This window comes from Hyphomonas atlantica corrig., assembly GCF_000682715.1.
Lineage (GTDB): Bacteria > Pseudomonadota > Alphaproteobacteria > Caulobacterales > Hyphomonadaceae > Hyphomonas > Hyphomonas atlantica.
Genome location: NZ_AWFH01000061.1, coordinates 57,672 through 115,342, shown reverse-complemented (window position 1 = coordinate 115,342; position 57,671 = coordinate 57,672). Strand labels below are relative to the sequence as shown.

General features: G+C 56.5%; 44 protein-coding genes (2 of these 44 cut by a window edge). 19 read left to right on the top strand and 25 right to left on the bottom strand.

All coding sequences use genetic code 11. The features are described from left to right. Positions 1 to 622: the 3' portion of an alpha/beta fold hydrolase gene (locus HY36_RS15625; RefSeq protein WP_051602876.1), read on the top strand. 281 nt of this gene lie to the left of the window's left edge; 622 of the gene's 903 nt are visible here — the last part of the coding sequence; the start codon falls outside the window, past its left edge; it ends in the stop codon at positions 620 to 622. Here the strand turns inward: HY36_RS15625 and mmsB are convergent. From mmsB to HY36_RS15610, 3 genes are all read right to left on the bottom strand, one after another. Then, positions 614 to 1,507, bottom strand: a complete 894-nt coding sequence (gene mmsB / locus HY36_RS15620; protein WP_035554760.1) for a 3-hydroxyisobutyrate dehydrogenase — start codon at positions 1,505 to 1,507, stop codon at positions 614 to 616. The genes HY36_RS15625 and mmsB overlap by 9 nt on opposite strands. A gap of 130 nt (positions 1,508 to 1,637) precedes the next feature. Continuing rightward, positions 1,638 to 2,414, bottom strand: coding sequence for an enoyl-CoA hydratase-related protein (locus HY36_RS15615; protein ID WP_035554758.1), 777 nt, complete (start codon positions 2,412 to 2,414; stop codon positions 1,638 to 1,640). A gap of 5 nt (positions 2,415 to 2,419) precedes the next feature. Next, positions 2,420 to 3,916 (bottom strand): CoA-acylating methylmalonate-semialdehyde dehydrogenase, encoded by a 1,497-nt coding sequence (locus HY36_RS15610; protein WP_035554757.1) that lies wholly within the window; start codon positions 3,914 to 3,916, stop codon positions 2,420 to 2,422. Between the two features lie 101 nt (positions 3,917 to 4,017). Here HY36_RS15610 and HY36_RS15605 point away from each other — a divergent pair, with 101 nt between their 5' ends. Then, complete coding sequence (locus HY36_RS15605) at positions 4,018 to 4,911, top strand: LysR family transcriptional regulator (RefSeq protein ID WP_035554755.1); 894 nt, start codon at positions 4,018 to 4,020, stop codon at positions 4,909 to 4,911. Position 4,912: 1 nt separating this feature from the next. Here the strand turns inward: HY36_RS15605 and HY36_RS15600 are convergent, their stop codons facing one another. The 4 genes from HY36_RS15600 to proC all read right to left on the bottom strand — a co-directional run bounded on the left by HY36_RS15600 (position 4,913) and on the right by proC (position 10,911). Further along, positions 4,913 to 7,147 (bottom strand): alpha-glucuronidase family glycosyl hydrolase, encoded by a 2,235-nt coding sequence (locus tag HY36_RS15600; protein ID WP_081806236.1) that lies wholly within the window; start codon positions 7,145 to 7,147, stop codon positions 4,913 to 4,915. Positions 7,148 to 7,207: 60 nt separating this feature from the next. Further along, positions 7,208 to 8,770: a sodium/proline symporter PutP gene (gene putP, locus HY36_RS15595; protein WP_035554752.1), complete on the bottom strand. Its 1,563-nt coding sequence runs from the start codon at positions 8,768 to 8,770 to the stop codon at positions 7,208 to 7,210. A 68-nt stretch (positions 8,771 to 8,838) separates the two neighbouring features. Further along, complete coding sequence (locus HY36_RS15590; protein WP_035554749.1) at positions 8,839 to 10,101, bottom strand: glutamate-5-semialdehyde dehydrogenase; 1,263 nt, start codon at positions 10,099 to 10,101, stop codon at positions 8,839 to 8,841. Between the two features lie 30 nt (positions 10,102 to 10,131). Next, positions 10,132 to 10,911 carry a pyrroline-5-carboxylate reductase gene (gene proC / locus HY36_RS15585; RefSeq protein WP_035554747.1) on the bottom strand — a complete coding sequence of 260 codons (780 nt, stop codon included), beginning with the start codon at positions 10,909 to 10,911 and terminating at the stop codon, positions 10,132 to 10,134. Positions 10,912 to 11,156: 245 nt separating this feature from the next. Between proC and proB the strand changes: the two genes are divergently transcribed. Further along, positions 11,157 to 12,320: a glutamate 5-kinase gene (proB, locus tag HY36_RS15580; RefSeq protein ID WP_035554745.1), complete on the top strand. Its 1,164-nt coding sequence runs from the start codon at positions 11,157 to 11,159 to the stop codon at positions 12,318 to 12,320. On the opposite strand, the gene HY36_RS15575 is transcribed toward proB, so the two are convergent. The 3 genes from HY36_RS15575 to HY36_RS18470 all read right to left on the bottom strand — a co-directional run bounded on the left by HY36_RS15575 (position 12,321) and on the right by HY36_RS18470 (position 13,633). Then, a complete protein-coding gene (locus tag HY36_RS15575) occupies positions 12,321 to 12,797 on the bottom strand; it encodes a MarR family winged helix-turn-helix transcriptional regulator (protein WP_035554743.1) in 477 nt (158 codons plus the stop codon). 69 nt (positions 12,798 to 12,866) lie between these two features. After that, positions 12,867 to 13,088, bottom strand: a complete 222-nt coding sequence (locus HY36_RS15570) for a hypothetical protein (RefSeq protein WP_035554742.1) — start codon at positions 13,086 to 13,088, stop codon at positions 12,867 to 12,869. 332 nt (positions 13,089 to 13,420) lie between these two features. Continuing rightward, positions 13,421 to 13,633 (bottom strand): hypothetical protein, encoded by a 213-nt coding sequence (locus tag HY36_RS18470; RefSeq protein WP_155841991.1) that lies wholly within the window; start codon positions 13,631 to 13,633, stop codon positions 13,421 to 13,423. A 93-nt stretch (positions 13,634 to 13,726) separates the two neighbouring features. Between HY36_RS18470 and HY36_RS15560 the strand changes: the two genes are divergently transcribed. Beyond that, positions 13,727 to 14,515: a GntR family transcriptional regulator gene (locus HY36_RS15560; RefSeq protein WP_035554740.1), complete on the top strand. Its 789-nt coding sequence runs from the start codon at positions 13,727 to 13,729 to the stop codon at positions 14,513 to 14,515. A gap of 159 nt (positions 14,516 to 14,674) precedes the next feature. Further along, positions 14,675 to 15,100 carry a hypothetical protein gene (locus HY36_RS15555; protein ID WP_155841989.1) on the top strand — a complete coding sequence of 142 codons (426 nt, stop codon included), beginning with the start codon at positions 14,675 to 14,677 and terminating at the stop codon, positions 15,098 to 15,100. Positions 15,101 to 15,111: 11 nt separating this feature from the next. On the opposite strand, the gene HY36_RS15550 is transcribed toward HY36_RS15555, so the two are convergent. From HY36_RS15550 to HY36_RS15540, 3 genes are read right to left on the bottom strand one after another with little or no spacing between them, the layout of a single operon-like run. Then, positions 15,112 to 16,458, bottom strand: coding sequence for an efflux transporter outer membrane subunit (locus tag HY36_RS15550; protein WP_035554738.1), 1,347 nt, complete (start codon positions 16,456 to 16,458; stop codon positions 15,112 to 15,114). A gap of 2 nt (positions 16,459 to 16,460) precedes the next feature. Then, positions 16,461 to 18,398, bottom strand: a complete 1,938-nt coding sequence (locus HY36_RS15545; protein ID WP_035554737.1) for a MacB family efflux pump subunit — start codon at positions 18,396 to 18,398, stop codon at positions 16,461 to 16,463. Between the two features lie 12 nt (positions 18,399 to 18,410). After that, positions 18,411 to 19,715, bottom strand: coding sequence for an efflux RND transporter periplasmic adaptor subunit (locus HY36_RS15540; RefSeq protein ID WP_035554734.1), 1,305 nt, complete (start codon positions 19,713 to 19,715; stop codon positions 18,411 to 18,413). A gap of 419 nt (positions 19,716 to 20,134) precedes the next feature. Between HY36_RS15540 and HY36_RS15535 the strand changes: the two genes are divergently transcribed. After that, positions 20,135 to 23,569 carry an autotransporter outer membrane beta-barrel domain-containing protein gene (locus HY36_RS15535; RefSeq protein ID WP_162176015.1) on the top strand — a complete coding sequence of 1,145 codons (3,435 nt, stop codon included), beginning with the start codon at positions 20,135 to 20,137 and terminating at the stop codon, positions 23,567 to 23,569. Positions 23,570 to 23,611: 42 nt separating this feature from the next. Continuing rightward, positions 23,612 to 26,212: an outer membrane protein assembly factor BamA gene (gene bamA / locus HY36_RS15530; protein ID WP_035554730.1), complete on the top strand. Its 2,601-nt coding sequence runs from the start codon at positions 23,612 to 23,614 to the stop codon at positions 26,210 to 26,212. Between the two features lie 9 nt (positions 26,213 to 26,221). Here the strand turns inward: bamA and HY36_RS15525 are convergent, their stop codons facing one another. Together HY36_RS15525 and HY36_RS15520 are read right to left on the bottom strand one after the other, a co-directional pair. Then, entirely contained in the window at positions 26,222 to 27,634 is a 1,413-nt protein-coding gene (locus HY36_RS15525) for a HAMP domain-containing sensor histidine kinase (RefSeq protein WP_051602872.1), read from the bottom strand. Then, positions 27,634 to 28,581: a response regulator gene (locus HY36_RS15520; RefSeq protein WP_206741217.1), complete on the bottom strand. Its 948-nt coding sequence runs from the start codon at positions 28,579 to 28,581 to the stop codon at positions 27,634 to 27,636. The genes HY36_RS15525 and HY36_RS15520 overlap by 1 nt, the downstream gene beginning before the upstream one ends. A gap of 63 nt (positions 28,582 to 28,644) precedes the next feature. On the opposite strand from HY36_RS15520, the gene HY36_RS18910 reads away from it, so the two are divergent. Beyond that, positions 28,645 to 29,433, top strand: a complete 789-nt coding sequence (locus HY36_RS18910; protein WP_155841987.1) for a hypothetical protein — start codon at positions 28,645 to 28,647, stop codon at positions 29,431 to 29,433. A gap of 2 nt (positions 29,434 to 29,435) precedes the next feature. Continuing rightward, positions 29,436 to 30,119, top strand: coding sequence for a hypothetical protein (locus HY36_RS18905; protein WP_081806232.1), 684 nt, complete (start codon positions 29,436 to 29,438; stop codon positions 30,117 to 30,119). Positions 30,120 to 30,143: 24 nt separating this feature from the next. Here HY36_RS18905 and HY36_RS15515 read toward each other — a convergent pair whose 3' ends face one another. Beyond that, positions 30,144 to 30,749, bottom strand: a complete 606-nt coding sequence (locus HY36_RS15515; protein WP_035554726.1) for a TetR/AcrR family transcriptional regulator — start codon at positions 30,747 to 30,749, stop codon at positions 30,144 to 30,146. Between the two features lie 115 nt (positions 30,750 to 30,864). Between HY36_RS15515 and HY36_RS15510 the strand changes: the two genes are divergently transcribed. The 4 genes from HY36_RS15510 to ald all read left to right on the top strand — a co-directional run bounded on the left by HY36_RS15510 (position 30,865) and on the right by ald (position 37,856). Next, positions 30,865 to 32,046, top strand: coding sequence for an efflux RND transporter periplasmic adaptor subunit (locus HY36_RS15510; RefSeq protein ID WP_035554724.1), 1,182 nt, complete (start codon positions 30,865 to 30,867; stop codon positions 32,044 to 32,046). A gap of 19 nt (positions 32,047 to 32,065) precedes the next feature. Beyond that, entirely contained in the window at positions 32,066 to 35,203 is a 3,138-nt protein-coding gene (locus HY36_RS15505) for an efflux RND transporter permease subunit (RefSeq protein WP_035554722.1), read from the top strand. Beyond that, on the top strand, positions 35,200 to 36,618 hold the full coding sequence (locus tag HY36_RS15500; RefSeq protein WP_035554721.1) for an efflux transporter outer membrane subunit: 1,419 nt from the start codon (positions 35,200 to 35,202) through the stop codon (positions 36,616 to 36,618). The genes HY36_RS15505 and HY36_RS15500 overlap by 4 nt, the downstream gene beginning before the upstream one ends. 122 nt (positions 36,619 to 36,740) lie before the next feature. Then, complete coding sequence (ald, locus tag HY36_RS15495; RefSeq protein ID WP_035554719.1) at positions 36,741 to 37,856, top strand: alanine dehydrogenase; 1,116 nt, start codon at positions 36,741 to 36,743, stop codon at positions 37,854 to 37,856. Between the two features lie 17 nt (positions 37,857 to 37,873). On the opposite strand, the gene HY36_RS15490 is transcribed toward ald, so the two are convergent. The 3 genes from HY36_RS15490 to HY36_RS15480 all read right to left on the bottom strand — a co-directional run bounded on the left by HY36_RS15490 (position 37,874) and on the right by HY36_RS15480 (position 40,637). Continuing rightward, a complete protein-coding gene (locus HY36_RS15490; RefSeq protein WP_162176013.1) occupies positions 37,874 to 38,617 on the bottom strand; it encodes an aminotransferase class IV in 744 nt (247 codons plus the stop codon). Between the two features lie 65 nt (positions 38,618 to 38,682). Beyond that, entirely contained in the window at positions 38,683 to 39,267 is a 585-nt protein-coding gene (locus HY36_RS15485) for an anthranilate synthase component II (protein WP_035554717.1), read from the bottom strand. Beyond that, the gene (locus HY36_RS15480) at positions 39,264 to 40,637 is read right to left on the bottom strand and encodes an anthranilate synthase component I family protein (protein WP_162176012.1); all 1,374 of its coding nucleotides are present in this window, start codon (positions 40,635 to 40,637) and stop codon (positions 39,264 to 39,266) included. Before HY36_RS15480 ends, HY36_RS15485 begins: the two co-directional genes overlap by 4 nt. Positions 40,638 to 40,818: 181 nt before the next feature. On the opposite strand from HY36_RS15480, the gene HY36_RS15475 reads away from it, so the two are divergent. The 6 genes from HY36_RS15475 to HY36_RS15450 all read left to right on the top strand — a co-directional run bounded on the left by HY36_RS15475 (position 40,819) and on the right by HY36_RS15450 (position 48,626). Then, entirely contained in the window at positions 40,819 to 41,466 is a 648-nt protein-coding gene (locus HY36_RS15475) for a PepSY-associated TM helix domain-containing protein (protein ID WP_035554715.1), read from the top strand. A gap of 62 nt (positions 41,467 to 41,528) precedes the next feature. Next, positions 41,529 to 42,269 (top strand): ImuA family protein, encoded by a 741-nt coding sequence (locus tag HY36_RS15470; protein ID WP_051602869.1) that lies wholly within the window; start codon positions 41,529 to 41,531, stop codon positions 42,267 to 42,269. Then, the gene (locus tag HY36_RS15465; RefSeq protein WP_420896680.1) at positions 42,157 to 43,881 is read left to right on the top strand and encodes a Y-family DNA polymerase; all 1,725 of its coding nucleotides are present in this window, start codon (positions 42,157 to 42,159) and stop codon (positions 43,879 to 43,881) included. Before HY36_RS15470 ends, HY36_RS15465 begins: the two co-directional genes overlap by 113 nt. Further along, on the top strand, positions 43,878 to 47,135 hold the full coding sequence (locus HY36_RS15460; protein WP_035554711.1) for an error-prone DNA polymerase: 3,258 nt from the start codon (positions 43,878 to 43,880) through the stop codon (positions 47,133 to 47,135). Before HY36_RS15465 ends, HY36_RS15460 begins: the two co-directional genes overlap by 4 nt. Positions 47,136 to 47,216: 81 nt before the next feature. Further along, positions 47,217 to 47,663: a hypothetical protein gene (locus HY36_RS15455; RefSeq protein WP_035554709.1), complete on the top strand. Its 447-nt coding sequence runs from the start codon at positions 47,217 to 47,219 to the stop codon at positions 47,661 to 47,663. A 21-nt stretch (positions 47,664 to 47,684) separates the two neighbouring features. After that, on the top strand, positions 47,685 to 48,626 hold the full coding sequence (locus HY36_RS15450) for a hypothetical protein (RefSeq protein WP_035554706.1): 942 nt from the start codon (positions 47,685 to 47,687) through the stop codon (positions 48,624 to 48,626). Positions 48,627 to 48,631: 5 nt separating this feature from the next. Here HY36_RS15450 and HY36_RS15445 read toward each other — a convergent pair whose 3' ends face one another. From HY36_RS15445 to HY36_RS15420, 6 genes are all read right to left on the bottom strand, one after another. Next, positions 48,632 to 50,125, bottom strand: coding sequence for a PepSY-associated TM helix domain-containing protein (locus HY36_RS15445; protein WP_051602868.1), 1,494 nt, complete (start codon positions 50,123 to 50,125; stop codon positions 48,632 to 48,634). Positions 50,126 to 50,142: 17 nt separating this feature from the next. After that, entirely contained in the window at positions 50,143 to 50,730 is a 588-nt protein-coding gene (locus HY36_RS15440) for a hypothetical protein (RefSeq protein WP_035554704.1), read from the bottom strand. Between the two features lie 12 nt (positions 50,731 to 50,742). After that, positions 50,743 to 52,875: a TonB-dependent siderophore receptor gene (locus HY36_RS15435; RefSeq protein WP_081806230.1), complete on the bottom strand. Its 2,133-nt coding sequence runs from the start codon at positions 52,873 to 52,875 to the stop codon at positions 50,743 to 50,745. 274 nt (positions 52,876 to 53,149) lie between these two features. Then, positions 53,150 to 56,278 (bottom strand): efflux RND transporter permease subunit, encoded by a 3,129-nt coding sequence (locus HY36_RS15430; RefSeq protein ID WP_035554702.1) that lies wholly within the window; start codon positions 56,276 to 56,278, stop codon positions 53,150 to 53,152. A 3-nt stretch (positions 56,279 to 56,281) separates the two neighbouring features. Further along, positions 56,282 to 57,385 carry an efflux RND transporter periplasmic adaptor subunit gene (locus HY36_RS15425; protein ID WP_035554873.1) on the bottom strand — a complete coding sequence of 368 codons (1,104 nt, stop codon included), beginning with the start codon at positions 57,383 to 57,385 and terminating at the stop codon, positions 56,282 to 56,284. A gap of 2 nt (positions 57,386 to 57,387) precedes the next feature. Beyond that, a protein-coding gene (locus tag HY36_RS15420; protein WP_162176011.1) for an efflux transporter outer membrane subunit crosses the window boundary here: on the bottom strand, positions 57,388 to 57,671 show its final stretch. Its footprint extends 1,147 nt past the window's final position; 284 of the gene's 1,431 nt are visible here — the last part of the coding sequence; its start codon lies beyond the right edge, outside the window; the stop codon is at positions 57,388 to 57,390.

Sequence of the window (57,671 nt, the reverse complement as noted above, 5' to 3'; positions counted from 1 at the left end):
ACAGGACATGGCCACGCTGATGGCACACCTGAATCTGGACAAGGTGATCCTGATCGGTACGTCGATGGGCGGACTGATGGCCATGCTGATGGCCAAGGCATTTCCGGAAAAGATACGCGGTATCGTGATGAATGATGTCGGCCCGGAAGTGAACCCGGCTGGCCTGAAGCGCATCGCGGGCTATGCCGGAGGCAATGAGATTTTCGACAGCTGGGGGGACGCCGCAGCGGCGATTGGCAAGACGCAGGCAGGCGTCTATCCGGATTATGGAGCCGATGACTGGATGGCATTTGCCAGACGAACCTGCGTTGAGCAGGCCGATGGCAAGATCGTATTCGACTATGACCCGGTGATTGTGAAAGGGATGGGCAGCACAACGCCCGGATGGCGCGTGAATTTCGCCATGTGGCGCGTGTTCGCCGCGATGAAATCCATCCCGCTGCTGATCATCCGGGGCGAATGGTCTGACATTCTGGCAAAGAAAACCGCGAACCGGATGCTTCGTCGCCACAAGAACAGCGCGCTGTTGACCGTTCCCAATCGTGGCCACACGCCGTTTCTGGATGAACCGCACTCACTGGATGCGATCCGCGATTTCATTCGATCACTCGGCTCAGCCTAATTCCTGCTTCAGGTCTTTCATCACGCCGGAAAAGTCGAGCCCGCCATGCCCGCGGGCATCAAGGTCTGCGTAGATCTTCTCGGCCATCTCACCGAGCGTTACCTGTGCCCCTGCCGTCTTCGCTGCGCCAGCTGCCAAGTGCAGATCCTTGAGCATCATCGCAACCGCGAAGCCGGGCTGGTAGTCGCGGTTTGACGGAGCGGTCGGTACAGGACCCGGCGCAGGGCAATAGCTCGTCATGCTCCAGCATTGGCCGGAGGCGGTGGAGGAAATGTCATAAAAAGTCTGCGCGTCGAGGCCCAGCTTTTCCGCCAGATTGAATGCCTCGCACGTGCCGATCATGGAAATGCCCAGCAGCATGTTGTTGGCGATCTTCGCGACCTGTCCATTCCCGCTGGCGCCTGCATGAAAGATGTTCTTGCCCATCGCATCCAGGATGGGCTTTGCCTTCGTAAAGGCCTCGTCCGGCCCGCCGACCATGAAGGTCAATGTGCCGGCGTCTGCCGCCGCCGTGCCGCCTGACACAGGCGCGTCCGCCATCAGGAAACCTGCTGCTTCAGCCTTTGATGCGGCTTCACGCGCGTCTTCGACGGCAATCGTTGAGCAATCGAGAAACAGCGCGCCTTTCGCAGCTTGCGCCGCAACACCATCCTCTCCGAAATAGACCGACAGGACATGCTTGCCCGCGGGCAACATGGACACGATCACGTCGGCGTCGCTCACGGCCTCTGCGATCGTCGCCGCTGCTTGTGCGCCATTGGATTCAGCGACCTTCACAGCGTCCGCATTCAGGTCGAATGCGCGAACCTCATGCCCCGCCTTGCACAAATTGGCGCACATGCCCGAGCCCATATTGCCCAGGCCAATGAATGCGATCTTCGTCATGTCTTCCTCCCGTTGCGCCCTCAGAGAGCGCTCATGCTGAGCGAAGTCGAAGCAAGTGCGCGGGCTCATCAACCGGGCGCACGACCCGGAACCCATCCTTCGACTTCGCTCAGGATGAGTTCCTCCGGCGTTATTTGTCCTTGAAATCAGCCGCGCGCTTTTCGACGAAGGCGCTCATGCCTTCCTTCTGGTCGGCGGTGCCGAACAGGCCCTGGAACAGGCGGCGTTCGAACTTCACGCCCTCAGCGGTGGAAACTTCCAGCGCGCGTCCGACCATCTCCTTGGCCGCCATGATCGACGGAATGGAAAAGCCCGCGATTTCCCTCGCCGCACCCATGGCCGTGTCCATCAGCGCATCATGCTCGACAACGCGGGAGACGAGGCCAATCCTGTCGGCCTCTGCCGCGTCGATCATGCGGCCAGTCAGCACCATGTCCATGGCCTTCGCCTTGCCGACAGCTTTGGTCAGGCGGATGGAGCCACCCATGCCCGGCGTCACGCCCAGCTTGATTTCCGGCTGGCCGAACTTTGCCTTGTCGGACGCGATGATCATGTCGCACATCATGGCGAGTTCACAGCCGCCGCCGAGGGCGAAGCCGTTCACTGCGGCAATCACCGGCTTGCGGCAGGCCGCGAACCGGTCCCACAGGCCGAAGAAATCGTCGACATACATGTCGGAAAAGCTCTGCGGCTGCATCTCCTTGATGTCGGCCCCGGCGGCGAAGGCCCGACCCTCGCCGGTCAGCACGCTGACGGCGATATCCTTGTCCCTGTCGATGCGGGCGAACACGTCTGCGACCTCCGCCATGACTTCCTGGTTCAGCGCATTCAGGCTCTCCGGCCGGTTGATCGTGACAAGCGCGACGCGGTCGGAATGTTCGAAAGTGATTGTGTTGTAAGTGCTCATCTCGCTTACCCCATTGTTGGAATGATAAAGGCCTGATCGCCGATATCACCTTCGGGCCATCTTTGGGTAATTGTTTTGATCTTCGTCCAGAACCGCACACCTTCCGGGCCGTGCTGGTTCGTATCGCCGAAGGCCGAGCGCTTCCAGCCACCGAACGTGTGATAGGAGACCGGCACCGGGATCGGCACGTTCACGCCGACCATGCCGACATTCACCTGCGCCGCAAACTCACGCGCCGCGTGGCCGTTCGAGGTGAAGATCGCGCAGCCATTGCCATACTGGTGATTGGAGGGAAGCGCCGCGGCTTCTTCCAGAGACTCCGCGCGGACCACCTGCAGCACCGGCCCGAAGATCTCTTCCTTGTAGGACTGCATGTGCGGCTTCACATTGTCGAACAGGTTCGGCCCGATGAAGTATCCGCCCTCGGCGCCCTGCATGGTGAGACCGCGGCCGTCCAGCTTGAGGTCTGCGCCCTCGTCCACCCCCATCTGGATGTAGCTTTCCACCTTCGCCTTGTGCGCAGCGGAGACGACCGGGCCGTAATGCGCGTCAGGGTCCGTCGAGACGCCGACCTTCAGGTCGCGCGCCGCATCCAGCATGCGCTCGACGAATTCGTCGCCCGTCTTCTTGCCGACGGTCACGGCAACGGGAAGCGCCATGCAGCGTTCGCCCGCCGAACCATAGGCCGCGCCGACGATGTCTTTCACGGCCTGTTCCATGTTCGCGTCCGGCATGATGATGCCGTGGTTCTTCGCGCCGCCCATCGCCTGCACGCGTTTGCCGTGCGCCGTGCCGGTAGCGTAAACATATTGTGCGATGTCGGACGATCCGACGAAACTGACGGCCTTGATTTCCGGATGCTTCAGGATGGCATCGACGGCCACCTTGTCACCGTTCACCACGTTCAGCACGCCTTCGGGCGCGCCGGCTTCCAGCAGCAGCTCGGCGAGGCGCATCGGCACCGACGGGTCTTTCTCCGATGGCTTCAGGATGAAGGTGTTACCGCAGGCGATCGCCACGGCCGCCATCCAGCACGGGATCATGGCGGGAAAGTTGAACGGCGTGATGCCAGCGACAACACCCAGTGGCTGACGCATGGAATAGACATCAATGCCGGGCCCTGCGCCCTCTGTGTATTCACCCTTCTGCAGATGTGGAATGCCGCAGGCGAACTCGACCACGTCGATGCCGCGCTGCACGTCGCCGCGTGAATCCGCTACGACCTTGCCATGCTCCGAAGAGAGTAGCTCAGCCAGCTCGTCCATGTTCGCTTCCAGCAGGCGCTTGAATTCGAACATGACCCGCGCACGGCGCTGGGGGTTGGTGGCGGCCCAGGCCGGAAACGCCTCTGACGCGTTTGCCACAGCGGCGGCGAGTTCGGCTTCGGTGGCGAGGGCGACGCGCGCCTGCACCTCGCCTGTATTCGGATTGTAAATGTCGCCGAACCTACCGGATGTGCCCGTGACGGTTTTGCCGCCAATAAAGTGATGCACGTCGCGCATGTGGAACTCCCTTTGATTTTGACGCGACCCTAACTTGCGTATATTTCCCGGTAAATGGACAATATCGCAGCCATCAGCTACAATTTCGCAGGTAAAATTGGATGAACTGGGATGATCTTCGATTGCTGCTCGATGTTAGTCGCCATCCGCGACTTGCGGATGTTTCAAAGCGAACCGGCCAAGATCCAACAACGATCAGCCGACGACTGCGGCGACTGGAAACAGACCTTGGGCTGGAACTGTTCGAACGCACACCAAAGGGCCATGTGCTGACACCGGTGGGCCAGAGTGTTGCAGACAAGGTGGAGAGTCTGGAGCATACGGCGTCCGAAATCGCTGCACTATCGGATCGCGACGGCCCCCTCGCAGCCGGCCGTGTTCGCCTCGGCGTCACCGAAGGGCTCGGCAGCCTGCTCATCGCACCGGCCATGTCTGACTTTGCAGCGCGCCACCCCCATATCGGGCTCGACATCATTGCCGTGTCCGGTTTCGTCAGCGTGCCGAAGCGCGAAGCGGACATGTCGATCATGTTGACCCGCCCGAAAGCCGGTCGCGTGAAAGTTCGCAAACTCTCGGACTATGTCCTGCAGGTGTACGCGCATCCGGATTACCTGTCGCGCACACGCCCGGTTGAGCAGGTCAGCGACCTCGCCGAGCATGACTTGATTGGCTATGTCGACGATCTGATCTATTCCAGCCAGCTACGCTATCACGAAGACATCGCCCCGGGCCTGACGCCGCGCTTCTGCAGTCCGTCCATTGTGGCCCAATGGCAGATGGCACGGGAGGGTGCGGGGCTGGCCGTGCTGCCGCATTTCATCGCTGCGGGCGATCCAAACCTGGTTCATGTCCTGCCAGATCAGGTGCGCATCGAGCGTGCCTTCTGGCTGGCCGTCCATGAAGATGTCCACGGAACAACGCGCGTGCGAGCCGTCAGCGACTTTCTGGATGAATTGTTCGCAGCATCGGCCCAGCGTTTGACCGGAAATATCTGACCTACTCGCCTTGCCCCGGCGCGTTTGGAAAGCTCAGGCTCTTATAATAATCGAGATCACGTGCAGGTGCCGCCACATCCTCAGGCAGCGGCAGGCCGTTTACACTCTGCCAATAGGCGATGGAGGCGTCGCGCCACCAGATAGCTTCCTGATGCTGGATCGCAAGGAAAGCCGAGACCTGTTCGAACCGTTCGGCATCGACCTCATGTTCCAGAGAGTGCCAGACGGTCTGCATATCCTCGACTTGTGACACGCCCAGATCATACCGACGCACCAGTTCTTCCCACACCGTGTTGCCGTTATCCAGCTCATGGTCCCAACCAACGCGATGGAACCAGAGCAGCAATTCGTCCGGCACAGTGTCCTGGCCTGCCCATTTCTGCGCGACAGGCCCGGCATATTGATCGACAGCGTTTGAACCAGTTTCGGTCCGGTCGAAACCCACCGCATCCTTCATTGCCTTGTGGTAGTAATACGGCGTCCAGTCAGCGCGTCCCAGATCGTCTACCCAAAGGGCTGGGCCATAGTGATGGCCCGTCCCCATAAGGTGGGTCAGCCCGAGCGGTGTCATATAGTTCACCACGGCCTCACGAGAGCCCATCATCAAGCCGGTGATGATATCAGCGACTTCGGGCGCACGGCTGAAGGTCAGCTCCGCCCAGTCGCGCGCGATGGCCTCGGCGGACGCGTCAGGATCCCAGGCCATACGTCCAAAGGCGTACCAGTTCGCCTGGTCAAAAATCGACCCCGACCAGTTTCGGTCGCTGCCTATATTCGCGACCCCGGCCATGCCGGTAATCTCGTAGTCATGCGCAGTGCCATCAATGACAGAGGCAACCGGCGCGCGCTGATCCGTTGCGTGAGTCTCCGCTGACAGCACCTCTTCCCACAGCGTGCCGAGATACGCGAGATGAGTTGAGAACCCCAGATATTCCTTGGTGATCTGGAGCTCCATCATGAGTGGGGTTTCCGGCATCGCGCCGAACAGCGGGTGAAACGGCTCACGCGGCTGGAAATCCAGCGGTCCATTCTTCACCTGAACCAGAACATTGTCGGCAAACTGACCGTCCAGCGGCACAAATTCCGTATAGGCTTGTTTCACGCGGTCTTCTGGTTCTTCTGCCGAATAGACAAAGGCGCGCCACATGACATTTCCCCCGTGCGGCTCCAAGGCCGCCGCGAGCATATTCGCGCCCTCGGCATGGCTGCGGCCGTAATCCTGCGGGCCAGGCTGTCCTTCTGAATTGGCTTTCACGAGAAAGCCGCCAAAGTCCGGCACATAAGTGTAGATCTCGTTGGCCTTGTCTTGCCACCAAGCCTGAACGGCCGGGTCACGCGGGTCTGCCGTTGGCAGTCCATCCAGCTCCATCGGCGCCGAGAACCGCGCAGTCAGATAGACCTTGATGCCATATGGCCGAAACACGTCCGCCAGCGCAGCAACCTTCTCCAGATAGTGCGGCGTTAGCACCGTCGCGTCCGCGTTCACATTCGTTAGGGAGACGCCATTGATGCCGATTGACGCGTTGGCGCGGGCATAATCCGTATACTTCGGGTCCAGATATCCTGGTAGCCGGTGCCAGTCCCAAATGGATTGCCCCGAATAGCCTCGCTCGACATGGCGGTCGAGATTGTCCCAATGGTTCAGAAGACGCAATTGGGTCTTCGGGCGGGAGACAATGTTGACGCCAGTAAAGTTCTGGCCGCGTGCCATGCGCTGAAGGTAGTCGAACGTGCCGTAGAGCACACCGATGTCGGACTGAGCGGAGATCAAGGTAATTTGGCGACCCGAGTGACGGATTTCCTTGATGGCGTACCCGTCCACGCCAACCTCGTAGGAAGACGGTAGAGGCAAGTTTTCCAGCATGCCGGAACATTCCGGGCTGGCCAGAACAAGCGTGCCACCCTGCAGCGTGTCAGCGCGTGGTAGCGCTTCCCCCAGCATGGACTGAGTTGCGCGGTCTATCTCGTCCAGTGCAGCATCGATCGTCGCGGAAGGATCTGAACAGGCGGCCATCACATGACGCGGGGTCGCGTATGACGCTTCTTCCAGTGGCGCATACCGCAGCCACAAATCGTACCCGTCTTCTGCCAACGCAGGCGACAAAGCGCCTGCGGTCGCGATTGCAGTAAAAAGAATGGCGGCGCGCCTGACGATGTTTCTCACGACCCTGGACCCGTTTCCTGATTTCGGGGTCGTCAGCCTGACGGTCTCCGCCCCAAATGTTTGCGTTATCATTTCATAACGCCTGTGACGGGATGTGTCACCGCCCCTCTGTTACCGAGGGGCGGCTGAAGATCAGGATTCCTGAGTCATTGTGTCGGACATGACATCAAATCCGTCTGCCACTTTCGGCTTAACAGAGCGGCCAATCGTGCTGACCAGCCAGGCCGAAAGACCCGACAGGAAGAAGCCGGGAATCATCGCGTACACGAGTGACTCCAGCGGCACAGGACCATTCTCCGAAGGCAGCAACGGCACGTAGAGCCAGACAAGGACTGTGACTGCGCCGACAATCATGCCGGCCAATGCACCATCACGCGTCAGGCCCCGCCAAAACAGGCTGAGCAGGATGATCGGGCCAAAGGCTGAACCAAAGCCAGCCCATGCATTCGAGACCAGATCCAGAATGTTGCTGTTCGGATTAAAGGCCAGACCAATGGCAACGAGGCAGACAGCGACCGTCGCAATGCGTCCGATCAGAACAAGTTCTGATTGCGATGCCTCGCGCCGGAAGAAAGTCTTGTAAACGTCTTCGGTGATTGAGCTGGACGACACCAGAAGCTGGGAGGAAATTGTACTCATGATCGCCGCCAGAATGGCCGCCAGCAAGAAGCCCGCGACGAGCGGATGGAAGATGATCTGCGACAGCAGAATGAAAATTGCCTCAGCGTCTGTCAGCTGTCCGCCAAGGTCGTGCTGGTTCACATAAGCCACGCCGACCGCCCCTACAAAGACAGCGCCGATCACGGTCACAATCATCCAGCTCATGCCGATCGCACGCGCGGTGGCCACGTCTTTCAGGGAGCGAATGGCCATGAAGCGAACAATGATGTGCGGCTGACCGAAATAGCCGAGCCCCCAGGCAAGCAATGATATGAGCCCGAGCACAGTCATGCTTTCTGGCCACATGTCGAAGAATTGCTCGCGCGAAGGCCCAACGCCTCCGGTGTCCGGGTTGACGTGCGCGGGCGCAGACATGATCGCGCTCTCCATGCCGCTCCAGCCGCCAACCACGAAGAAGGCGATCACTGGCACGAGGATCAAGGCGATGAACATGATGCAGCCCTGCACAAAGTCGGTCAGGCTGACCGCTAGGAAGCCGCCGATCACGGTATAGGCCAACACAACGCCAGCAGTAACGAACAGGCCGAGTTGGTAGTTCAGGCCGAAGGCCGACTCAAACAACTTGCCGCCTGCGACGATGCCGGAAGACGTATAAACCGTGAAGAACACGATGATGACCAGCGCAGAGATCGTGCGCAACGCATGGCTTTTATCGTGGAAGCGGTTCTCGAAAAAGTCGGGGATCGTGATCGAGTCGTCGGCAAGCTCAGTGTAGATTCGCAGGCGCGGTGCGACGAACCGGTAATTTAGATAGGCACCGATGGTCAGGCCAACCGCGATCCAGGCCGCCGAAAATCCGCTGACGTATATGGCGCCCGGCAGACCCATGAGCATCCAGCCACTCATATCCGAGGCGCCCGCAGATAGCGCGCCGACAGCTGGGTGAAGGTTGCGTCCCCCCAGCATGTACTCGGAAACATCGCTTGTGGATTCCCTGTATGCATAAAGGCCGATAGCCATCATCAGGACGAAATAGGCCCCAAGCGAAATCATTTCGGGAACGCTGATTGTCATATGTCTCTCGCTGTTCTCGTGAATACGGAAAAGCGCGCCCCCCGTGGCCGCGCATCATTGCAGGTTCATTATGGGCGCGTTTGGCCGTTGCCGTGAACCAGATACTTGAAGCTCGTCAATTGCTCCAGGCCGACCGGCCCGCGCGCATGCATCTTGCCGGTGGCAATGCCGATCTCCGCCCCCATGCCGAACTCTCCGCCATCGGAGAACTGGGTCGAGGCGTTATGCATGACGACTGCGCTGTCGATGCTGGTCATGAAACGCCGGGCAGCCTCTTTGTCTTCGGTCAGGATCGCGTCCGTGTGACCTGACGAGTGCTTGCTGACGAACCGTATGGCTTCATCAAGACCGTCAACCACTTTCACCGACGCAATTGGATCGAGATATTCGGTCGACCAGTCTTCGTCAGTTGCCTCTGCCAGACCGGGCGCGATCTTGCGGGCCTCGGCATCGCCGCGCAGCTCACACCCCTGCATCACATCTGCAAGACGCGGGATCACTGCCTCAGCAATGGCGCGATCCACGACGATGCTTTCCGTCGCGCCGCATACACCGGTGCGCCGCAGTTTGGCATTGCGGACGACTTCCAGCGACTTCTCTATATCAGCGTCTGCATGGATGTAGCTGTGGCAGTTGCCATCCAGGTGAAGCAGCGTCGGCACCTTGGCCTCATCACGAACCAACTCAACCAGCCCGCGTCCGCCGCGCGGAATGACGAGATCAACATACTCAACGGCGTGAAGCAGAGCGGTCACAGCGTTGCGATCTGTCGTCTCGACAGTCTGCACCGCCGCCTTGGGCAGACCTGCGGCTTCAAGCCCCTTCTGCATGCAGGCCACGATCTCTTTCGTGGAATGCTTGCTTTCCGATCCGCCGCGCAGAATGACCGCGTTGCCGGATTTCAGACAAAGCGCACTAGCATCCGCGCCAACGTTCGGACGTGACTCATAGATCATGCCGATCACGCCAATCGGCACGGCTACGCGCTCAATGGTCAGGCCGTTTGGGCGCTCGGTTGTCGACAGAAGTCGCCCAACAGGATCCGGAAGGTCTGCGATCTGCTCCAACGCAGAAGCCATCGCCTCCACGCGCTCATCATTCAGGCGCAGGCGGTCAATAAAAGACTCCGGGCGACTATCCGCGACACTGTCAACGTCTGCCTTGTTGGCAGCCAGAAGTGCGTCCTTCGACTCGCGCAGCGCCGCGGCAGACGCGCGCAAGGCTTCATTCTTCTGCTCGGTCGTCGCAGTCAGCAAATCCTTGGCCGCGTCCTTCGCGTTTTGGCCGAGGCCGGAAATGTAGGCGTTCAATTTGGAATCAAGTGTGGTCACTTTGTATCCTTCGATCTTGTGTTCAGGTGCCTAGCGCAGCTCGATTGCGCGCTTGTAGGCAGCCTCAGTTGTAGCCTTCAGCAGGTCTGACAGTTTGCCGTCACCATTCAAGGCCTTGAGCCCCGCTTCCGTCGTACCGTTCTTGCTGGTCACGGAATTGCGGAGGTTTTCCGGCTTGTCGCCGGTCTGCAGGATCATGCGGATGGACCCATCAAGTGTCCCGAGCACCAGGTCTGTCGCCTGATCCTCGCTGAAGCCGAGATCCTTTGCGGCCTCGATATATGCGCGCGCCAACTCGAATACATAGCCAGGCCCGCTGCCTGCCACCGCCGTCACCCGATCAATCTGGTCTTCATCATCAACCCAGACAGCGGTCCCGGCGGACTTCATCAGCGTCTCGACGGCGGATTTGTGTTCATCCTTGGCATCGCCGCTGGCGTAGAGGCCGGCAACACCGGCTCCGATCGCAGATGGCAAATTGGGCATGATGCGAATGACCGGATAGCCCGGTAGTGCGGATTGCAGGCGTGCAACCGAACATCCCGCCGCGATGGAGGCCACCGCGCCGGTATCGGCGAGCACATCTTTGTAGGCAGGCAAAATCTCGTCGATCATCTGCGGTTTGATCGCGACAATCAGCAAATCGAACTTTTCCGCTCCAAGCGCGTTAATGTCCTTGAAGAGCCGGGCCCCATCTACTGGTTGGTCAAGGAACGGATCGACGATGGTGTATTCATCCTCTGTCGCGCGCATCCATTGGGAAAGCAACGCGCCGCCCATTTTCCCGCATCCGACCAATAGTGTTTTCATGCCCTAGTATTCCTTTGTCCGCTTGGTGCGCCAGATAATGATATTTGTTTAGAATTCAAACAATCCATTACAGAAGCACAAGGTTCCACCGCGTGCCTCAGTATCGTCAAATTTCCAATTATGTCGTGTCTTTACCCTTGGTATCGACCCTATGAAGAAACTCTCAAGGTCTTTTGTAAGCTAATTATTTGCATCGTAACCCAAACCTACTTATGTCCGCCCCTAAGCAACTACCGGAGCCAAATTTGTCTTCCAATAAACGCATCGTCGTGAAAATCGGATCAAGCCTTCTAGCCAATCCAGACCTTCTCACACCGCGCTGGGCATTCATGCAACGGCTATTAGAAGACGTCACTAAATTACGGAACGACGGATATGAAGTCGTTCTTTGTTCTTCAGGCGCCGTTGCGCTGGGCCTGAACATGCTGAACGAGACTCCCGAGACTGCGGGTCTGCGCGACAAGCAGGCCGCCGCCGCATGCGGGATGCCGCTTCTGTTGAATGCGTACAAGCAGGTCGCCCATGAATTTGGATTCGATATCGCGCAGGTTCTTGTAACTCTGCAGGATATGGAAGAACGCAAGCGCTTCCTGAACACCAAGAATACGGTTCACCGCCTTCTACAAGGCGAAATCCTGCCGATCGTGAACGAGAACGACTCGATCACGACCGAGGAAATTCGCGTCGGAGACAATGACCGCCTCGCGGCGAAAGTTGCACAGATGATCCAGGCCGACCATCTGGTGATCCTGACCTGCATCGACGGCCTCTATGACCGCAACCCGGAAGAACCCGGCGCAAAGCTGGTCGAGGAAGTCCACGATGTCAGCGAATACATCGCAGTCACTGAAGGCACGAGCAGCCTCGGAAGCGGTGGCATGCTCACGAAAATGCAAGCGGCCAACATGGCCCAGAATGCAGGCTGCACGACCCTGATCGCCAATGGAGAACACGAAGCGCCGGTATCGTCGGTGTTGTTCAACGAACGCCCGCATACGAAATGCCTCGCCCACACAAAGCCCGCATCTGCCTGGGCAACCTGGCTGACAGATCGGCTTCAGATCGCGGGCAGTATCGTTATCCGCGATGAACTCGCCAACAGCCTGTCGCACAGCCCCGAGCACGTCCTGCATGAGGACATCATCTCGATTCAGGGCCAGTATCTGAAAGGCGACGTCATCCACGTATATGACGAAAAAGGCGATGAGATCGCACGCGGAATGACCAATTTCTCTTCAGAGGAAACCATGGTCCTCGCCCGACACCCGGAAATTTCTCCGAAGGAACTGCTCGGCTACCAAACCGGTGGCACGGTTATCAGCCGCGAGAATTTGATCGTTCTGGAAGATCGCCACCTGCTCTGGGACAAGCCGGATCAGGAGACGATGGTTGAAGTCGCTGAGACCTGATCAGTCTTCGCGGCGCAGATCGCCCACATCCAAAATCGGTGCTGCATCGAGACTTCCGGCATTCATCATCGCCGCCAGTCTCTGAACTGATGAGATGAGCAGGCTCTGCTCCCACAGCTCCAGTGAATCGAAGCGCTTGAGGAACCCTTCCTGAAGCGCTTCCGGCGCATCTTCGAGACTGTCTCGCCCTGCGTCAGTGATGACGATATCGACTGTCCGCCGGTCGGTATCGTTCTTTTGGCGCGCCACCAGTCCCGCAGCCTCAAGACGATCCACAATGGTTGTGATCGTTGCCTGGGAGAGATGAACCTGCCGGGCAATCTCTGACGGCTTGACCGACCCGGCTGCCGACAGAGTTTGAAGTACAAGCAATTGCGGCGCCGTGAGACCGGTGGTCTTCGCCAATCGCTTGGAGTTCAGATCGATCGCCCGCGTGATCTGGCGAATTGCTGTGAGAAGGTCTCTGTGTTGGGCCATGAACTGTTCCTAAAGAGACAGTCCACACGTCGTCAATTGCACGCACTGCGGAGGAAAGTCAGCGCTTCCTCAGGCGTGTGCAGTCTCAACGGTCTCTTCGGCCTCGGTCAGCGCTTCGCCTAAATCACCTTCCTCGGAATATCGATACCGCCCCAGAAACAGAAGTGGAACGGTCGAGCCGAACAAGATGATCCCAGCCGTAGTGAGGGTAAATTGCCAGTCCTTGCCAAGAAGCAGACCGGTCTCCCACTCCACCAGCTTGATACCGTTGCCGGTGGCCAAATTTGTCATGATGCCAGGGCCAAGGCTGGACCACCAGAGCCAAGCACTTCAGTCGGAGCCGGCACTAACTCAAATAACGGACCACTTTGCTGGAGGCAGACCATTTCCAGATACTTGTCCCAGACATCGAAAGGAGAAGGCGAAAACATCGAGATGAGTCGCCGGTATCTCAGTACGAGTTCGCCAAATGGCGAGAAGATGATACATCCCTGAAAATACAAATCCGGGAACCTCGGATCGGTCTCATAATGGTTCCCTGCGAGGTAAATGCCATTGTCTGCGGCCGCTTTGGCAAGCGCCTCGTATTCTGGTCCATCAGGTGCCAAGGCCGCTTTCGCGATTCACTCCGGTGCAGTCTCGCCCCACGGAAACCCGGTTAGACTGTACTCCGGCAAAACGACAAGTTTGGTATCTGCCCCAAGAAACCATTTTGAGTTGGCAATCTTGGCAGAAATTTCATCAATTTTTCCGAGTATTGACTTGCGTGCATCACTTGCTGTCAGACTGTTGACGGCGTGACATGCGATCTGGAGCGCTAAAGCAGAATAAGCCATTCGATTGGTATACCTTTTAGGGTTTGCCGTTCGATGTCTGATATGAGGTGCAATGAGTCAACCTCGGTACGATGGAAAAGTGGACGGGATAAAATGAGAGAAGACGCGCAATTGGCTCTATCGGCGAAAGACCTGGATGAGAACTCCAGCGTACCGCTTTACCAGCAGATCTACTCCAAGATCCGACACGCAATCGTATCGGGTGAAGTCGCACCGCAGTCTCGCCTGCCCGCTGAACAAGAGCTTGTTCAACGCCTTGGAGTTTCACGCATCACCGTAAAGCGCGCCTTCAATGAGCTTGCTATTGCGGGCCTGGTGCGCCGCTATCGAGGCCGCGGCACCGTGGTCACGTATGACTCGTCCACGCCTACCGTCAAAGGCAGTTTTGAGAACTTGATCGATGGCCTGAAACGCATGGGTCTCGAAACAGAGGTTCAATTGCTGGACACCGAAATCGTCAGCCCGAGCCCGGCCATAGCAGAAGCCTTGAAGCTGGGGCGCGGCGCCAGCGTTCAGCGAATTGTGCGACTGCGCCGGCTTGCTGAAGAGCCATTCTCTTATCTGGTAACCTACGTTCCAGAAGACATTGCCGAGACCTACACCGAGGACGATTTGGCAACAGCGAGCTTGATCGCACTCCTGGAGAAGGCTGGGCACCGCCCCTGTGAAGCCACACAAACAATCACGGCAGTCCCCGCTGAGCCTGCGGTTGCGGCAGTTCTTGGTGTCACAACTGGATCTCCGCTGTTGAGAATTCACCGCATCATGCAGGATGAGACCGGCCGCCCCATTCAGGACATTACCGCCACCTATCGGGCGGACCGTTTCCAATACGAAATGCGCCTCACGCGTGAGAAGAATGCAGACTGGACCGCTGAGTAAGTCACGCCTTCCCTGCCGAAGATGACGCACATTTGTCCGGTCAAATCCACTTGACCAGGATTGGCCTGCCCCAAAATTTATCTATTCGGAAACCACACCGGCTCTAAAGTGATCTCGGCGATGACGATGGCGCAGCCAGAGCGTGTCGGAAGCCTTGTCATGATCTCAGCGACTATTCTGACCCCAGATGAACACAAAATGTTCAACGACTATTTCCAGCCCGTTCCGCTGGATGATGCAGGCACCCGTTTCAGCACCATGTGGGAACGCATCGTAGAGCGCCGTGGTCCTGGCGCGACTATGGAAATGATGGCGCGCTCATTCGCCATGAATCTCTTGGGCGGGGAAGCATACGAATGGGGCCATCACGCTGCATTCGCCTGGTGGAAAGAGGAAGAGCACGCCCTTCAGACTCTCCCGCACAGAATTACCATTCTAAATCCCAACGACGATTTGACTGAATGCACACGCAGAGCCGCCCCAATGCTGAGGAACGGGAAGATAATTGAATTGCCTGAATGGGGCTATAATTTCATGGATGTGTGGCCGGAAGAGTCAGCACAATTGGTGCTCTCCAATCTATAGACTCACTCCACCTAGTAGCTCCCACCAAGCGCCACGTACAAATCGATAGAAGCTGCCAGACGATCTCGACGCGCTTCCAGCGCATCTTGAGTTGAGGCGTAGTAAGATTGCTGCGCAGACAAGAGACTGGTCAGGTCGTCCGCTCCCACACGGTACCTGAGCTCGGCAGAATCAAGCGCATTGCGACTAGCGGACAATGCGATTTGTACCTCCTCTTCTCGAAGCGCACTCGTGTTGATCGAGGACAAGGCCACATCGACCTCTCGTAGTGAAGTTAGGATTGCCTGCTCATAATTGGCCAGAAGTGCTGCGCGACGTGCTTTCGCGCTTTCAAGCTGCGCCTTCAGCGAGCCGCCTGAGAAAATCGTCTGAGACAGGGCAGCGGACAAGCTTGCCGTTGGATCTGACAAGGACGTCAGCACCGTACTGACCCCCGCCCCCAGGTCGATGCTGGGCAACATGGCTGCTCTCGCCGCAACAACATCAGCCTGCCCTGCTCTCAAGTTTGCTTCAGCCTGAAGCAAGTCTGGACGGCGCGTAAGCAGGTCAGAGGGCAACCCGGCATCTGCCACGGGTAGCCTCGTCTCATACAGGTCGACACTATCGATCTCGAAACCCTGAGGCGTTTCGCCCACCAGGATAGCAATAGCGGTTTCAATCGAAAGGATTTGCTGTTCAATTTGTGGGATTTGCGACCTCGCATTAGCCAACGTCGCCTTCTGACTGGCCAGATCAAAACCGGAGATCTCGCCTGCCTCGTAGCGGACTTCAACAATATCAAATATGCGTTCCGCAATATTGAGGTTCTCTTTCGCTACCTCAAGCTGCTTACGTGCGACTTGCAAGTCAAAATAGTTCGTAGCCAGATCGGCCAGAATACTCAGTTCCAGCGCGCGCTGGGAGTATTCAGCAGACTCGAGACTGGCGCGAGCCGCATCCTGCGAAGCTTTGACTTCCCCAAACAAATCCAGCTCATAGCTCGCCGAGAGACGGGCGCTTCTCGAAATTTCGTCAAGACCGGCGTCTGAGCTCACAGAGGTGCTGGCACTACCCGAAATCGACGGCAGAGACTTCGCATCAGCGACTGTGACAGCGGCGCGAGCGGACACAACATTCGCAATTCCCGCTTCGAGAGATCGGTTCTGATCCAGCGCTGCCGTAACCAGTGCATTGAGTGCCTCGTCCCCAAAATTGGTCCACCAAGGACCGAGTTCCGGCAAATTCTCGCTTGTTTGAACATTTGTATCATACGCACCCGGCAAGATGACTTCCGACGAAGATGTCGTGGACTCGTGGACGCTCGCACACCCCGCTATTGCGAGCGCAAGGCTGAGGGAAACGCTGGAAATCTTGGTCATAGTTACTCCGCCGAAAGAGCCCGCACCGGGTCAAGGCGCGAAGCATTGCGCGCCGGCAAGAAGCCGAAAACAAACCCAGTCAGGAAAGCTGTAGAAAAGGCGAGAATTGCCGGAAGCGGCGTGATCGCAATAGACGTACCGAGGTTCACCAGTATCGCACAAATACCAAATCCAGAGAGGATGCCAATCATCCCACCAAGGGCACAGACAACGACCGCCTCAACAATAAACTGCACCAGGATGTCAGACCGCCGCGCACCTGTAGCCATACGCACACCAATTTCCCGCGTGCGTTCAGATACACTGACCAACATGATATTCATCACACCGATCCCCCCGACGAGGAGAGATATTGACGCTACCGCACCGAGAAGCATGGAGAAGGAGTTTTGTGTTTGCTGAACCGATTCCAGAATTGAGGCCGTGTTCCGTATTCGAAAATCCTCAGTTCCATGCCGATCCAGCAATAGTGTGTTGGCTTCGCTCTCTGTCGTAGAGATAACATCAGTATCCTCGACTGCAATGGTAATGCTTGAAAGGTACGAACTACCAAAGACCCGCATCATGCCAGTCGTAATTGGGATAAGCGCAATATCGTCCTGATCGCTTCCAAACGAACTCGCGCCTTTTTCTTCCAGAACGCCGGCTATCTCAAAGGGGGCACCAGACAAGAAGACGTATTCGCCTACCGCGTCAGATACATTGTCGAAAAGTTCGCCGGCGGTTGTCGTTCCGAGTACGACAACACCGACTCTCCGATCTACATCCTCCGCCGTGAAGAATGTGCCATACTCAACCCTACGATTATTTGCGAGAAGCCAATCTTCGGAAACGCCTTCAACGGAACCACGATGATCCGCGTTGCCCCTACGCAATGTTGCCGATCCAGATCGCGAAGGAACTGCTGCGATCACATTGTCGAGCTCACCCAAGGCATCCGCATCCTCCAATGTCAGGGTGGCAATCGCATCCCCTCGCATGCGCGCGCCGCGATCACCGCCTGGACGAACAAACAGCAGGTTCGCCCCCATGTCTTCAAACCGCGCCATGACGTCTCTTTGGCTGCCTTGCCCCACAGCCAGCATGGCAACGACGGCAGCCACACCAATCACAACACCCAATAGAGTCAACGCGGTTCGGAAAAGGTTCGCGCGCAAGGACCTGAAGGCCGTCTTGATAGACTCTGTCAGCTGCAGGATAAAGGAAGGGGACGTCCTTGCAGTGCGATGCTCAAAACATGGTTTCGATCTCGGAACTGCTCCCGAGTCTGCAATGATTTTTCCATCCCGAATTTCGATGGTTCGATCAGCGCGCGCCGCCACCTTCTGATCGTGTGTAATCAGAATGACCGTGCGACCGGATTGATGGAGGCCCTCCAGCAGTTCCAGCAGCTCTCTACTTGTACCAGAATCAAGCGCCCCTGTAGGTTCATCTGCAAGGATCACTTCAGCATCATTCATGAGGGCGCGTGCAACTGCTACACGTTGTTGCTGACCGCCCGACAATTGACCAGGCCTGCTTTTCTCTTGTCCGTTCAGCCCAAGGCGCGCAAGCAGTTCTCGCGCCCGTGTCTTTCGTTCCGACTGGCGCACCCCGGCATACACAGCCGGAATCTCCACATTTTCCAGTGCACTGACATTTGCGAGTAGATTATAGCGCTGGAAGACAAAACCAAACGTCCGACGGCGCAGTGATGCCAAGCCATCCGCGTCCATTTTGGATACATCCTGACCGTGGATGCGATAGGTACCAGCGGTCGGGCGATCCAGGCACCCCAGCAGATTCATCAATGTCGACTTGCCCGAACCGGACTGTCCGACAATTGCAACGAATTCACCTTCGGTAATGGTAAGGTCCACACCATCCAAAGCCCGGACTTCTGCACTGTCCTTGCCGTAGACGCGCGTAATGCTCTGCAGCTGCAGTAAAGGTTCTGACATCTCGATTGTTCCTTACGCCGGAGGCGGAGGGCCCATTGGTGGACGACGGTCATTGTCTCGCCGTTCAGAGGTTTGTCCTGGACGCAATTCCACCTGCCCCGTAACGACTTCGTCCCCCTCGGAAAGGCCAAAGAGAATTTCCGCTCTACTCCGCGTCTGAAGTCCGACAAGAACAGGCTGAGGCACTGCTTCGCCATCAGCGTTCAGCTTCAGCACCATTCCCATTGTGGCGTCAGGGTATTGTGCACGCGCCTCACGTAGGGCCTCACTACGCCCACCTCTTTCACTTCGATCTGGCGAGATCGCTCCAACGGGACGCTCTTGCCGGGAGCGGCTGCCCCCTTCCGGACGCTCGGGACGGCTCTGCAAGGCAGCGACCGGGATCAGCACAGCATCGTCAGCACGGCCCTGCACGAAGAAAACCTGCGTGGTCATGCTGCTTCGCAAAATCCCGTCCGGATTCCGCACATCAAGCAGTGCCTTGTATAGAACTACGTCGTTGACGACTTCTGGCGTCGGCAGGATCTGCCTGACTTCAGTCTCCCATTTTCGATCCGTATCGCCCAATGTGGTGAACCAAGCCGCCTGTCCCTTTTGAACACTCAGCACGTCGGCTTCTGAAACATCAGCCTCGATCGTCATGATCGAAAGGTCTGCAATGGTCATGACAACGGGAGCTGTCTGATTTGCATTCAGCGTCTGCCCTTCGGACGCACTTAGCGATACGACCGTGCCAGCAATGGGAGCATAGATCTTCGTGTAATTAAGATTCGCCTCGTCTGCCTTCAGACTGGAAGTCTGTTGCGCAATTTGAGCGTCAATTGAATCCAGCTTGCCTTCGGCGATTTCCAGTTCAGATTGCGTGGCTTCGTAATCAGCTTTCGCGATCGCATCCGCCTCCCAAAGCATGGCCGCGCGCTCTGCCTCGGCACGAGCAAGGTTTAGCGACGCGACCTGTTGGCGGCGCGATGCTTTCAAGGAGTCCAGCTGGGAGCGCTGGGCTTCTACCGTATTCTCCGCAATGGTTGCATCAATCTGGGCCAGTAATTGCCCGGCTTCAACTTCGTCACCGACATCGACAAATAATTCCTGGAGCTGTCCCGACACCTGAGCGCCCACCTCTACGGTTTCCTTTGGAGTGAGAGTTCCGGCGGCCGAAATCGTTACCTCAAGATCGCCCAAAGTCGCCACAGACGTTTCATAAGTCGGCGCTGTCGAACTGGCGATGTTAGATTTGGCAAACCAAATACCCCCCGCCGCAACCAACAAAATCGCTACGGTTATTGTCCAGCGGGCTCGTTTCCCGAATAATTTCATTCTAGTCTCTTTTCAGCAATTCTGGCTGCGAATGTCACTCACGGTGTTAAACGGACCAGTTTGAAGAATCCGTCGCGACTGTCTGACATTTTTGCGCAACCTGATTCACACGCCTGTTGTCGTGGATCACCACACCCATGTTGCAGGAATGTTGCCGAGCCATGACAACGGCGCAACTGCACGCCGTGCGACACCAGGCGCCCAGACTTTGTGTCAGGCTGACATACTCTCGCTGACACGCGGCACAATTTGGCAAAGTTCAGACAAAACGCTCCCGTAACGCACATGGATCGGTCGACGTGGAGCGCGCATACATGAACTATTTTTCATTAAATAACAATTGTTTAAGTTTGTTCGCGCCACGCCATCGCGCAAATCTTTCGAAAGATATGACACGTGGGCTGATTATCACACTTCTCATGTCGACAGCCCTCCCTGCCTGGGCTGTCGAAATCGACGATAGCACGACCACGCCTGTACAGACTTCCACGGCCAATAATGGCTCAGCCGATGATGTGGAAGTCACCGAAGATGGTGAAATTGACCTTACTGAACAGCCTGGCACGACCGCTATCACAGTAGATTCTAACAACTCCGTCACCAATGAGGGAGAAATTGTCGCCGAAGACACTGACAATGTAACAGCCATTGCCGTGCAAGCCGACGTTACCGCAGACATCACTCATATCGGTTCGATAGATCTCTACGAAGATTATGATCGTGAAGACGAAGATGACGACGACGATGATGATGGTCCGCTGGCGGTAGGCTCCAATCGTATCGGGATCAACGTCGCATCCGGCGGGACAGTCACCGGAGACATTCTGCTTGATTACGGATCAATTCTCTACATTGAAGGAAATGACTCCGCAGGTGTGATTGTAGGCTCTTCACTTGCTGGCGATTATACGCAGCAAGGAACCATCTCTGTGTTTGGCGACAATGCGCGCGGATTGGCATTTGAGGACGATGTCGATGGCGACGTTCTGATCAGCGGAACCATCACCGCTCAGGGACAGAACGCCTCGGCTCTGGAGTTTGAAGGAGACGTCAGCGGGAACGTCACTATCGAAAGCACGATCAGCTCTACAGGATTCACCAGCACGAGTGCTACAAACTATGTCGCCCCTATCTACGTCGACGACGACACGGAGGCCGTGGAAGACCGGCTTGACGAAGATGACCTGTATGACAACGCCACTGCCGTGCGGATCACCGGAAGCCTCGGTCATGGATTGCTGATAAATGGGGCTGTGGACGACTTCACCTCCGAAGAGGACGAAGACGACGAGACAAAGGACGCAATCGACGATTTCGATGAAAATCGAACTGCAGGCCGCATATACAGCTACGGCTCTGCACCAGCGCTGAGTATTCAGGCCGACTCTGATGAGGCACTCGTCTTGTCGGGCGTTGTAGAAACTGTTCGCGACACGACCGATGACGACGACGATGACGACTTGGATGAAATCCTCGTAACATTTTCATATGACCAGGGACTGATAAATCGCGGAACAATTTATGCGACCGGCCAGAACATCGGCTTCGATGCGACCGCTCTATCCATCGACGGGTCGAACGATGAGACCGGCACTGTCTCCATCGAAGGAGGCATTCTTAACACCGGGTCGATTCAGGCAACGGCCTATGAGGCATCCTCGACCGCCCTTTTACTAGGCAGCGGCACGTCAATTGGATCGCTGGAAAACTCCGGATCCATCAGCTCCACAATCTACACGCTCACGAACGATGTGGCCAATGGGCTGGTCATCTCGGACGGAAGCGAGCTCGAAACCATCGTGAACTCCGGCACGATTTCTGCTTCCTCCAATGGATATGGTGGACAGGTCACAGCCATTCTGGATGAAAGCGACACTCTGCGTTCCATCACCAATACGGGCGTAATATCAGGGATATTGATCTCTGATGGGCGGGAAGATGATGAGACCGGCTCACAAATTGCGATTGACCTGTCTTCCCCAAATGGTGGCGCCACAATCCGGCAGTATCAGGAAACGCCGACTGAAGATGTGAACGGCGACGACGAGATCGATGAAGACGATGTAACAGAGCCAACCATTTACGGCGATGTGCTCTTCGGTAGCGGCGACGATGTTCTCGAAATTCTGGACGGTGGTGTCGCAGGAGACATTTACTTTGGTGAAGGCTCTGCAAACTTTGTTCTGTCAAACTCCGAATTTGTTGGGGACACCTATTTCGATGGCACAACGCTGAGCCTCAGTATTGAAAATTCCGAAGTTGAAGGTGACGTCGATTTTGGCACCGCATCCGGAACATTGAATTTTCTGTCGTCCACACTGTTTAGCGGAAATCTGACTACCCGTGCTTATGGCCTCAACGCCTCAATCTCCGAGTCTGAAATTATACTCTTGGAAGACACTTCCTTGAGCCTTGCAACACTCGCCGTGACTGGGTCTTCAATTCTTGATTTCGAGATTGATCCACAAAATCTCAAGACAACTCCCTTCATTTCTGTATCCGGCACCGCATCCATTGGCAGCGACACGACGATCCGTCCCACGCTAACGTCGTTCATTGATGATGACTTCCAAGTGGACTTGATTGAAGCTGGCTTTCTATCATTCGATGAAGAATCCGCTGAACTCGCGACAGACAATGTTCCGTGGATCTACAACGTCTCGCTTCAGACTGAGAGCTCTGAGACAGATATGCTCAGCCTCGATTTCAAACTAAAATCGGCTGAGGAACTGCAACTTGATAGCAATCAGTCGAACGCCTTAGGCGCCGTACTAGAAGTTGCGATGGATGATGATGATTTCGGCTCGGCCGTAACACAGTTGTATACGGAGCATAATTTCCAGGAAGCCTACAATCTGTTGCTTCCACAGCGGACTGACGCTGCAACACGATACCTGGAATCTCAGTCCAATGCAGCGTTCGGCGCCCTGAGTGACCATCTGGAGTTCGCCCGCGCATCCAGCGAATCTGGCAACGGCGCCTGGGTACAGGAGACCTATTCTCATGTGAGCTATGACGGATCAAACGATGGCCCTGGCTATGATGGTCGGGGCCTGGGCCTCGCGCTCGGTTATGACCACTCAATCTTCGGCATTGATGCAATCGGCATCATGGGCACCATGACGGACGGCAAATTCGAAGAAAAGACGGGCGGCTCCAATCCTGTCACGATGAAAAGTCTTGGTATAGGCCTCTACGCCACCGAACAGTTGGGTCCTATCAATCTGCAAGCGGTTGGGCAGATTGCGAAGGTCGATCACTCTAGCTATCGAGAAATCAACCTTGAAGACTACACCTCCGAAGTCAGCGGGACATGGGACGGTCAGACATTAGCTGCATCGGCTGTCGCCTCTACAGAGTTTGGGGCCGGACCCTTCCGAATATCGCCTTCCATCGGCCTGGACTATTTCAAACTGGATCAAGATAGTTATTCGGAAACAGCTTCCAATGGGCTAAACTTGTGGATCAGCGACGCGACCACTGACAAGGTTACAGCAGATGCTGGGCTGAGCTTCGTCTATGTATGGCGGGGCGGCGGCGATCCTAACCGCACCGGTCCGGCCTACTCCAGTTACACGAAATCAAACCGTGACCGCCCACTTGTTCGGGCGGGACTTGATATCGGGTATCGGTCAACACTCTCCACAACACCCTATGAAGTCGAAGCCGGCTTCGTTGGCTACGAACAATCCTTCGCCCTGAAAGCCACCGAGGAATTCAGTGACGCCGCAACACTGGGGCTCTCATTACTTGCGGGTTCGGATCTTCTGAAAATTAGATTTGGCATTGATGGCGAGCTTTCAACCGACGCAACCGCCGTGACAGCCAATGCTGCCGTCAAACTTCGCTTTTAGTCGCGCCGACTATCCAAATTCCTTGCTCAAGGACGCAAAATCATGAGCCGTAAAACCAAAACCCTAGCGATCTCATTGCTGCTTTCATCAGCAGCTGTCAGCCCGATCCAACTTCCTGCTCTGGCACAGGCAGAAATCTTTGAAAATACTGGCACGATCGAACGCATTATCGTTAATGGCAACCAACGGATCGAAGATCGAACTGTTCTGTCATACATTCTCGTCGAGCCCGGCTCCAGTTTTGATGCAAACCGTATCGATCTATCCTTGAAATCGCTCTTCGCGACCGGACTTTTCGCGGATGCGAAGTTCGACCGCGTTGGAAATCAGCTGGTTATCACCCTCGTCGAAAATCCAATCGTCAGCCGTGTGATGATTGAAGGAAACAAGGCAATGGCAGAAGACAAGATCCGTGAGGAGATACAGATCGCTCCCCGGGGGGTGTTCACTGCAGCCAGGATGCAGGCTGATGTTCAGCGCATAATGGAACTCTACCGGCAATCCGGCAGATTTGCCGCCAAGGTTACACCAGAGTATGTGCCTTTGGACCAAAACCGCGTGGATGTCATATTCTCGATCACCGAAGGGCCGGTATCGGGCGTGCGCGCGATCAACTTCCTTGGCAATGAGGAATACTCCGACAATAGACTTCGCAAGGAGATCGTAACGCGTCAATCGCGGTGGTGGCAGTTCTTTTCTTCCACCGACAATTACGACCCTGGACGGATGGAATACGATCGCGATCTCTTGCGACAGTTCTATCAGAACAAGGGATACTATGATTTCCGTGTAGAATCCGCCGTCGCGGAACTTACACCGGATCAGAAAGATTTCTACATCACCTATACGATTGATGAGGGTGAGATCTATCGTTTTGGAGAGGTCAGCGTAGAAACCGAATTGGAGAAGCTCAACACTGACGCCTTGCGCGCATCACTGTCTGCGAAATCGGGAGATCTGTTCAGAGGAGACACAATCGAGCAGTCAATCGACGGCCTCACCTATGTCGCAGGCATCGGAGGCTATGCTTTCATCGACGTACGGCCCGAGATCTCGGCAGATATGGAAACCAAAACAGTGAATGTCACGTTTCATGTCAATGAAGGACCACGTGTCTATATTAATCGGATCAACATCGTCGGAAACACACAAACACTGGATCGCGTCATTCGACGAGAGCTTCGCATCAATGAAGGCGACGCCTTCAACCGGGTTCTGCTCGACAGGTCTCGTAACCGGGTTCGAGCGCTTGGCTACTTCAAGGATGTCGAAGTTACCGAGCTTCCCACTGCAGACCCGGATCAGATTGATGTGGATCTAAAGGTGACAGAACAACCAACTGGCGAGATGAGCTTTTCTGCCGGCTTCTCTTCGTCAGAGTCTTTCCTCGTCGACGTCAGCGTAGCGCAACGCAACGTGCTCGGGCGTGGGCAGTCGGCATCTGCGCGAGTTTCAACGTCTGCGCTACAGCAAATCCTGGACCTGCAGTATACCGAGCCGCGCTTCCTGGATCGCAACATGTCAGCCGGACTTGGCGCATTTGCCACCCGTCTCGACTATTCAGACACTGATCTCGGGGGGTATACGACCGAGTCAATGGGGGTCAGCGCGCAATTGGGCTTTCCCTTGTCAGACCGGCTACAGCTCGGCCTGAAATATACGCTCCAGAATGACAAGATCGATGTCGTCGATCAGAGTATTGTTATTGACGAAGATAGCGGAGAACGACTGACATCAGAATACACAGTCGATGATGGCGGCACACCTGGAGACACTAGCGACGACATCACAGGGGTCACCTATGTGAGCGCCGATGACGTGCCTTTACCAGACGGTTCCCTGATCGTAGATGTTTGTGACGTCCGTTATCTCAATCGATATTCACTCTGCTCTAGTGAACGCTCGGAGATTTCTTCGATTGTTGGATACAACCTGCTGCTCGACATGAAGAACGATCCGCTTGAGCCAACAGGAGGCTTTGACCTTCTGTTCGGACAGGATGTGTCGGGCTTCGGTGGAGATGTGAATTTCATCCGCACCAACGCGTCGATGAATCTTTACCAGGGAATCACTAAAAGTGTCGTCGCCAGCCTGCGATTGTCTGGCGGATACATAGAACCCTATGGGACAAGCGAAGGTAACTCCGAATACGGTCAAACGACGCCGCAGGGCGTTCGCATCAACAATCGCTTTTTCAAAGGTGGAAACAGTTTCCGGGGATTTGACACCGCCGGTCTTGGGCCGCGCATCGTTCAGATCATACAGAACGATGACGGCACAGAAACCGTAAAACGCCTGAATGCACTTGGTGGCAACGCCTTCTACCAAGCCAGCCTTGACCTCTCAATTCCGAACTACCTTCCCGAGGAATATGGCATCAAGACAGGCTTGTTTCTCGAGGCAGGCTCTGTCGGATTGCTCAGTGACGTCGACAAGAGCGATCCAGTTGAGTTTACTGACACTTATGGACGCGACGCCGTCCAATTGATTGAAGACGAGTTATCCCTGCGCGCATCAACAGGATTGAGTGTGTACTGGACATCTCCATTCGGCCCCATTCGGTTCGACTTCAGCCATATCCTGAAAAGTGAAGAGTATGACCGAACTGAATCGTTCCGTTTCAGCACATCAACGCGGTTCTAGATGCAGAGTTCAGGCATCGGCTTTCAGCGGCAGGGCAATCGTCGCCAGCAAGCCCCCTTCTTCCAGGTTCTCAAGACTTATCCGGCCACCATGGGCTTCCACAAGGGTCTTGGCGATATGCAGGCCAAGACCATGCCCCCCGGTTTTCCGATTGCGGGACTCCTCCAGGCGAACAAGAGGCTCAAAGACGCGATCTATGGCGTCCACAGGAATACCGGGGCCAGAGTCTCGAACTTGAATCGTCGCCATGCCTTGACGTTCCGACAGCTCAACAGAAGCACGCTCGCCATAGCGAACGGCATTCTCGATCAGGTTTCTCAACGATCTGGTCAATTCATCTGACCGTCCCATCACAATCGGTCGATGGTCCGTCTCCACAAAAGAAACGGCCAACCCCAGATCGGCCAGATCCTCGACAAGACTGTCTACTAGCGAAAACAAATCCAAAGGCTGAAAAGGCTTACCCGATTGTCCAGCAGTCGCGGCGGCCAGTGCGGCTTCCGTGATACGTTCCAACTCAAACAAGGCCCGCCTCATTCGCTCACGTTCGTTCGCGTCGGCCAACATCTCTACTTTCAACTTCAATGAAGTAATCGGCGTTCGCAAATCATGGCCTATGGCTGCCAGCAATTGTCGTTGACCTGCAACTGTGCTCTCTAACCGGCGCCCCATGCGATTGAAGGCGCGCAAAGACTCTCGCACGTCGTAGGGGCCCTGTTCAGCAAGCGGTTGATGAGTGTAATCAGAGGCGAGTGTATTCGCGGCCTTCGCCATTTGCCGAAGTGGATTGATAGCATTCATGGCTGCCCAGACGCCGATCCCGATCATCAGAACGACCAATACAGCGACGGGCAACAAGCCCGGTCCGGGTCCCTCAAGCTTAATGGGCGTTGTCCGCAAATTGATCCACGTTCCCTCACTAACTTCGATAGACACCATAATGCGCTGCCCCAACCCGAAGTCTCGCTGAGGCTGGGGAGAAGCATCCGCATCTGGAGGACCAGCAGGCCGGCTACCATCTTCCGGAGGACCGAACTCCGTCAACTCGCGGAAATCGCCTGGTCGCCCCATCCTTGGCCCGAAAAAGCGCACTCCAACAGCAACGTTATCAGCCAGACCCAAATGCGCGCGAAGTTCCTCTTCCCTATAACTCGAACCAGGTCGCGCTATTGGATGGTCTCCGACGAAGTAATCATCCACTTTGAGGCGTTTCAATTCCTCAACCGGAAGACTTTGCGGCCAACCCTGTACTTGCAGCTCAGACAATGCCGACTGTGCAACTCGCATAGCTCTACCCGGCAGGTCATCGCGCGATGACATCTGGAACTGGACGATGACGAACACCAAAATGAAGGTTGACAGAACCGCCATGATGACCAGCATGACCATCCGAGCAAGGAGTGTATCAAAGCGATGTAGCATCACAGCTTTTTTACATCCGCTGCAAATACATATCCGCCTCCCCAAACCGTTTGAATAATATCCGGGTTCTTGGGATCTCGTTCTATTTTTTTCCTGAAACGGCTAACCTGGCTGTCGACACTTCGATCAAATACGTCCGCGCCTTCAGCATGCGACAATTCCACAATTCGCTCGCGCGACATGACAATCTGTGGACGCGCGATGAAGATCATCAGAAGCTGGAACTCACCGCTACTCAACGAAACAATCACGCCATCATCACGCGTCAAACAACGTTTTGCCGTGTCGAGCGTCCAACGGTCAAACTCAAAGTAACGCGTCTTTTCGGGTGTCATTTCCCGGTTGTTGCCATTCGAGCGCCGCAGGACTGAACGTACTCGCGCTAACAGTTCGCGGGGATTGAATGGCTTGCACACATAATCATCTGCGCCAACCTCGAGTCCAACGATACGGTCGATCTCATCAGTTCTCGCGCTAATGAACACTATTGGGATAGAAGTAAGACGGACAATTGAACGACACAGACTGATCCCGTCCTCGCCTGGCATCATGACATCGAGCAGAATGAGGTCGGGCTCTTCGGAGTGTATTCCACGGCGCGCGGCCGGCGCGTTCTCCGCTGTCGATACCCGATAGCCATTCTCGGTCAGATAGGCTCGCAAGTCTTCCCGGATGTCACGGTCGTCATCTATCACCAGAATATGCTCTGGGGCGTTAGTGGCTGGATCTGGCATCGCCAGAGTCTCCTGAACAGAAATTTCAATCAGATCATTACAGATAGGATAAACTTGTTGCCAAGTTGTGTCGCGGCTGCAGATGATGGGCTTGATCCTGCATTCGCGGCATAATCGTTCGACGAACGCGCTATCAGATTTTCGATATTTCAAATCCGTAATGCAGTGTTGCGCACTGCCACATCTTGCCATCACTTTTGTCGGAACCGGCATATCCTCTCAACATGGACGGAGCATGTTCTCACCATCAGCTCTGGGGAATTTCCCGGAAGAATAATGATGAGAGATGCCCCAATGCCGAAGTTCACTGCCACGTCGTCTGCAAGGACCAGCTCTTATTCAAGCCCAGTCATAGTAATCATCGCATCAGATAGGACAGTCCCAGTCCGCCCCTTGCTCACCGAACCTCCCTTTGGGTGCAACAATAGATGCGATGAGAGGGAGGTGTCACGCGTCCCCTACGTCTCACCCAGTGACGCCTCCCTCACCTCCCCCTTTACCGGGCGGCACCCGAAACGGACTTCCACCACCAAGCTCGCCGTTTTGGGCATAGGCGCAGCGTTTTTGCTGGCCGCCTGCGCATCATCCTCACGACCAGGGCCTCCCACCGGTCGAGACAAAGATGATCGCGCCCGCCCGGTGCCCTCACAACCAATGTCTGCTCCGCCCATCGCACTCCTGTTTACTGGAATGGACACAAACAAAGATCACATAGTCACACTCTCAGAGGCTCAGCAGGGCACTGAGATGGAGTGGCTGTCAGTATCTGGAGCAAAGAGCGATTATAGGACCGCAATCGAGATGACCCAATGGTCAAGTACAGCACTTGGAAATCCGAACGCCTTACCCAATCCTATAGCATTCGACAGCAATTTGGACGGCCGCATCACCCCGCAGGAGTTCCGAACACGTCTAATCGACATATTCGAAACATTCGATAGGGACCACAACGGACACCTCACCCGCGCAGAGCTTTTGGCAGCTTCCGAAATCACAAATCGGATGGATCAACCGACACCTCAGGGTTCTAACCGCCGCGCACCTCCCCCCCGCGGACGGCAATAGGCATGAGGAATTCGGTACGGCGACAACCATTTGCGCCCGTAGAGGCGGCAAACGCCATCACGCCTTATCCCGCCGACCAATTTCTCGGCCTTGAGCAGAGCCTTGCCAGGCTATGGATCAATTCCGGCCTGATACGATCTGATCTGAAACGGGGTTTCGCAGGCCTTTCAGGAACCGCCACCGGCGCGCCACTTGATCTGAGACTTCAGTTCCTCTCAACCTCAAACAGGCGAGCGCCGCTTGCAAATCATGCGATCTATATCTGGCACGCGGATGCCTCTGGGAAGTACTCTGTATACAACAAACCGGATACAAATTACTTAAGGGGGATCGGCGTTACTGACACGAGTGGACGGGTACGATTTTCAACGGTGTTTCCCGGAACATATCGCGGGCGCATACCCCATATACATTTCGAGGTTTATCGAAACCTCGAAGCGCTTGAAGCAGGCGCTGAACGTATAATCAGGTCGCGGTTGCTCTTTCCGGACCATATCACCCGGGCCGTGTACTCGGGATCCTCGTGCTATGTTGAAAGTCTTGCTTGCTACAAAGAGCTAAATTTTGAACGCCCGGTGACAGAACCTCGGCACGACCGCAGGTCTGTCCAAATGGCCAGCGTTACTTCCTGTGGAGCTGACACGCTACGTGCGAGCATGACCGCCTTCCTTTCGACATCAAAATGAAGACGGCGCAATGCATATTGGACCTCAACCTGAGCAATCGTCCCCTACAAGAATATCTGTGATGATCGGCTTCATCAGCTCAATGAATTGGGAGCGCTCCTGCTCCGGATGGCGCAGATTGCGGGCGGGAATTCCCGCAAACAGGCTAAAGAGCATTTCGGTTCGCATGATGGGCGTCCCAATACCGGCCTTTTCGAGAAGAGCGCAAAACTCCTCCCGAATTTCTCGGTCATATCGCTGCAATATCGCAGCGATCGAAGGATTGCGCTGCGCCTCAGCCAGAATCTCAAAATTCAAAACAGTTCGGAACGGTTCCTGGCTTTTTACAATAGCATCAATGACCAGGGGCGCGATCTGATCACGAATTTCTGCAGCGTTGAGATTCCGAAAGTCTTCCAGCTTGTCCCGCTGCCGCACCAGTTCCCGCTCCACGACGGCTTCGATGAGAGCCTCTTTGGAGGAAAAGTAGTGATAGAGGTGCCCGACGCTTATTCCGCAGGATTTCGCAATGCCCGAAATTCCCGCGCCATGAAATCCACTCTCAACGAACTGTACCTCTGCACAATCGAGGATTTCGGCAATCCTGGCCTCTCTCTTGGCGGCGGTCTTCGAAATCTGAATATCTGTCATGCGTTTATGCACCTAATTTACGTCATGCCCAATCTTGACTTGCTGCACCGCAGCACTAGATAGAGCGCTCATTCTATTTTTATAAGTGAGCCGACCGGCTCGTCAAGGAATCCCCATGAAACCTATAAGAAAAAGTCTTTCGGTTGCAGCCCTTGCCGTTGCGTTACTCGCGACGGCATGTGGTGACAGTGGGGAAACCACCGCGACACCGCAACCTGTCGCCCCCCGAGTTGAGACACTCACCGCGGAACTGACCACCGTTCCAAACGAGGTGGAACTCCCCGGTCGTGCACGCGCATACGCCGAGGCTGAGATTCGGCCGCAAGTTACAGGCATCATCAAGGAACGCCTCTTCAAGGAAGGCGACCTGGTCGAACGCGGACAGGCCCTATATCAAATCGATGCCGCCGAATATGCAGCAGATGTAAGAAGCGCCGAAGCATCCTTGGCCCGCGCGCAAGCATCTTCCAAAGTCGCAAATGAGACGGCTGCGCGTTTCGCTGAGCTCGCAAAGATCAACGCCGTCAGCCAGCAGGAATATGATCAGGCAATGGCCTCAGCCCAGGAAGCGGAGGCAGATATCGCACTCCAAAGAGCAGCTTTGGACCGCGCCCGTATCGACCTTGCCCGTACAAAAATCTCATCTCCGATTGAAGGCCGCATCGGTCGCTCTTCCGTAACGCAGGGCGCGCTCGTCACACAAAACCAGACCGATGCCCTGGCCCGCGTCCTTCAGATTGACCCCATCTATGTGGACCTGACTGTTTCCAGCAACCGGGTACTCAGCGTTCGCCAGCAAATCGCTTCTGGAGAGGTTGCCTCTTCGGAACTCAACATGACGCCAGTGAGCATCATTCTGAATGACGGCTCGATCTACCCGCTTCAAGGTACGCTTGAGTTCAGCGAAGTTAATGTTGATGAGAGTGCAGGCACGATTGCCGTGCGTGCAAATGTACCCAATCCGGATGGCATCCTCCTGCCCGGTATGTTCGTTCGCGCGAAGTTTGTTGCCGGCTCATACGAGAACGTCGTTACTCTCCCACAGTCCGTCGTATCGCGCACGCCGACAGGCCAGGCATCTGTCATGGTACTGAAGGAAGACAACACGGTTGAACAGCGCCTCATCAAGGTTGAGGATTTTGATGGAAAATCCTGGATCGTGCTCGATGGATTGGAAGCGGGTGAAGAAGTCGTCGTCTCAAACCTGCAATCGGTTCAAGCCGGCATGACGGTAAACCCTGTGCGGGCAAATCCTCAGATATCTGCCGCCCGCGAAACCCAAAGCGACTTGAACTAGAAACACCGGATACTCACTCATGGCCAAATTTTTCATTGATCGCCCAGTGTTCGCCTGGGTGATTGCGATCATTATCATGCTTGCGGGCGGGATGGCGCTTCGGTCGCTTCCAGTCGCGCAGTATCCGGACATTGCTCCTACCACGGTAAGCATCAATGCGAGCTATCCCGGCGCCTCAGCCGAAGCCGTTGAGAATGCGGTAACCCAAGTTATCGAACAGCAACTCACCGGGCTGGACGGACTGGACTATATTTCCTCTTCCTCAAGCTCGGACGGCGTTGCATCCATCACGCTTTCCTTCGAACCCGGCACCGACCCTGACATTGCGCAAGTGCAGACACAGAACAAGATTTCCCTGGCCACACCTCTTCTGCCAGAGCAGGTTCAGCGTCAGGGCGTGACGGTCAGCAAGGCGAGCGGGGGCTTCCTGCTGGTAACGGCTGTCTACTCGCCAAACGAAACATTCAATCAGACGGATTTGGGCGACTATGTCCAATCGAACATCTACGACACGATCAGTCGTCTGGATGGTGTTGGGAATGTCCAGGTGTTCGGCTCCCAGTACGCAATGCGGGTTTGGCTCGAACCTGAAAAGCTCAATCAATACGGCCTGACGCCGTCTGAAGTCGTCCAAGCCATCGAGGCGCAGAACGCACAGATCGCCTCGGGTGCCCTCGGCGGCGCGCCCTCAGTACCCGGCCAGGAAATCAATGTGACGGTGACATTGCAATCGTTGCTGACGACACCAGAACAATTCCGCAATCTGCTTATCCGCACGACGTCAGCTGGCGGCTCTGTGAGACTGCAGGATGTAGCGCGAGTTGAATTGGGCGCACAGGACTACTCCTTCATTTCTCGCTTCAATGGCTATCCATCAACGGGATTCGCCGTCACGCTTGCGACTGGCGCAAACGCGCTCGACACTGCCGAACGAGTGAAAGAAGCGATGGGCCACCTCGCGGAAGATTTCCCCGCAGATATGGAATACGTCTTCCCGGTGGATGCGACCCCCTTCATCGAGACCTCCATCCACGAAGTAGAAAAGACACTTTACGAAGCCATCGCACTGGTCTTCGTCGTTATCCTGATATTCCTTCAAAGCTTCCGCGCGTCATTGATCCCGATCATTGCCGTGCCTGTAGTGTTGTTGGGAACATTCGCCGTGCTGCTGGTATTCGGCATGTCCATCAACACGTTGACCATGTTCGCCATGGTGCTCGCTATCGGCTTGCTGGTTGATGACGCGATTGTCGTTGTCGAAAACGTTGAGCGCGTAATGCATGAGGATGGATTGTCGCCTTATGATGCGACCGTCAAATCCATGCAGCAAATCACCGGCGCACTTGTCGGAATTGCCGTCGTGCTCTCAGCCGTTTTCGTTCCAATGGCGTTTTTCCCCGGTTCGGCCGGCGTGATCTACCGCCAATTCTCAGTGACAATCGTGGCCGCCATGACCTTGTCGGTAATTGTAGCTGTCGTGCTGTCTCCAGCTCTCTGCGCCACGCTGCTCAAGCCTTCTCACGGGAATGGCAAGTCGTGGCTCATGGCTCCCGCGAATGCCTTCAATGCCGGATTTGACAAGCTGACCAGTGGCTATGAGGCGGCGGTCACCCGGATTGTGCGTCGGCGCTGGATCATGCTGGGCGTATTCGCAATAATCATCACCCTGACCGGCCTGATGTTTGTCCGCTTGCCCACCGCGTTCCTCCCAGACGAAGACCAGGGCACAATGATGACCATCGTTCAGCTACCGGAAAGCGCCACACTTGAACGCACAGCTTCCGTGCTTGACGAAGTTCGGGGCTATTATGCTGAAAACGAAAGTTCCAACATCAAGGGCCTCTTCACGGTCGCCGGCTTCAGCGTCGTCGGGGCGGGCCAAAACAATGGCATTGCCTTCGCAGCTATGAATGATTGGGAAGAGCGCCCCGGTGCCGAAAACACTGTACAAGCTATTGCGGGCCGCGCATTTGGAGGCCTCTCCCAAATCGATGAGGCAAACATCTTCCCGATTGTTCCGCCTCCCATTCAGGAAATGGGCAACTCCAGCGGATTTGACCTATACATCAAGAACACTGGCGGGCTGTCCCACGAGGAGTTCCTCAATGCACGCAATCAATTGCTCGGCATGGCCTCTCAAGACCCGCGCCTGATGGGTGTACGCCCGAACGGTAGTGATGATGGCCCACAATTCAACATGCATCTGGACTACCAGAAGTCTCAGGCCCTAGGTGTCTCGGTCGGGGACGCAACAAGTCTGCTGTCCATCGCTTTTGGTGGCACCTATGTGAACGACTTTCTGGATCGTGGACGGATCAAGCGCGTGTATGTCCAAGGCGATGCAGACGACCGCATGCAGCCAGACGATGTCTCGAACTGGTTCGCACGCAGCAATACAGGTGAGATGGTTCCACTGGACGAAATCGTATCCGGCGAATGGAGCTATGGCTCTCCCCAATTGCAGCGCTTCAACGGCGTTTCCGCCATGAACATCCAGGGATCGCCAGCCCCCGGACAGAGCTCGGGAGCTTCGATGGACCTCATCGGCAGTCTGGTCGACCAGCTGCCGGGCGACATCACCTATGAATGGAGTGGCCTCAGCCGTCAGGAGCAACAAACCGGAAATCAGGCGACCATGCTCTATATCATGTCTCTGCTTTTCGTATTCCTTTGCCTCGCGGCCCTCTATGAAAGCTGGACAGTGCCAATTTCGGTACTTCTCGTTGCACCGCTCGGCGTTACAGGCGCCGTCGCCTCGGCAAACCTGTTCGGTCTGGCAAACGATGTGTTCTTCCAGGTGGGACTGTTGATGACGGTCGGACTAGCCTCGAAGAACGCAATTCTGATTGTCGAATTCGCACGCACACTTGAAGAAACCGGCAAGGAAGTCGTGTCTGCCACGATTGAAGCGGTCCGTCTTCGTATCCGCCCCGTGCTGATGACATCCCTGGCCTTCGGCTTCGGTGTACTGCCATTGGCGCTAAGCTCAGGTGCGGGATCTGAAAGTCGTAACGCGATGGGCTGGATCATGATTGGTGGCGTCATTGCCGCCATGACGTTCAGCCTGCTGTTTGCCCCCCTGTTTTATGTCATCGTTCGTCAGGTAACCATGCGCCTTCGCGGCCAGCGTCCTGCCAATACTGGAGAGACCGCATGACCCGCCACCACTATCTCGCCGCTTCCCTCAGCGCGCTGGTTCTCACAGGCTGTGTCAATATGGCGCCGGAATATGAGCGCCCCGTAGCCCCTGTTCCGGCGGAACTGCCGGTTGCTGATCCTTCCCAGGAAGGAGCCTCGACACTGACTTGGCAGCAGGTCGTCCAGTCCGAAGAGCTTCAGGAGCTGATCGCCTTGTCGCTTGAACAGAACCGCGACTTGAGAACGGTCGCCGCGACGGTTGAAGTGGCCCGCGCCAATCTCATCACCGCGCGGTCGGGCTTATGGCCTTCATTCAATGGCTCAGGCAATGCGCAGATTGGCGACACTTTTGATGACAGCTCAGCGTACTCATCAACGTTCAGCGACAGCACATCCGCGCAGATTGGTGTTTCCGCATGGGAGCTCGATTTCTTCGGGCGCATCCGCAACACGAATGACTCGGCACTGCAGACTTATCTCGCCAGCGTAGAAGGTGAACGCGCGGCGAAGATCTCGCTCGTTGCATCCGTGGCTGAAGCCTGGCTCCAACTGGGTGCGGACAAGGAATTGTTGCGCCTTGCTCAACAAACCGCCGAGAGCCAGAAAGAAAGCTTGGAGCTCACTCAGGCCCTCTTCGACGCCGGGACGGCCAGTGAGATTGACCTGCGACGTGCCTCCGCATCCGTTGCGTCTGCTCAGGCTCAGGCTGCTACATTCGAAGCGAATGTACGGCGAGACATCAATACGCTCCGTTATCTGGTTGGCACGGATCTGCCGCCGGCAATTGAGGCAAGCGTGGCGCTCTCACCTTCGCCGGTACAATTGAATTTGCCAGTCGGCCAATCATCCTCGGTTCTGTTGCGTCGTCCAGACGTTATCCAGGCTGAACGAACATTGCTCGCTGCAAACGCTAATATCGGCGCGGCACGCGCCGCCTATTTCCCGTCCGTATCCTTGTCTGGTGGTGTTGGGGTTGCAGGAGGCGACATTTCGGACCTGTTCGAAGGCGACTACGCGTCAGGTTGGACGTTTACGCCGAGCGTCTCAATCCCGATTTTCGATTTCGGCGCCCGGCAAGGAAACCTTGATGCCGCCCGAGCGAACGCTGACGCAGCCATCGCCACCTATGAAGGCGCTATCCAGCAGGCCTTCCGGGAGGTTGCCAACGCACTCGCGGTCTCAGAGACAATTTCGCGCCGCCTGGATGCGCTTGAACAACTGGCGGAGGATACCAGCGTGACACTGAATCTGTCTCAGGAACGGTTCAAGTCCGGGTTGGACGACTATCTGACCGTGCTCGATGCTCAACGCGAAAATTATGACGCCCAACAGCAACTCATTCAGGCAAATCTGGACCATGGGCTAAACAGCCTGGCGCTCTATCGGGCCTTAGCAGTTTGGAAAGAGCCAGCAGGAAGCACACCAAGCGAATAGAATATTTTTCGGAGATTAGTTTTTCTCGCGGCACAATTCATACTAATTTTCTGGACATTAGGGCATAAAATATACGATATCCGCGAAAATAGAGGTAACATCACCTGCCGGGAGTTGCGAGCATGCGGATTGGCGTTCCAAAGGAAATCAAGAATAACGAATTTCGGGTAGGCCTGACCCCGGAAAGCGTCAGCGAGTTTGTCGCGCGTGGACACACCGTTCTAGTCGAAACTCAGGCCGGCATGGGCATTGGCGCTGCAGACGATGCCTATCGCGCCGTTGGTGCTGACATCGCGGACACGGCGACAGATGTGTTTGCCAGCTCAGACATGATCATCAAGGTGAAGGAGCCCTTGGCACCGGAGCGCGCCATGCTTCGCGAAGGTCAGATCCTGTTCACTTACCTGCACCTCGCCCCGGATCCGGAACAGACCCAGGATCTGATGAAATCAGGCGCAGTTTGCATCGCCTATGAAACCGTCACGGATCGCACAGGCGGATTGCCCCTGTTGAAGCCCATGAGCCAGGTGGCCGGTCGACTTGCTGTGCAGGCTGGCGCGTCTGCACTCGAAAAAGCCAAAGGTGGCCGCGGCGTTCTGATCGGCGGTGTTCCGGGCGTGCGCGCGAGCCGTGTGGTCGTAATCGGAGGCGGTGTGGTTGGCTTCAACGCGGCTCAAATGGCCGTGGGCATGCATGCCGATGTGACCATTCTGGACCGCAACCCCGATGTGCTCGAACGCCTCGCGACGCATTTTGAAGCAGGCGCAAACACGGTCTACTCCACGCGTGCCACACTCGAGCAGGAAATCGCGCAGGCTGATCTCGTGATCGGCGCTGTGCTCGTACCCGGCTCTGCAGCGCCGAAGCTGATCACCCGCGAAATGCTTTCCATCATGCAGCCCGGCGCCGTCATGGTGGATGTCGCGATCGATCAGGGCGGCTGTTTTGAAACCTCAAAGCCGACTACGCATGACGCCCCAACTTATGTGGTGGACGACATTGTTCACTATTGCGTCGCAAACATGCCGGGCGCTGTCGCCAGAACCTCTACCTATGCCCTCAACAATGCCACACTTCCACATGCGCTGCGGATCGCTGACAAGGGCTGGAAAGATGCATTGAGGTCAGATCCTCATCTGACAGCGGGACTGAACGTATGGAACGGAAAGGTCACGTGCGAAGCGGTGGCTGAAAGCCTGAAGCTAGATCTGACGCCTCTTACCGCAGCCCTGGCCTAATTGCGACGACTGCGGGGTCAGCGACCAATCAACTGGCTCCGCAGCGCTTCACACCCTTCAGGCAGCAACGGCTCAAAGTGAGTGGCCTCAAATCCCGACACAGGTTGAAACAGTCGCAAGCTGTTCGTCAGGAAGACGCGATCAGCAGCCAACAAATCACTGCGCGATACTGACCTTTCGGAAACTACAAACTCGCCGATGTATCCCCGCTCAAGCACCCAATTTCGTATCACGCCAGGCAAGGCTCCGTCATCAATGGGTGACGTCACGATATCTCGTCCCAACTGAACGAAGACGTTTGCCGCTGTCGCACAGGATAGATTGCCTCCCGGCGAAAAGAAAAACGCATCTCCAAACCCGGAGGAGACTGCAGCACGTAGAGCAACAACATTATCCGTATAAGACAAAGTCTTGTGCCGCGCATTTATAGAGGTCGGATTGCGCAGAATCTCGCTCTCTTGGACGTGCACGGCGGGCAAAGGCACGCTAACATCATAGTCTGTCAAATTCGCCAAAATTGTCGCGCCACCGGACACTTCTCCGGCCAGCCCTCTACCGCCCGCGCCTCTCGTGACGGTAACGCGCAGCGCTCCGGATGATTCGGGCGGGGCAGCTTGGTCCATCGCCCCCTCAATCTGAGAGCGTTGCAGAGGGATGCCAAGAGCGACAGCGCCATCCAGAAGGCGATCAATATGCGCGTCACGCATCATGATCTGCCCACGAACTACCAAGGACGTGTCGAACACTCCGTCTGCCAGCAACAGCCCTCGGTCTCTGACATCGAACGAAACGGAATGAACCGGACTGGATGATGGTTGAAACAAGTTCATAGTCGAGGCCACGTCTTACTGAGTTGCACGAAGTTGCCAATCAACTCCGCACCATATTCGGTCAGGATTGACTCTGGATGGAATTGGACACCGAAGAGCGGTTTCGAGATATGCGAAAGCGCCATGATTTCACCTTCAGCAGATACCGCGTTCACCATGAGTTCGTCGGGCAATTCATCAAACTGTGCGACGAGGGAATTGTACAGCCCAACCTCGTATGACCTTGGCAGCCCTTCAAACAATTTTCCACTCTGGACGGACAATTTTGTCGTGCGGCCATGCCTCGGATGACCAGCCCTGACAATCTTGCCGCCATACACTTGCGCAATCGTCTGGTGGCCGAGACACACTCCGAGAATCGGCAACGCATCGCTGAAATGGCGCACGACATCGAGGCAAATTCCGGCCTCGTTCGGTGTACAGGGTCCCGGTGAGAGCACGAGCGCGTCTGGTTCCAGATCGGTTATCTCACTCAGCGTGACGCGGTCACTATCGATGACCATCACGTCTGCGCCTGCACAGGTCACATACCTTGCCAGGTTGAATACAAAACTATCGCGATTGTTGAGAACAAGGATCATGACGAGTTCTCTTGCGCAAATAGCCCAGGCGCTATCCGCTCCGCCTTCAACTCCGACTCGGCGAGTTCACCTTGCGGATCAGACATCAGCGTAATGCCTCCCCCTGCCAGCAGCACGCTCTCTTCAGGAAGATGGTCTATAGTACGTATAAGGATGTTGAAATCCATCGCACCATCGAAGCCGACATACCCAACCGCTCCGCAATACGCGCCGCGCGGTCTTTGTTCCAGTTCGTCAATAATCTCGATGGCCCTCAATTTGGGCGCCCCTGTGATAGATCCGCCAGGAAACACTGCTGAGAACAAATCAACGCCGTCCTTGTCTTCGGCCAGATCGCCTTCGATGGTCGAGACAAGATGGTGAAGATTGGAGAATGTCTCAAGCCTGCAGAGTGACGTAACCTTGACCGAATCTGGCGCACACACGATTGATAGATCGTTCCGCAGGAGGTCAGTAATCATTATATTCTCTGCACGGTCCTTCTCGGACGCCAACAACTCGGCCTGAATGTTAGCGTCGACTTTCGGGTCTGATGCCCGCCGCATCGTCCCCTTGATCGGTTCTGCGACAACACGCCTATCAGCCGACACAGAGATCAATCGCTCCGGTGACGCGCTGGCCAGTATTCGCCCACCAAAATGACCAAAAGCCGCGAACGGCGCGGGTGTTCGCTTTCGCATCTCGAGATAATTGGTAAACGCATCATCTGCGCCCAACTTCTCACTTATCCAGTTTTGGGCAATGTTTGCCTGATAGATGTCGCCATCCAATATGTATTCCTGTGTACGCTCAACCGCTTTCACGTAGTCGATAGCCCGGTCAGGACGTTCCCATTTAACCGACGCCACAGAGGTGGCTAGTCCGCCTGATCCCGAAAGGGCTGCCATTACTTTCGATATTCGCTGATCTGCAAGATCTTCGTTTTGGCCTTCATCAGGAGACGTGAGACCAGCGGACATAATCCAGGTCTTTCCCTGCACATGATCAAACGCCAAGAGCGTGTCGTACAAACTGAATTCCGCCATATCGGATTGTGCAACATGGCGCGAATGGAACCGGCTATGGAAGAGTGGCGCAGCATCATAGGCCACATAGCCTGCTGCGCCGCCCTGAAACGGTGGTCCGCCAGAAATTCGGGTTCGAGGTCGTGCCGTCACCCACCGGCGCAACATATCCATGCTGGCAGCAAATTCAGTTTCGGTCGCCTGGGCGGTCAGGCGCATGGTCGAAACCGGCGCTACACAAAGATACGACCATCGCGACGATGGGTGATCCGGATCTGCACTATCCAGCCACAGCATGCCCGGCTCACGATGGAAGACAGCTGCAGCATGTGCAGGATCACATTGATCTAACAAAACGTAACGCATTCGGACCCAACTCAGAGATGAGAAACCTCTACAGATCAATAGAGTGCGCGACATAAAAGGCACGTAATGATCGCAGCAAATTCATGCGAATGACTTGCAAGAGCATTTCGGGCCGTGTTACGACGCCGGGCAACAGTGGCGCGCACCTCCCCACGCGACATCAATAGCGGATTCTGTCTCCATGAACTCTTCTCCTGCCGCCGCTGCCAAGCGGGCTTCCTTCAAGATGTTCGTCAAGCGTCAGGTGCGTACAATACATTGGATGTCTGGCGCGGTCTGTCTGGTCGGCATGATCCTGTTTGCGTCTACGGGGATCACTCTCAACCATGCAGGCATTCTGTCTGCGAAACCAAAAGTGGTTGAGGGAGAAGTCGTGCTGCCAGAGGAGATGACACGCCAGCTTCAGGAGACTCTGGAAGACGGCACGCAATTGCCTTTGCCGAAAGAAGTCGCACGTCACCTGAAGTCTGAGACTGGCTTCGATTTGATCGGTCGCACCGGGGAGTGGACCGAGTACGACATCAACATCAGTATTGCCCGCCCCGGTGGCGATGCCTGGGTCAGCATCGATCGCGAAACAGGCGACGTCCTGTTCGAGAAGACCAATCGCGGCGTGGTTGCCTACCTCAACGACTTGCATAAGGGCCGCAACACGGGAATAGCCTGGACGTTATTTCTGGATCTGTTCGCGATTGGCGTGATCATTTTCAGCGCGACTGGTCTATGGCTACTGCAGATGCAGGCCGCTCGCCGTAACAGCACATGGCCATTGACAGCACTAGGCTTCGCCCTGCCCGTTATCCTTCTCCTGATCTTCGTTCACGCCTAAGGAATTTCACCTCAGCAGCGGCGCGCAGTTGACTCTTCTGCGACAGAACAAATAATGAACACATGGAGCATGCACCACTTCCCCTGAAGGATGTTTTTCATCTGTCACCCCCCCGGGACCGGCCCAGTCTGGCCTTCCCCCTCGGGCTGGGGGATGCAGGCCTGCATGAAATCTGCGAAGCCTCGCATGGGGATTTCGCCGCCATGACGGGCTTTGCCCTCGCGGCCAGAGCGCATCGCAAAGGCCCGATTGTCTGGATCCGCCAAGCCGGCCTGAAACAGTCTCATGGTCTCCTCCTGCAAGCTGGCTATCGGGAGATCTCAACAAATATATCCCCCTGCCTGACAATCACGCCCCGCAAACTTTCCGAAACCCTCTGGGCGACTGAAGAAGCCATTCGCTCAGGTGTCGCAGCGCTTGTTATCGCAGAACTGGAAGACACCGACTTCACAGCATCTCGTCGCTTGGCATTGGCCGCCGGTCGCCACGGCGTGCCTGTGCTTCTGCTAATGCCTTACAGCCGTGATGGTGCCACCGCCGCCAGTGCCCGTTGGCGTATATCCCCCCGCCCGTCCTCCCCGAACCGTTACGACCCGAAAGCCCCCGGAGCGCTCCGCTGGAAGGCTGTGCTCGAACGGTCCCGCCAGGCCCCGCACATGGCCGGGCAATCCTTTGATCTGGAGCTTGATGATGAAACGCTATCTTTGCGTGTGGTGTCCGGATTGGCCGCTGACCCGGTTGCGACGCGCCCGGCGTGGGCACAGGACCGGATCGGCCCGTCCCACCTCCGACAAAGCGCCTGACCCCCACCAACCCTTCGTGTTGCTGGAAAACGGCGCCAAGGGCCTGGGCGTAGCGGCCGCCAATGAACCTGCCCGACAATTGGGGGTTACAGAGGGACTGGCCTTTACAGACGCCCGCGCCCGCGCGCCCAATCTCGTCGCCGAGGATCTGGACCCCGTCGCCGATGCGAAGGCCCTCGCAGCCCTTGGTGACTGGATGATCCGATTGTCGCCACTTGTCGCGATTGATGGCACAGATGGACTCATCCTTGAAACAACGGGATGCGACCACCTCTATGGTGGTGAGCACGCCATGATGGAAATGCTTTCCAGCCTGTTGCAACGAAATGCCATTTCACACCAATTGGGGCTTGCCGGCACACCGGGTGCAGCCTCGGCCCTCTCCCGCGCTGCGCCGGGCACCTGCCTGAAGGAAGGCGAAGAACAGGCTGGCCTTACTGATCTGCCCGTGGCCGCCTTGCGCCTGTCTGCTGATGCCGAAACCCTGCTAAGGCGGTTCGGGCTGACACGGATTGGCCAGCTCTACGGTATTGACCGCAGGGCGTTGGGACGGCGTTTTCAATCACGATCCGCCGCCGATGCTGTGCTTCTCCGGCTCGATCAGGCCCTTGGCCTGCGCCATGAACCCCTTGCGCCTCTGCGCCCGATGCCACTTCGGTCAGCCCGGCTGAACTGTCCGGAGCCCATTGCCACCAGCGAAGCTATCAAAATCGGCCTTGAACAGCTAACACAGGAAGTGTGCGAAGCGCTCAGCGCCACAGGGATCGGCGCACGATGCTTCCTGCTTACGGCTTTCAGATCAGATGGCTCCCGGTCGGACATCGCTGTGAAAGCCGCCCGCCCTGTACGTGAGCCGAAGCATATTCTCCGCTTGTTCCGGGAACGGATTGACACGATTGATCCAGGATTTGGCATAGACCTCCTCCTGCTCGAAGCCCACCGCACCGATGTCATGGAAACCAGCCCCATGGCGCTGTCAGGCGATCTCGCCTCAACCGACATGGACGCCATTGCCTTGTCCGCCTTGGCCGACCGGATCGCAGCCCGGCTTGGAGAGGGGGCGGTCAGCCGGGTCCAGCCACGCGAAAGCCACATGCCAGAGCGCGCCGAGCCTCAGGCGCGGTTTGACGGGAGCGTTCCAATTCCGGCCATACCCAGCCCGACTGCCGGGCCACGACCCATCCGCCTGCTACCCTCACCGGAACGGGTCACAGTTATGGCCGAAGTGCCTGACGGCCCGCCCTTGCGCTTCATCTGGCGACGCGTGCCGCGTACAGTAACCCGCGCCGACGGGCCAGAACGCATAGCACCAGAATGGTGGACTCATATCGCCGCCCCCCAAACTCCCCCCGCACTAGGTGGGCAGGCCCGCCCCTGGCTAACCCCCAAAATGGATCCCCGTGCGGATGCCGCACAGATTGCCCATGTCCGCGCTGACCTCGAAGCCATGCTGGACGCCCCCTCCGAACCGGTAAAACTCCTGCCCCGCGCACGGGACTATTACCGTGTCGAGGACGCATCCGGACGACGATACTGGCTGTTCCGCGAAGGACTTTACGGAGATGGTCGCGGCGGACCACCGGAATGGTATGTCCACGGTCTTTTTGCATGACTGAGTACGCAGAACTCTCCGTCACAACGAACTTCTCATTTCTGCGTGGAGCTTCACACGCAGAGGAACTCGTCCTGACCGCCAAACAGCTCGGGCTCACAGCCGTCGGTGTTGCAGATCGCAATACGCTCGCGGGCGTCGTGCGGGCGCACATCGCAGCGAAAGAGGCTGGCCTACGCCTTCTCATCGGCGCGCGCCTTGTCCCAACCGATGGCCCGGAACTGATTTGTTACCCAACTGACCGGGCCGCTTATGGCCGGCTGTCACGTCTCCTTTCAGACGGAAAGCTGCGCGCGGAAAAGGGCGACTGCCTGATCACGCTGGACGATATTCTCGCACATGCAGACGGACAAGTATTCATCTTCCAGCCACCAGAACGGTTGGACACGACCTTTGCAGAGACACTGGAACGCTTCGCAGCGCATACGCCGGGCAATGTCTACGCTGCTGCAACCTATGCCTATCATGGCCGCAACCGTGAACGGATCGCTCGCATTGCCGATTTCTGCGCGCGCCACGGCGTACCAATCATTGCGACAAATGATGTCCTCTACCACACTCCGGAGCGACGCCCCCTGCAGGATGTTCTCACCTGCATCCGCACGCATTGCACCATCGAACAGGCTGGCTATCAGCTGGAGGCCCATGCGGAACGCCATCTGAAAAGTCCGGAAGAAATGGCGCGCCTGTTCAGAGGCTTTGAGCCTGCTTTGCGCCGCACCGTCGAGATTGTGGATCGCTGTCAGTTCAGCCTCGATGAATTGGCCTATGAATATCCTGATGAGCCCGTGCCTGCCGGAAAGACCCCACAGGAACACCTGACTGACCTTACTTGGAGCGGCGCACATTGGCGCTACCCAGAGGGCGTTCCCGGCAAGGTCAGCGCCGCCCTCAACAAGGAACTCGCCCTGATCGAGGAGCTGGACTATGCACGCTATTTCCTGACCGTACACGACATAGTTGCCTGGGCACGCGAGCAAGGCATTCTCTGTCAGGGGCGTGGCTCGGCCGCGAACTCGGCAGTCTGCTATTGTATCGGGATCACGAATGTCGATCCGGCCCTGACCAGCCTTCTGTTTGAACGTTTTCTCTCCAGAGAGCGCAAGGAGCCGCCAGACATCGATGTCGACTTCGAGCATGAGCGCCGCGAGGAAGTCATCCAGCATGTCTACAAGCGCTATGGCCGTCACAAGGCTGCGCTGACAGCAACAGTGATTTCCTATCGCCCCCGTTCTGCTGTTCGCGAGGTCTGCAAAGCACTTGGCCTGACCGAAGATGTTTCTTCTGCACTTGCCGGAACGGTCTGGGGCAGTTGGGGCAGCGCCATCAATCCGAACCAGATCCGGCAGGCCGGACTGGACCCGGCCAATCCCATGATCCGCCGCGCCATCCTGCTGACCCAGCAATTGATTGGCTTCCCTCGCCATTTGTCTCAACATGTTGGCGGCTTTGTCCTGACACGCGGGCCGCTGGTCGAAACAGTCCCTATAGGGAATGCCGCGATGGATGAGCGCACATTCATTGAATGGGACAAGGACGACATCAATGCACTCGGCATCATGAAGGTGGACGTGCTCGCGCTCGGCATGCTCACCTGTATCCGCAAGGCATTTGACCTGCTTCAATTGCACAAGGGGCTGGAGTTCTCGCTCGCCACCATTCCGCAAGATGATGTGGCGACCTATGACATGCTTTGCGAAGGCGACAGTCTGGGTGTCTTCCAGGTCGAAAGCCGGGCACAGATGAACATGTTGCCGCGCCTTCGCCCGCGCACCTTCTATGATCTCGTCATCGAAGTGGCCATCGTGCGGCCTGGCCCCATTCAGGGGGATATGGTCCACCCTTATCTGCGCCGCCGCAAAGGGCTGGAAACTGTAACCTACCCGTCTCCAGCGCCAGAGCATGGCCCCCCAGATGAACTGGAACGCATCCTCAGCCGAACATTGGGCGTGCCCTTGTTTCAGGAACAAGCCATGCAGATCGCCATGGATGCCGCGAAATTTTCAGCCGACGAAGCCAATGGCCTGCGCCGCGCAATGGCCACTTTCCGAAAAGTCGGCACGATTGGAAACTATCAGGACATGATGGTCGGTCGCATGATTGAGCGGGGATATGATTCCGCCTTTGCCGCACGTTGTTTTGATCAGGTCAAAGGGTTTGGTGAATATGGCTTCCCGGAAAGCCATGCAGCCTCCTTCGCACACCTCGTCTATGTGTCCAGCTGGTTGAAATGTCACCACCCGGATGTTTTCTGCGTTGCGCTGCTGAATAGCCAACCCATGGGGTTCTATGCTCCGGCCCAGATCGTTCGGGATGCGCGGGAGCATGGCGTGGAGATTCGTCCCGTTGATGTGAATTTGTCAGATTGGGATAATACGCTGGAGCCTACCGATGGCAGGTATTGCGCAGTACGGCTCGGCTTTCGGCAAGTTGACGGCTTGCGCGAAGACGAGATGGAAGCGCTGATGGTGGCGCGGGGACATGGCTATGACCGGCCGGACGACATACGCCGCCGCGCACGCGTCAGCCGTCGATCATTGGAGTTGTTGGCAGCGGCGGACGCCTTCGGCTCCATGCAGCTCAGTCGGCGCGAAGCCCTGTGGAGTGTACGCGGCGAGGCCAGCGGCAACACACTGCCCCTGTTTGCAGCTGCGGACGCTGCTGAGCAGGGCCAGGAACAAGCCCCTCAATTGCCCATCATGCCTGCGTCAGAACAGGTTTTGCAGGACTATCAAACCACGCGTCTCTCTCTCAAGGATCACCCGATGTCTTTCCTTCGCGAAGCCTATGAGCGGATGGGCGCTGTTTCGACACGCGAGGCCTGTAGCCTGGCAAATGGCGCGCGCGTCCAGACAGCCGGCGTCGTACTGGTTCGCCAGCGCCCCGGCTCAGCCAGCGATGTCTGCTTCATTACAATTGAAGACGAAACAGGCATCGCCAACCTCGTCGTATGGCCAAACGTATTCGAGCGATTCCGTTCTGTGGTGATGGGCGCGCGCATCCTGCTGGTGAAGGGGCGGGTCCAGACCGCAGACAATGTTACCCATATAGTCGCAAATCAGTTGATCGACCGAACCGGAGACTTGGCCTGCTTGTCCGAAGACGCGCATCAAGACCCGCTGAAGCAGGCCCTTGATCGCGCCGATGAGGTCACCCGCCCCATTCCGGAGCGCAAGGGTCCGCCCCCCCAGCGCTCAGGCGGACGCCACCCGCGCAACGTCCGGGTCATTCCTCGAAGCAGGGATTTCCACTGACAGGGCCTGAAAGAAGCCCCCATCAATTGACATATCATTATACCCTTTTACCGTGGTGGAAAATCTACGGAGCCTCCCGCCATGAATCAAACCGCCCAGCACTTTCCCTTACTCGCGCGCGGCTGTGGCAGCTGGACAGGAACCTACACCCACATAACTCCGGAAGGTGACGTGCTAGACCGGCACCAGGTCGACACGCATTCGTCTTTTCCGCTCGAAGCAGATGCAGACTTCGTTCTCGATATCCGCAACACCTGGAGCGATGGACGGGAGACACGCATAACACTGAAGGCAGATCACAGGAACAATCGCCTGGAATGGCAAGATCGCCTCGACGGCTGGATGGAAGAGGTCGACGATCGGACAGTGTATCTCAACTTCACCTATGCAAATGACCCCTCCATTCGAGTTTGTGAGATGATCCAGATCAGTGAAGACGGCCAAAGCCGGGCTCGCACATGGCACTGGTTCAAAGATGACAAGCTCTTCAAGATCACGCTGACAAACGAAACGCGCTCCACATTATAGTCCGATCAAGGATCTGGTTTCATGACCTCCCCAAGTCAAACCCCGAAAACTCTCCGCATTCACGGGCCCATCATCTCGTCGAGCGACGTAGAACGACACATTGCACTCTTCGCCGCATTCGGCCTTGAGGAAATTGGTCGTCTGGAACGGACCGCACCGGAAACCTCCGAAATCTGGGGAACACAGGATCAGGAAAGTCTGGAAGTCACGCTTCAAACGCCCGGAACGCAATTTGGCGTCAGGCTCATCCAATTTTCCCCCGGTACGGATTTCCAGATCCGGAACCCGGCGCGTGGTTCCGATAGCAATGCCCTAAAAGTGATCGACTTTTACGCACCTGATCTTGATGCGGCCATGGCTGAAATCGAAAAATCCGGATTCCGCTTCAAAGCAGAAGTCGCAGACTATGACACACCAGAAGGACGCTTCCGTGAAGCGCACCTGTGGGGACCAGACGGAGTTGTTTGCGCGCTTATCAGCGGTGATCCTGACAGGTTTGAATCTCTTGCGACGGTTCGTGACAGACTTGTCAGCGAGCCCCAAAGCATTTCCGGCCCCGTACAGGACCAGGAGCCCACATTATCCTTTCTGGAAGACGTGTTCGGCCTGACAGTGATTCATCGATATGGACTTGACGATGAGAGCTTTGACGCACTTGTTGGCAGTGCGGATTCCATGAAGCTAAGAGCCTGGAATGTTGGTACAAAGACCAGTGAGCCCTACTTTGGGATCATAAACTACGGCTTGCCCGCGGGCTCTCAGACGTCCGTGTTCGAAACGGCCCGGCCTCCCGCTCGTGGACTATTGGGCGCCACGCTATTGGTGGAGGATATTGCTCCTGTTTCGAACCATGCAAAGGTTGAAGCTGTTGAACAGAACCTTCCCGGAATCGGACGCTGCAAGTCAGTAATCCTACAGGGGCCAAACGGCGCATGGTTCCAGGCTCTTGAGACGAAAGAATAGCGCCCTCAAGCCGCCTCAGTCTCAGAGGCGCGCACGCTGCGGGGTAGCTCCACGAACGAGCCGACTGCCCTGAACACGAACAATGCGCCAATGACAACAAGGCCAACAGACACGCCAACCGCGTATGGATTTGACCACACCAGTTCGCCGCGAATGAGATGGATCGCCGGCGCGGCCAGCATGGCAAGACCAGCGCCCCCTCTGTAAAGTCGCCCTGCTTTCGCTGCCGTCAGCCATACGCAGGCGGCTGCGGCCAACAGGATCGACCCAAGCCAGTAGACCGCGATCAGCATGGCAACACCTATACCCATCAAGCTGGCTGTGAGCGTCACAGGCAGCATTGCGGTGCTCCCCCATATCCAGCCGCTCCACATCGCCTCAAGCCGAGGGGCCGAGCGTCCCTTTTCCCGACGTTTGAGGAAATAGATATTCAAGCCCGTCGCAACGATGATGCACAGCATGATCCCCAGACCAAAGTAAGCCGCCTTGATCCAGAGGCCACCATAGTCGCCAAAGTGCAATTTATACATCGACAGCGCGATCTGCTGCCCTGCCGGACCATCAGAATTGTGACCGGTTGCGAGCAATTCGCCATCTGTTGAGTAAGTGTATGTCTCTCCATAAATCAGGCGGTCGGTTTCGTCGCTATAGAACTGGATGTGCTGGCTCTTCTGTCCAGGTTCATGCACCACGATCAGAAACGGATTGGCATCGACGACATCGCGCGACAGATTGATCATCGCCGTGTCCACGCCCGTCAGCGGCACGGGTGTTTCATCCGGCTCAAGCACCTCGCCGCCAAAGATGGCTTCGCTCAACTTGCTGGTATCACCGCCATAATTTGTCTGCGCGAACACGAGCGCCGCCACTCCGAACAAACCGATCATCGCTCCAGTTCCGGCCACGGCCACCAGGAAAGGTGTCGTCCAGACGCTCAACCGATTGTGCAAATCCACTTGCGCCAGCCGCGCCTGACCTGAACGCTTGAACCGGAACGCATCCCTGAAAATGCGTGGATGCGCCAACAGGCCAGAAATGGCCATAGAGACGAGCATCACGCCAAATATCGCTACGATTATGATGCCAAAACTGTGCGGCATGGTGAGATAGTAATGAAGCTCGATCAGGAATTCGTTCCACGGCGCTTCCAGCTTTGCAACAAACGTCCCGGTCTCACTCACGGCGTAAGACCCGTTGTCGCCGCCCACGACATAGCGCGGCCAATCCTCACGAGGGAGATATACGTACAAATGGGTCGTATCCGGATCGCGCTTCAGCAATTCATCGGCGGAAGACTGCACGATTGCAGGATCAACCGAATGTACGACCGGCGTGTTCGCTTGCTCCCACCACTCGATTTCGTCTTCAAAGACCGCGACCGTTCCGCTGAGGCACAGAACGAACAGCAATGCGCTAATTACCAACCCCATCACAGAGTGCGCAGACAAGGCAGAGTCCACACGTGCGCTGGAAGATTTTGGCCAGATCGTTTTTGCCATGAGCTTGTCCCGACGAATTAAATGAAAGCTGCAGCCAATGCGACTGCACACGCGCCAAGCGCATAGAGGGTCCGATGCAGTTTACGCTGTTCCATCAACAACAATGTACTCAGCAAGGCCCATGCAACCAGGCTGAATAGAAACGCTCCGACCGCTGCGTTTGCAGGATTGCCCGTTTCCGGAACCGTGACGCGCAACAGCGCGCCTCCTGCATAAAATGAGATCACGCCCGCGACAGGTCCTGCAAGCAGGAACGTCCAGATACCCGAACCGACGGCTGTTGCTTTTTGGACAATTGATGCGGCCTGTGGGGGCGTGTTTTCAATCGTTCTGATGCGTATTGGCGCATGCATTCCATTAGTGCCCAACAAGCCCGGCCAGGTAATCAGTCCCGCGACGACCAGCATCAAAATGGATGCGATCTGCGCAACACCTCGATCCATGTTCACCATGAACCAGACAAGGAGGCTCGAAAGCACGAGAGCCCAACCGACCACAAGCATCACCGGACGCCCCGGCTTGCGCCACACTGAGTAGAGAAGCGCCAGGCCAAGCAGACCGCCCAAGGCAGCGAGCGTTGCGAAAATGTAGTCGGTTGGGCTCATATGAGTCTCGGCTTAGAATTTGTAGCGAAGGCTTGCAACAACTGTCCGGCGTTGTCCGGGGAAACAATCGCCACGCGTCAGACATCCGGTCAGATAATCTTCATCGGTGATGTTGCGGGCATTGATTGCAAAGTCCCACTGGTCCCACTCATAGCCAACCATCAGGTCGCCCAGCGTGTAGTCCGGTGTCACGTAACGCAATGTACCATTCTCGGAGACAGTTTCGCCGACATAGCGGACGCCGGCACCTGACTTGAAGCCGGTCCACTGGCCATCCGGCCGCCACGTCGCCCAGACCGAGCCTTGAGTTTCAGGCGCAGCAGCGAGTTGGAAGCCATTCGGATCTTCCGCGTCCAGTGTCGAAAACGCTGCCTGGACATACACAGTGTCAAACTGGACATGGCTTTCGAACTCGAAGCCTTTCAGCGTGCCGACGCCTTCCTGTTGGGAGGCAGCCCCTGGCAGGGAGTTCGGATTTCCGAGATTGGAAATCTCAATATCGAAATAGTTCAAGGTGATCAGTCCGGGGAACGCAGACGGCTCATACTTGACGCCGACTTCGTATTGACGCGCTTCTTGCGGCTTCAGCGGGTTGCCCGTCGTCGTGTCTGTACCAACGACAGTCTCGAAGGATTCCGAATAGCTCGCATAAGGCGCAAAGCCATTGTCGAACCGGTAGAGCACACCGACGCTGGTTGAAATGGCATCATCATCCTGAACGACTGTGCCGCTGTCATTTTCGACATTGTCGCTACGAAGGCCAAGCGTGAAGCGCCAGTTTTCGTAGGAAATCTGGTCGGAAACATAGATGCCGAGATCCTGAACTGTAGAAGCCGGATTGTCGTTATAGATGGCGTCAAACACGGCCTGGTCTGGGTAGTTTCCGTACACCGGATTTGCCAGGTCGAAGACATAGCTGAAATCGCCCTGCAACACGCCACCGGCAAAATAGTACGAAGAATCGCTGTCCGTTTCGACGTCCTGATATTGTACGCCTGCAAGCAATTGATGCTCAAACGCGCCCGTCGTGAAGTCCGCACGCACGCGGACATCGCCCGCCAGCTGATCAAACGTGTTGTCGCCCTGATAGAAGGTTCGAGCTACGGTTGTCTCGGTAAAGAGAGGCGCGCCCAGATATTGATTCAGATAGCGGCTGGCACCTGTGAATGTTGGCCACGCCTGGTGGTAGTCAGCCTCACCAGAGCGCCACAGGGCGGTTGCTTCGAGTTTGAACACATCATTGATGCGATGCTCAGCCAGCAAGGTGACCTGCTGGGAATCTGTGTCGTATCGATTGAAACCAGGCTCGCCAACATAGACGTCCGTGTCGATGAACTCGCCCGTCACATTGTGAGGCTCCAGCGTCCCTTCAATCGGAATGAACTGGGCGGCCGCGTCGCTGTCAGTCTCCTGCAGCAAGCCGATGATAGTGAACTTCGTATCAGGTGTCGGTAGCCAGGAAAGGGATGGCATGAAGACCGTGGTGGTCTCGTCGACTTCGTCAATCTGTGTACCCGTATCGCGATAGACGCCAACGACACGATAAAGCAGCTTTCCGTCCGATCCAGCGACTGGCCCGGTCACGTCACCTGCAATCTGGTAGCGATCAAAGTTGCCGAGCTCCGCAGCGATTTCACCACCGAAATCTTCCTGAGGAGTCTTGGAAACATAGTTTGCGATCCCGCCAGGGGATCCTTGACCGTAAAGGACAGAGGCGGGCCCTTTCAGAACCTCAACCTGCTCAATCGTGTAAACGTCGGCGCGGGTCGAATTATAGCTGCCAAACAATTCCTGAACGGAGTCGCGATAGCGAGGGATGCTGAGGCCACGGGAGAACGGGAAGTCACCCCGTGTGGAAAAGCCATAAGGCTCGGCGGTCACACCCGCGACATAGGTCAGCGTATCAGCGAGACGCAGCGCCCCCTTGTCGATGAACATGTCAGACGTTTCGACCGACAGCGATCGTGCGGTCTCAACGATGGGCGTTTCGTTCTTTGTCGCGCCGAACGAACCTGTCGTGCCCGTGACGATCACGGTCTCCTGACGGCTCTCATCGTCGCTGCTTTGTGCCAATGCCGGCGACGCGGCAGCCATGCCGATAACAAGCGCGACAGTGCTGACTGCGCCAACCTTCGAAATACTCATGATGTAACCTCTAGAAAACAGATGTGAGAATGCATCTCAATACTAGAGGGCACCTACGAGCCATGCTATTGCAAGTCAATCGCACAGCACACGCATTCCTGAGAATGCGGCTCATTTTCTTTGGAATATCAATCGTCGTGACGAAGAAGCCACACTTCGCTCACAGCATTGGTGCGTGCCCCTGGGCATCGCGCGGCCAAGCCAATCATGTTTTGTAGCTGCGCAGACAGTTCGATTAGTCTCGGCGACACCAAGCGACAAAAAGCGACACAGGCTATTCGGCCGGCACAGCCGCCTGATCGACGCTCGCACTTTCCGCTTCCAGCTTCCGGGCGACATCTCCGGGAGAGCCGCTGCCACGTGCAATCAGCGCATACGCAGTTGGAACGAACAGCACTGTCACCAGCGCTGCTGCAATCACACCAAACAGGATGAGGACACCAATCGCTGACCGCGTTTCGGCGCCCGCGCCGCTCGACAAGATGAGCGGCAACGCCCCTGCAGCCGTTGTCAAACTGGTCATGACAATCGGACGGAACCGCGCAAGAGAGGCTTCCTTGATCGCGTCGTGGAACTCTCGCCCTTCGTCCCGCAGCTGGTTTGCAAATTCCACGATCAGAATGCCATTCTTCGCGGCCAGCCCCACCAACATGATCAATCCGATCTGCGTGTAGATATTCAAGGAATTCCCGGTCAGCCAGATGCCCAGCATGCCACCCGCCAGCGTGGCTGGTACGCACAGCATGATGATGATCGGGTGGCGATAGCTTTCGAACTGCGCTGCAAGCACGAGAAAGACGATGACCAGCCCTGTTGCGAAAACGAACAGGATCGACTGTCCCGACGTCTTGAAGTCGAGCGACTGGCCTTTGAAATCGATGATGGCTTCCTGGGGCAGCACGTCGCGCGCTGTCGCCTGCATGGCGTCCAGCACAGTTCCGAGCGCGGCACCATCAGCCAGGCCGGCCTCGATCGTGATTGCCCGGACGCGATTGTAGCGATTGAGCGTCGGGCTATCGGCGATTGGCATGATGCTTACAAGGTTGGACAAGGGGATGAGTTCGCCAGAACGGGCAGACCGCACATAGATGTTCTGCACATCATTCGGCGTATTCTGCTCTGACCTCAGCCCCTCAAGAATGACGTCATACTCTTCGCCATCGTCGATATATGTCGTCACTTGTCGCGAGCCGAGCATCGTCTGAAGTGTCTCGCCAATGTCCGATACGGTCACACCAAGATCGGCCGCACGGTCGTAATTCACCTGAATACGATATTGCGGCTGCGTCTCCTTGTAGTCCCAATCAATATCGACGAGGCCGGGATTGTTTTCCTCAAGCGCTGCGATGAACGTGTCTCGCCATTCGACCAACGTTTCATAGGACGGTCCACCCAGCACGAACTGGATCGGTTTTCCCGTTCCGCCGCCCAAGCCCTGCCGCATGATGGCAAAAGCGCGAATGCCGGGCAGGTCAGAGAGCTTTCCATTCACTTCACCAATGATCTCGTCCGCAGGTCGGCGTTCGGACCAGTCATTTAGCACAACGATCATGAAGCCCTGATTGAACGATGAGCTTCCGAAACCTGGGGCGCGCAGGAGCAAACGGTTGACCTCGCCGCTCTCGGTATAAGGAAGCATACGGCGTTCGATCTCGTCCATGTAGCGTTCCATGTAATCATAGGACGCCCCTTCAGGGCCGCGGATGGATACAAAGAACGCTCCGCGATCCTCGATGGGGACATATTCCTGTTCGATGGTCTGGGAGAGCCCATAAGCCCCGCCAAACAGGGCGATGAGTATGGCGCCGACGGCGATGGGTCGCATAATCAGCTTGTCCAGAACCCAGGCGTACCCAACGCGCAAGCGACCAAACCCACGATCAATGGCGTTTGGCAGCGCCGCCATCACGCCAGTATTCTTCTCGCGCTTCAGCAATTTGGAGGCGAGCATCGGTGCCAGAGTCAGAGCAAGAATACTCGAAAACGCGACCGCAGCCGCCATAGTCAGCGCGAACTCCGTAAACAGTCGCCCAACGTCGCCCCGCATGAAGGTGATCGGCACGAATACCGAAATCAGGACGAGCGTGGTTGCAACGACTGCAAAGCCAACCTGCCGCGTCCCGCGAAACGCGGCGACGAGCGGTGTCTCACCCTCTTCCTCAATCCGTCGGACAATGTTCTCTAGAACGACAATCGCGTCATCCACGACGAGCCCGATTGCCAGAACCAGAGCCAACAAGGTGAGCAAGTTTACCGACAAGCCGAGCGCGTAGAGCACGATGAATGTGGCGACGATGGAAATCGGCACGGTAATGGCCGGTATGATGGTCGCTCGAATGCTTCCCAGGAAGATGAAGATCACGAGCGTGACAAGCCCGACCGCAATGGCCAATGTCGTGTAGACTTCGCGAATGGAAGCATCGATGAAAACCGAGCTGTCGAAGCTGCGCGCGATGATCATGCCTTCCGGCAAGGTTTCGTTGAGCCTTTCAGCAAGATCCCTCGCACCCGCAGCGACCTCGACCGTATTGGCGGTGGATTGCTTGATAATGCCTAGCCCCACCATCGGGACACCATTGCCCCGGAACATGTTGCGGTCTTCCACGGTGCCGCGCTCGACGCGGGCCACATCGCCCAATCTGACGAGATATCCGTCTGCGCCTTCAGCAATGACGAGCGCCGCAAACTCTTCCGGTGTCCGGAAGGTCCGGTCGATACGAACCGTAAACGTTCGCTTCTCGGACTCAAGACTGCCTGCCGGGGCTTCGATATTCTCGCTACGGAGCGCCTGAATGATCTCGGAAACGGTCAGATTTCTCGCGGCCAGTTTGCGACGGTCAATCCAGACCCGAAGCGCATAGTCGCGGGAACCGCCCACCCGTACACGCGCCACCCCATCAAGCGCCGAGAACCGATCCACGAGATAACGCTGCGCATAGTCAGAAAGCTCGGGCGTCGTCATCGTTTCACTAGCGAGGTTCAACCAGATGATCACATCATCATTGGAATCGGCCTTCTCGACTTCTGGCGGGTCCGTGTCCTCGGGAAGATTATCCATTACTCCGGAAATTCGGTCCCGGATGTCATTCGCGGCAACATCGATATCCTGGTCAATTCCAAACTCGACGCTGATACGAGAACGTCCATCACTGGAGTTGGAGTCGATATATCTGATGCCTTCAACACCCGCGATCCGGTCTTCGATAATTTGCGTGATGCGCGTTTCAACAACGCTGGCAGATGCACCGGGGTATCTCGTATCAATCGAGACGATCGGCGCATCAATGTCCGGGTATTCCCGGAGTGGCAAGCGCTCGAACGAGACCAGACCGAATATCACCAGGATGAGCGCGAGAACCGACGCAAATACCGGCCGCTTGATGGATGTATCGGACAGCAGCATTTTCTAGCGTCCCGCAGATGATGAAGAACCGCTTGAACTGCCTGATCTTTTCTTCCCGCTGACTGCCTGCGGCTCCAGCATGGATTTGTCGCGAATACTGACAGCGCCGCCTTCACGAACCCGGATCACGCCTTCCGTGATGACCTCTTCACCTTCGACCAGTCCGGAGAGCACTTCCACCTGTCCCGCCTGGCGTAGGCCCAGCGTGACCTCCTTGCGCCGTGCAACGCGCTCACCACCTTCTTCGGCGGCGACGAACACGAATGTACGCGGCCCGACCGGCTGAACGGCTTCCTCCGGAATGGACAGTGAGACACGCGGATCTGCAACCAGCGTGACCTGCACGAACATGCCCGCGATCAACAGACGGTCTGGATTTGGCAAGGTGGCTCGCACGCGAACGGACCGAGTGACAGGATCAATCGCATTGTCGATAGAGGCAACAGTGCCTTCGAAAGTCTCGCCAGGAAAATCGTCAGAGCGCGCCTCAATCGCGGTGCCCTTTTCAAGGGTCCGCAAGAATGTGGATGGCACCGAGAAATCGAGATTCATTTCGCTGTCATCAATCAACCTGGCGACCACATCACCCGGCTGAACATATGATCCCACACTGACCATCCGGAACCCGAGCACGCCATCAAAAGGTGCAACGAGCACACGATCGCGCTGGCGTGATTGAACTGCGCGCAACTGAGCCGCCGCGCTATCCAGATTGCGATTGGCCTGATCAAGTTCGGATTGTGAAACGGCCTGCTGCTCTGCGAGCCGAGCAAGACGTTCCTGCTGGCGGCGTGCTTCATCGTAAGTCGCCTCAGCGGCCTCTACCAGGGCAACCTGCTCGCGCTGAGCCAGAGACAGCAATGTCTTGCCCTGATGCACACGGTCGCCATCGTCAAAATAGATCGCACGGACACGGTCTGCCGCATTCAGGGTCAAATCCACCTGCTCATTCGGTTCCAGAGTACCGAGCGCTTCGATCCGCATAGAGAAATGGCGTTCCTGAACCGGTTCGACAAACACACTTGCAGGACTGTTGCGCTGAGCATTCGCAACCAGCCCGGAAAAGAGCAAAGCACTTACGAAAAGAGAGGCAAATCTGTTCAACATGTTCATTCCAATGCCATTTCTGGATCGGCTTGCGGAGTTCCGTCCATCAACTCTACTCCACCCAACGCTCTATACGCAGCAATCGCGAGGCTGGATGATTGCAATCTACTCTCCGCCAACTGGTCTTCCGCAGTCAGCAGGGTTCTCTGGGCCTCCAGAACGTCGAGATAGTCATCGAGGCCTTCTTCGAAACGCAGTCGCGCCAGATCAATCGCACGGCGCGCTGAGGCGGCGGCGCGCTGAAGATCGTCGCGCCGCCTTAATTCGTTGGTGTAGTCGGTCAGCG

Coding starts and splice junctions, on each gene's coding strand:
- HY36_RS18910 (WP_155841987.1), top strand. CDS start 28,645: ATGATGAGAGATGCCCCAATGCCGAAGTTCACTGCCACGTCGTCTGCA.
- proC (WP_035554747.1), bottom strand. CDS start 10,911: ATGAAAACACTATTGGTCGGATGCGGGAAAATGGGCGGCGCGTTGCTT.
- HY36_RS15615 (WP_035554758.1), bottom strand. CDS start 2,414: ATGAGCACTTACAACACAATCACTTTCGAACATTCCGACCGCGTCGCG.
- putP (WP_035554752.1), bottom strand. CDS start 8,770: ATGACAATCAGCGTTCCCGAAATGATTTCGCTTGGGGCCTATTTCGTC.
- HY36_RS15440 (WP_035554704.1), bottom strand. CDS start 50,730: ATGAGCCCAACCGACTACATTTTCGCAACGCTCGCTGCCTTGGGCGGT.
- HY36_RS15600 (WP_081806236.1), bottom strand. CDS start 7,147: ATGATAACGCAAACATTTGGGGCGGAGACCGTCAGGCTGACGACCCCG.
- ald (WP_035554719.1), top strand. CDS start 36,741: ATGCGGATTGGCGTTCCAAAGGAAATCAAGAATAACGAATTTCGGGTA.
- HY36_RS15430 (WP_035554702.1), bottom strand. CDS start 56,278: ATGCTGCTGTCCGATACATCCATCAAGCGGCCGGTATTTGCGTCGGTT.
- HY36_RS15485 (WP_035554717.1), bottom strand. CDS start 39,267: ATGATCCTTGTTCTCAACAATCGCGATAGTTTTGTATTCAACCTGGCA.
- HY36_RS15510 (WP_035554724.1), top strand. CDS start 30,865: ATGAAACCTATAAGAAAAAGTCTTTCGGTTGCAGCCCTTGCCGTTGCG.
- HY36_RS15540 (WP_035554734.1), bottom strand. CDS start 19,715: ATGAAATTATTCGGGAAACGAGCCCGCTGGACAATAACCGTAGCGATT.
- HY36_RS15575 (WP_035554743.1), bottom strand. CDS start 12,797: ATGGCCCAACACAGAGACCTTCTCACAGCAATTCGCCAGATCACGCGG.
- HY36_RS15450 (WP_035554706.1), top strand. CDS start 47,685: ATGACCTCCCCAAGTCAAACCCCGAAAACTCTCCGCATTCACGGGCCC.
- HY36_RS15425 (WP_035554873.1), bottom strand. CDS start 57,385: ATGTTGAACAGATTTGCCTCTCTTTTCGTAAGTGCTTTGCTCTTTTCC.
- HY36_RS15610 (WP_035554757.1), bottom strand. CDS start 3,916: ATGCGCGACGTGCATCACTTTATTGGCGGCAAAACCGTCACGGGCACA.
- HY36_RS15535 (WP_162176015.1), top strand. CDS start 20,135: ATGTCGACAGCCCTCCCTGCCTGGGCTGTCGAAATCGACGATAGCACG.
- HY36_RS15475 (WP_035554715.1), top strand. CDS start 40,819: ATGAACTCTTCTCCTGCCGCCGCTGCCAAGCGGGCTTCCTTCAAGATG.
- HY36_RS15460 (WP_035554711.1), top strand. CDS start 43,878: ATGACTGAGTACGCAGAACTCTCCGTCACAACGAACTTCTCATTTCTG.
- HY36_RS15470 (WP_051602869.1), top strand. CDS start 41,529: ATGGAGCATGCACCACTTCCCCTGAAGGATGTTTTTCATCTGTCACCC.
- HY36_RS15435 (WP_081806230.1), bottom strand. CDS start 52,875: ATGAGTATTTCGAAGGTTGGCGCAGTCAGCACTGTCGCGCTTGTTATC.
- HY36_RS15605 (WP_035554755.1), top strand. CDS start 4,018: ATGAACTGGGATGATCTTCGATTGCTGCTCGATGTTAGTCGCCATCCG.
- HY36_RS15465 (WP_420896680.1), top strand. CDS start 42,157: ATGAAACGCTATCTTTGCGTGTGGTGTCCGGATTGGCCGCTGACCCGG.
- HY36_RS15455 (WP_035554709.1), top strand. CDS start 47,217: ATGAATCAAACCGCCCAGCACTTTCCCTTACTCGCGCGCGGCTGTGGC.
- HY36_RS15445 (WP_051602868.1), bottom strand. CDS start 50,125: ATGGCAAAAACGATCTGGCCAAAATCTTCCAGCGCACGTGTGGACTCT.
- HY36_RS18905 (WP_081806232.1), top strand. CDS start 29,436: ATGAGGAATTCGGTACGGCGACAACCATTTGCGCCCGTAGAGGCGGCA.
- HY36_RS15550 (WP_035554738.1), bottom strand. CDS start 16,458: ATGACCAAGATTTCCAGCGTTTCCCTCAGCCTTGCGCTCGCAATAGCG.
- HY36_RS15545 (WP_035554737.1), bottom strand. CDS start 18,398: ATGTCAGAACCTTTACTGCAGCTGCAGAGCATTACGCGCGTCTACGGC.
- HY36_RS15570 (WP_035554742.1), bottom strand. CDS start 13,088: ATGACAAATTTGGCCACCGGCAACGGTATCAAGCTGGTGGAGTGGGAG.
- bamA (WP_035554730.1), top strand. CDS start 23,612: ATGAGCCGTAAAACCAAAACCCTAGCGATCTCATTGCTGCTTTCATCA.
- HY36_RS15525 (WP_051602872.1), bottom strand. CDS start 27,634: ATGCTACATCGCTTTGATACACTCCTTGCTCGGATGGTCATGCTGGTC.
- HY36_RS15505 (WP_035554722.1), top strand. CDS start 32,066: ATGGCCAAATTTTTCATTGATCGCCCAGTGTTCGCCTGGGTGATTGCG.
- HY36_RS15480 (WP_162176012.1), bottom strand. CDS start 40,637: ATGCGTTACGTTTTGTTAGATCAATGTGATCCTGCACATGCTGCAGCT.
- HY36_RS15500 (WP_035554721.1), top strand. CDS start 35,200: ATGACCCGCCACCACTATCTCGCCGCTTCCCTCAGCGCGCTGGTTCTC.
- HY36_RS15560 (WP_035554740.1), top strand. CDS start 13,727: ATGAGAGAAGACGCGCAATTGGCTCTATCGGCGAAAGACCTGGATGAG.
- HY36_RS15520 (WP_206741217.1), bottom strand. CDS start 28,581: ATGCCGGTTCCGACAAAAGTGATGGCAAGATGTGGCAGTGCGCAACAC.
- HY36_RS15555 (WP_155841989.1), top strand. CDS start 14,675: ATGATCTCAGCGACTATTCTGACCCCAGATGAACACAAAATGTTCAAC.
- mmsB (WP_035554760.1), bottom strand. CDS start 1,507: ATGACGAAGATCGCATTCATTGGCCTGGGCAATATGGGCTCGGGCATG.
- HY36_RS18470 (WP_155841991.1), bottom strand. CDS start 13,633: ATGGCTTATTCTGCTTTAGCGCTCCAGATCGCATGTCACGCCGTCAAC.
- HY36_RS15515 (WP_035554726.1), bottom strand. CDS start 30,749: ATGACAGATATTCAGATTTCGAAGACCGCCGCCAAGAGAGAGGCCAGG.